Consider the following 57,671-nt stretch of genomic DNA (forward strand, 5'->3'; position numbering starts at 1 on the left):
TAATCGAGTTGTTATATTTTAAAGTGGCAGATCGCTTTAATATTATTGATAAACCAAACTTAAGAAGTTCTCATACCGAAATTACATTAAGAGGCGGCGGTATCATTTTTTGGTTTGCGGCTTTGCTTTACTTTGCTCAAAATATACCCTACAATTATTTTTTCTTTACTGGAATTACCCTGGTCACTTTGGTAAGCTTTTGGGATGATATTCAGAGTTTGTCCAATAAAATTAGAATATCGGTTCAATTTCTGGCTATTAGCCTGATTTTTTATGATTTAGGGGTTTTTATCAATGTGCCTTTAATCGGAATCGTTTTTGCCTATATTTTTGCTATCGGTATTATCAATGCTTACAATTTCATGGATGGTATCAATGGTATAACAGGATTGTATACCTTAGTTGTCATGGGATCTTTATGGTATGTGAACAAAAATCTGCAGCTTTTTACAGATGCAAGTTTTATAATCTATGCCATGTTGGCTAGTCTGGTTTTCTTGTTTTTTAATTACAGAAAAAGAGCCAAATGTTTTGCGGGTGATGTAGGTAGTATTGCAATAGCTTTTTGGGTTATTTTTCTAATTTTGAAATTGATTTTAATCACTAATTCAATTATCTGGCTTTTGTTTTTAGCAGTCTATGGAGTTGATGCAATTTGCACAATTTTCCACAGATTATATCTGAAACAAAATATTTTTGAAGCACACAGGTTGCATTTTTACCAGATATTAAGCAATGAATATAAAATTCAGCATCGTATTGTATCTGTAATTTATGCAGTAATACAAAGTGTTATTTCAGCCATCGTTATCTTTTTATATGACAAGCTGCAAGCAATTACACTTTTTGTTGTAATTATTGTACCATTGGTTTTGATTTATTCTTTGAAGTTTTACATGATTAGAAAAGCAAGTTTAAAAATAATTTAATGGAGCCTAAAGTAATTCAGGGAGGAAACTTTTCAGACCATAGAGGAACTATCTCCTATGTAAATGATTTTAGTTTTAAAGACATTGAAAGATTTTATATTATAAGTAATTCTGACGCTAACCCAATCAGGGCATGGCAAGGACATAAACTTGATGCTAAAAATTTCTATTGTCTAAGCGGATCTTTTAAAATTCATTTTGTGAAAATTGATAATTGGGAGAAACCATCAAAGGATTTGGTTATTGAAACTATATTTACAAGTGCTTCAGATAGTAAAATTATTCATATTCCCGCAGGATATGCTAATGCTATAGAGTCTTTGGAAAGGGACTCGAAATTAATTTCATTTTCAACTTTACCTTTATCCAATGTAAGTGAAGATGATGTTAGATATGATTCAAATTATTGGAAAATTAATGACTGATAAAAGGATTTTTTTATCATTGCCGCAATTAAGCGGCGAAGAGCAAAAGTATATTCAAAAAGCTTTAGATGATAATTGGATCACCTCGGGTGGTCCAAATGTGAATGATTTTGAAAATGATTTGCAGGAATTTCTACAGGATGATGTTTCTGTCGCGGCTTTAAATTCAGGGACTTCTGCGATTCATTTAGCATTAATATTACTCGGTATTAAAGCCGAAGATGAAGTCATCTGTCAAAGTATGACATTTTCCGCATCTGCGAATCCTATTTTATATCAGAACGCAACCCCTGTTTTTATAGACAGTGAAGCTGAAACCTGGAACATTTGTCCGGAAACCCTCGAAATTGCAATTAAAGACAGAATAGCTAAGGGCAAAAAACCAAAAGCAATTATAGCAGTTCATTTATACGGAATGCCTTACAAGGTTGATGAGGTTCATGCTATTGCTGATAAATATGGAATTCCTGTTATTGAGGACAGCGCCGAGGCTCTGGGAAGTCATTACAAAGGTAAAAAATGCGGTACTTTTGGCGCCTTTGGAATTTTCTCTTTTAATGGAAATAAAATCATTACAACCTCCAGCGGAGGAGCCCTTATTACGCACTCTAAAGATTTCAAAGAAAAAGCGATCTTTTACGCCACCCAATCGAGAGATGAGGCCATTCATTACCAACACAGCGAAATAGGATATAACTATCGAATGAGTAATGTTTGTGCCGGAATTGGAAGAGGGCAAATGAAAATTTTGAACTCTAATTTAAAAGTTAAAAAACAAATTCACGATTTTTACGTTAGCATTTTTAAAGATATAAAGGAAATCACTGTTTTTGAAAATATAAATCAGGATTATGATTCAAACTATTGGTTGACGACTATTTTAATAGAGCCTGGCTTGAATATAAACAGAGCTGTTTTATTACAGGCTTTTGAAGAAAAGAATATAGAATCCAGACCTTTGTGGAAACCGATGCACTTACAGCCCCTGTTTTCTCAATATCCTTACTACGGCAGTACGGTTTCTGAAGATTTATTTGAAAAAGGTTTGTGCCTGCCATCAGGGACCAGTTTAAATAGTGCGGAAAAAGAAAGAATTAGAGAGGTCGTAAATAAATTATTTCAGGTCCAAGAATAGAATCGATTGGGTTTCTATGAGACGTCAAAATTATTTACTTTTAAATATAAAAATACAGTTTAATTCAAATTTTATAACATATGAGTAGGACTAGACATGTTATTTTTAAATGAAAAGAAATTTTTAATATCTTTAATTTGTATTTTTGTAATAATTACAATTAAGATTATCCAAAGAAAACCAAATTGAATACAGATAAACAAACCAAAGTCACGGATTTCCTGCATACTTTTTTTTCTCCAAGAAATTTAAGAGCCAATATTAATAACCTTAGCTATTTGCCTAGGTGGATTATCGTTGGAATAGATGTGATGGTCCTGATTTTTTCTTTTACGTTTACCTATATGTTGTTTGAAGGAACGGCATTAGGGTATATTATAACTTCACATCATTTTTATTTCGTAGGCAGTCTCATTTTTGTAAATATATTTTTCTTTTGGTTGTTTAGGACCTATTCAGGAATTATAAGGCATTCTTCTTATATTGATGCGATCAAACTGCTGTTTTCCCAGATGTCGGTTTTAGTGTTTTTCTTATTTTTAAATTTAGTATTTGAATTATATTTTGGACACAAAGCTTTTTTAAATACAGCCCTTTTTATTAATTTGGTGCTGTCATTTTGTGGGTTGTTTTTATATCGTGTAATTGTAAAACAAACGTTTGAATTATATTTCTCAGAGAAAACGAATTCTAAGCTAATCAGAACGGTTATTTACGGAACTGATGCTAATGCTATTTCAGTAGCCAATGCTTTAAAATTTGAAACTCCGTCCCGATTTAAAATTGTTGGTTTTGTAGATAAGAATAATCAGAATGCCTCTAAGCGAATGCTTGATCTTCCTATTTTGATTTTAAGAAAAAAATTACCTGCTTTAATGCGATCTGTAGCTGCAGAGGGTGTAATTATAGCCGATAAAAGTTTATCTAAAGAGGAACAATTAATTATTGTAGACCAATGTTTGGAGTTTAACTACAGGGTTTACACCGTGCCACTTATCTCCGATTGGGAAAATCAAAAAGAGATTTCCCAAAAAGTAAAAAACATACAAATTGAAGATTTATTAGAAAGAAAACCAATAGTCCTGGATAGTAAATCGATTTCGAAACAATTAAAAGATAAAACGGTATTAATTACAGGCGCAGCAGGGTCAATAGGAAGTGAAATAGTAAGGCAGGTATTAGGATTTAATCCTAAAAGAATTATTATTTTAGATCATGCCGAAACACCACTCCATAATTTATGCTTAGAGATTTTGAGTGTCGATTCTGAAACTAAAATTGTTGCCGTAATTGCCGATGTGAGAAGTAAAAAAGCATTGGAAAAGGTTTTCAAAAACTATAGTCCTCATGTTGTTTATCATGCAGCTGCCTATAAACATGTTCCTTTAATGGAAGAAAATCCGGCACAAGCCATATTGACAAATATTAAAGGTACAAAGAACTTAGCCGATTTATCCTGTAAATACAATGTTCGTAAATTTGTGATGGTATCTACTGACAAAGCAGTTAATCCCAGCAATGTGATGGGAGCCAGTAAAAGAATTGCTGAAAAATATGTTCAGTCTTTATTTTTAAAAAATCAACAAGAGAATTTTGAGGTAGTAACGAAGTTCATTACCACCCGTTTTGGTAATGTCTTAGGCTCAAACGGATCAGTGGTTCCTTTGTTTACCAAACAGATTGCTGCCGGAGGACCGGTTACCATAACACACCAGGATATTATTCGTTATTTTATGACTATTCCTGAAGCATGCCAGTTGGTATTAGAAGCAGGAGCAATGGGTAACGGGGGAGAAATTTACATTTTCGATATGGGGAAACCGGTAAAGATTATTGACTTAGCAAAAAAGATGATCAAACTAGCAGGTTTTATTCCTGATAAAGAAATAAAAATAAAAATCGTTGGCTTAAGACCGGGAGAGAAGCTATATGAAGAATTATTAAATGATACTTCTAAAACATTGCCAACCTATCATAATAAAATTATGATAGCTCAGGAGATACAAGACGAGTATGAAAACTTGCATATTGAGATTGATGAACTGATCGGAATTGCAGATTTCTATGACAACGACGATATTGTTGCCAAGATGAAAAAAATAGTTCCGGAATTCAAAAGTATGAATTCGACTTTTGAAGTTTTGGATAATTAATTTTGAATATTAATTTTGGATTGAAATAAGATATAAAAAGGTGTTTTTTTTAAACGCCTTTTTGCTTTTTGAATATTTTTTAAAAGACTAAAAATCTTGTTAATTGCTTGTGATAGTAAGGAAGCCCCCTGTCTATTTTAAATAATATTATTGCAATTTAATTGTAATACAACTGAAAATGAACAATACAAATACCACTAATGACTGGCTGTTTGAAATAACGCCAAAGAATAACTTCTTCTCCCTAAATCTTAAAGAAGTCTGGCAATATCGGGATCTACTATTTTTGTTTGTAAAACGAGATGTTATTACAGTTTATAAACAAACGGTATTAGGACCATTATGGTATCTTATTCAGCCTTTGTTTACATCAGTAACCTTTACAATAATATTTAATAATGTTGCCGGAATCAATACCGGTAATGTACCTCCGTTTCTGTTCAATCTGGCAGGCATAACGGTTTGGAATTATTTTACAGCTTGCCTAAACGGTACTTCTGATACGTTTAAAGCGAATGCAGGAATATTTGGAAAAGTCTATTTCCCCAGAATTATAACGCCTATCTCTGTCGTAATTTCTAATTTGATTAAATTCGGGATACAATTTTTTATTTTCATTGCTTTTTATTGTTACTACTACATTCAGGGGAGGGACCTGAGCCTGAACGGTCTCGTGTTGTTTTTCCCTGTACTTATTGTTGTTATGGGTATTTTAGGATTAGGATTAGGAATGTTGATTTCCTCCATGGTAACAAAATACCGTGATTTTAGCTATTTAATTACTTTTGGGATACAGTTACTAATGTATCTGTCAGCAGTAATGTATCCAATGGAGTTAATTAAACAAAAACTGCCTGCTTATGGCTGGATTGTGCAATACAACCCATTAGCTTATATTATTGAGACCTCCCGTTATATGCTTTTAAATGTTGGAGAGATTTCCCTTTCAGGATTACTATATACTTTTGTGGTTACAATTGCAGTATTCGTTATTGGTATTTTAGTTTTTAATAAAACGGAAAAGAGTTTTATAGACACTGTTTAATTCAGTCAGTTTTAGAATAGCGTAACGTTTTTTAGGTAATTCAGGCATCACAATTTACAACTTACAATTGAAAAAAGATATCATATTAAAGGCAGAAAATATTTCTAAACAATATCGTTTAGGAGAGGTCGGGACAGGAACGTTGATTCATGACCTGAATCGATGGTGGCATCAAATTCGGGGTAAAGAAAATCCGTATTTGCGAATAGGGGATACCAACGATCGTTCTAAAAAAGGAACTTCAGATTATGTCTGGGCTTTGCAGGATATTAATTTTGAGGTGGAACGCGGACAGGTATTAGGAATAATTGGTAAAAACGGCGCGGGCAAATCAACACTTTTAAAGATATTATCAAAGGTAACAGCCCCAACTACGGGGAGTATAAAATCGCGCGGTCGTATTGCTTCGCTTCTTGAAGTGGGAACAGGTTTTCATGGAGAAATGACTGGTCGTGAGAATATTTTTCTAAATGGTGCCATTTTAGGGATGACGAAAAAAGAAATTGCTTCAAAACTAGATGAAATTATAGAATTCTCAGGTTGCGAACGGTATATAGACACTCCCGTAAAAAGATATAGTTCCGGAATGACCGTGCGTCTGGCTTTCGCCGTAGCAGCTTTCCTGGAACCTGAAATTTTAGTAATTGATGAGGTTTTAGCCGTAGGAGATGCCGAGTTTCAAAAGAAGGCAATCGGTAAAATGCAGGATATATCAAAAGGAGAAGGGCGCACTGTTTTATTCGTGAGCCATAATATGGCAGCAGTGAAGAGTTTGTGTACCAGAGGAATTATTTTAGAACATGGAAAAGTTGTCTTTGAAGGAGAAATAGAAAATGCTGTAAGTTACTATCTTGGCGGTGATGCCGAAGCAATGAACTTAAAAACATTTGGAAAAGAATATGATCTTCCGATCTTTAAATTAAATGAAATTTCGTTAAATAATTCCGGACGGACTTCAGATGATGTATTGCGGGAAAATGAACTAATTATTCTTCACACCAAAATAGATATAAAAGTTAAGGACGCACAAAGATATCATATCACCTATCACTTATTTAATGAAATGGGAGAGGTGATGTTCTCGTTTTCGAATGCAGGTTCATTTTCTTTAAAAAACGGACTAAATGATATCACATGTGATTTTCCTGAATCCTTCTTTCAATCCGGACAATACTTTTTGTCGCTCTTTATAGTCGAAGATGCAAAGAAGCCCATTTTTATCGAAAGCGATATCATTTCTTTTACGGTTGTAGATTCCGGAAGGGAATTAGGAACCTATATGGGCAGGGAGCCAGGCTACATAAAGCCACAATTTGACTGGAAAATAAAATAAACCAGCATCCAAACGTATAAATAATTTAGACTTATATTTTTATTTTAACAGCTTATAAATCCTTTTGAAGTTAGTTGAATTAATAGATTTACTAATTTTCCCAAATAGCATAACCCATAATTTAAATAGTAACCAATGTCGAAAAATCTAAAAGTAACGGTATGCATGATTACTTATGGGCATGAGAAATTTATTGAAGAAGCAATAAATGGTGTCCTCATGCAGGAAATTGATTTTGATATTGAATTGCTTATTTCTAATGATGCATCACCCGACAAAACAGATGAAATTGTTAAGTCAGTTATTGAAAATCATCCCAGAGGAAGTTGGATCAGATATATAAAACATGACTCAAATATTGGAATGATGCCCAATTCCCTGTTTATTTTGGAAGCCAGTAAAGGGGAATTTATTGCAGTTTGTGAAGGCGATGATTATTGGACGGATCCCTTAAAACTGCAAAAGCAAGTTGCTTTCTTAGAAGCAAATCCGGAGTATGTAATGTGTTTTCATCGCTGCCAATTCCTTACGCTTGAAAACGGTAAAAATAAATTTGTTGATCAGGAGCTTGAAATGATTGATTATGAATATAATTTATACGGTTTGTTGTATCATTGGAATATTCCTACTGCATCGATTGTATTTAAGAATGTTTTTCTGGAAGAAAACAATGTTTTTCCATATGACTTTTTAAAAGTTCAAAGCGGGGATATTGCACTTGCATCATATCTGTTTCAATTTGGAAAATTCTTTCTTTTTAAGGAAATTATGAGTGTTTACAGGGTTTTTGGTTTAGGAGTCTCTGTGACGCACAAAGATTTAAGAATGATTCATTACAGGGCCAATTTATATTTTAGGATAAATGAATATTATAATTTCAAATATGAAGCGGAAATTTATCAGGCATTACATGATGTAATGAACAGATATGCACCGGTTTTATGTATGGAAAAAAATGCAGTAAATAATTACTCTACAAGAAAATTAATATATATTCTTTACCGTAGGCTGAAAAGGAAAATAACAAAAAGATGAATCCTCTTGTTTCTGTAATTGTACCCAATTTTAACCATGCTAATTTTCTTGAAAGAAGGTTAGAGAGTATATTCAATCAGAGTTACTCCAATATTGAGGTTATTTTATTAGACGATTGCAGCGTTGATAACAGCCGGGAAATTCTTTCTGAATATGCTAAAAATCCTAAAGTAAGTCATTGTGTCTTTAATGAGATAAATTCAGGAAATACATTTATGCAATGGCATAAAGGAATACAATTGGCGAAAGGAGATTTTATCTGGATTGCTGAATCAGATGATAGTTGTAAACACAATTTAATAGAGGAATTAATCAAGCCTTTAATTGAAGATGAAAAAATTGTTTTATCGTATGCACAATCAAATAAAATCAATGAAGTAGATGAAATTACAGGAAGCTGGTTGGATTATACTTTAAATTTGGATAACTCAGCATTCGACAGGAAATTTGTAATGGAAGGTACTGTATTTGTCGGGAAATTTTTAATTCATAAAAATGTTATTCCAAATGCAAGTGCCGTTATTTTTAGATATCAAAAAAATATTTCAGAGTATATTACAGTAGACAAGGAGCTGCGATATTGCGGTGACTGGATTTTTTACTTTAAACTACTCCTCAACAATAAAGTAGCATTCACGCCTGAAAAATTAAATAACTTCCGCTATCACAGTCAAAGTGTAATTGCAAAAGCCCTGAAAGCTGACGATAAAATGAGATTGTTGAACTTAGATATTGTCATGCGATCTAATATGAAGGAATTTTTGCAGCTAAATAAGTCTTCCAATTATTGGAATATTATTGCTGTAAATGCCAAAATTGTTAAAGAAATCAAGTACAATAAAGCATTACTATTCTTTGAAAATAAAGAATATGGTAATTGTTTTAAATATCTTATCATGATTCCGGAGACCTTTATTATGAAAAATAAATATGTAAGAAGATTGAAGAAAAGATTGTTTTTGCATTTAAATCTGAAAAATAAAGAATGATTTCTATTATTGTATGTTCCCGAAAAAATCAAATCGATCCGAAATTTGAAGATAACATCCGCAATACCATCGGGAGTGATTTCGAGCTTGTGATAATTGATAATTCGAATAACAGATATTCAATTTTCGAGGCGTATAATGCAGGCATTCAGAAAAGCAAAGGAGATATATTATGCTTTATTCACGATGATATTTTATTTCACACTGAAAACTGGGGACTGATTTTAGAATCAGAATTTAATAAAAATACTGATTATGCCCTTATTGGAATTGCAGGTTCAAGAGTTAAAACCCAATTTCCAACCGGCTGGTGGGATTGTGAAGACCAATACAAAGCAATTAACATAATTCAGCACGAAAAGGGAAATGTAAGAAGGGAATGTTTTGGATTTGAAAATGAAAATATCACTGAGGCAGTTGTTATTGATGGCGTATTTATGGCTTTAAAAAAGGATTTAAATATTGTATTCGATACCAGATTAGAAGGGTTTCATTGCTACGATTTAAATTTATGCTGCGAGGTAATTGAAAAAAACAAAAAAGTTGGAGTAACCAAAAAGATTCTGATAGAACATTTCTCTATTGGTCAGTTAAATAAAAATTGGTTGCTGTCAGCAATAGTGTTTCATAAAAAACACCGTCAGCAATTAAAACGTAATAATTCGAATAGTGAACAGGAGATCTTTGCCGGCAAAAAATACATAGAGTATTGTCTGCAATTTTTAGGCAAAAAGAAGAGTTTGATCTATTTGTTTACCATTTTGCAATTCAGCTCCTCCATAAAAACGATCTTTACTTTAGAAAAATACTTCTTTAATAAGTTTTTTAACAAATGAAAACAAGTGTAGTAATAGTCACTTTCAACGGTATGAAGTGGATAGAGAATTGTCTCGAATCTATCCTGGGTAATACGGAATTGCCGGAAATTATAATTGTTGATAATTGTAGTTCCGACAATACGGTTGAATTTTTAAAGAGTACATATTTTCAAAAAATTAAACTCCTCGAGTCCAAAGAGAATTTAGGATTTGGGCGGGCAAATAATCTCGGGATAGCAAAAGCGTTTGAATTAAACAGTGATTTTATTTTTTTATTAAATCAGGATACGGTTATCGAAAAAGATACAATCGAAAAGCTTCTGGTGATTTCATTAAAAAATCCTGACTATGGAATAATAAGCCCCATTCATTCCAACGGAGACAATTCTTCATTAGACTTAAGTTTTCTGTATTACATTAACCAGCAATGTTCAGCTCTGATTTCTGATTTTGTTTTGGATAAAAAAAGGAAGGAGCTTTATCCGTTAGAAATGATAAATGCAGCAGCTTGGTTCTTACCAGTAAAAACTTTCGAAATTGTGGGTGGATTTGATCCTTTGTTTTTCCTGTACGGGGAAGATGATAATTTTTGCCAGAGAGTATTGTATCATAATTTAAAAATTGGAATCACACCTGCAACGATTATAAAACACGACAGCGGTAATAATTTTAAAGTTGATTTTCCAAAAGGCTCCAAAAATTATTACAATAAATTTTTAAACAGAATTAAAGTTAAATTTGCGAATGTAAATTCGGAAGACTTTAGAAAAATTAATACCCTGAAAAGACATTTTCTGAAAGAAGCATTCATAAGTTTGTTAAAGCTTAAATTTTATGAATTTACAATCCATAAAACCAAGTATAAACTGATAGATAAAAAAAGTTTAGAGGCGAGTGTTTTAAAGAACAGGCAAACAGGAAAGAAATATTTAGTATAGCGATATGGAATCAAATATAAATAGTTTAGTATCTGTAATTATTCCATGTTACAATGATCATGTATACATTCAGGAAGCAATTGATTCTGTTAATAATCAGACGTATCAAAATATTGAGATTGTTATTATTGACGATGGATCACGCAGAGAAACAAAAGAATTTCTTAAAAAGATACAACAGGAAAATTTAACTATTTTATATCAGGAAAATGCCGGCCCGAGTTCTGCAAGAAACAACGGAATAAGGCATGCTAAAGGAGATTTCATTCTCACACTGGATGCCGATGATTACTTTGATGCTACTTTTGTAGAAAAAGCGATGTTCGTTTTTAATCAGGAATCGAATGTGGGATTAGTTACTTGTAATGGCTATATATTTAATGAAAATGGAGTTGTAGATGAGATTATTTCAGAAGAAGGAGACGCAGGCCACTTTCTTTTTAATAATAGCGCCATTGGAAATTCTTTATTCAGAAAAAAATGCTGGGCTGCTATTGGAGGATTTGATGAAAATATGAAGAAAGGCTATGAAGATTGGGACTTTCATATTAGTCTGATCAAAGCGAACTGGAAAATAAAAGTGATAAAAGAATACCTTTTTCATTACAGAGACAAACCCAATTCGAGAAATTCCCAGGCCGATAAATTTCATAAATATGATTTGTGGAAATATATTTATATCAAACATAAAGACGTACTGGTTGACAATCAGGAGTTAATGATAAATACTGTTTTTTCGCAAATGGAAATTTTAGAAATGAATTGTCATAATCTTCGTGGATCAATGGACTACAAAATAGGAAATAAGATATTAAAGCCTTTTCGTTTTATAAAAGGTCTTGGATTTAAAAGAAAATAGAAAAAATGGAAAATTATAAACTGGTTTCGATTGTTATTCCTTGTTATAATGACAAAGCCTATATTGAAGAAAGCGTCAATTCGGCTTTAAACCAATCTTATGAGAATACTGAAGTCATAATTGTTGATGACGGATCCGATGAAGCAACCAAAAAGATTCTTTCCGGATTTAATCATGCCAAAATAAAACTGATCACCCAGGAAAATAAAGGTTTAAGCGCTGCAAGAAATGCAGGCATTGCAAATGCTCAGGGGGATTATATTTTAACCTTAGACGCAGATGATTTTTTTGAAGATTCTTTTTTAGAAAAAGCCGTTCCAGTTTTAGAATCAGATCGTTCTGTTGGTGTTGTGAGTTGTTTTACGCAATGTTTTGTCGATAAAAACAGGATCATATTTAAATACCGTCCAAAAGGCGGATCTATCGGTGATTTTTTGTACGGTAACAGTGCCATTGGAAATTCGCTTTTTAGAAAACAATGCTGGCTTGATGCAGGCGGATATGACGAAAAAATGAGAAAGGGATATGAAGATTGGGAATTTTGGATTTCGGTAACCAAACGAAACTGGAGAATATACATCATAGAGGAATTCCTTTTTAATTACAGAAAGAAAGAAAATTCAATGCTGCAAATTACAAATCTCCTGCATGAAGAGGAGAACTACCAATACGTACTCAATAAACACAAAGAACTGTATATAGAGGATTTTGATCAGACGATAGCGTTTTTGCAGAAAAGGACTTTGAAGTATAAAACAAACGAAATTAAAAGACTGAATTCTATTGATTACAAATTAGGAAACAGCATTCTGAAACCTTTTCGATTCCTAAAAAAAATCTTCAAAAGTAACAGATGAGTAAGCCTTCACTGTCTTTAATAATTCCGGTATTTAACAGATCTCATCTGATTGAAGAAACACTGAATAGTATTTTGTCCCAAAGTTTTACCGATTGGGAATGCATTATAGTTGATGATCATAGTACAGATGCTACCTGGGAAACCATTTCAGCATTTATAAAGAAGGATGACCGTTTTAAACTTTATCGGCGTCCGGAAAATTTAGTAAAAGGAGCAAACTCCTGCAGAAACTTTGGATTTCTGAAAAGTAAAGGCGATTTTGTAAATTGGTTTGATAGTGATGATATTTATTTACCAAATGCTTTTGAAGAATTTAGCAGGCATTTTAATCCTGATCTGGATGCTGTAATCTATAAATTGAATTTTGTAGCATTAGAAACAGGCAATTTTCTAAAACAAAATAAAATCCAGTCCGACACTACTATTGAAGATTATTTAGTAGGTAACATAGCATTTTATGTTTCAGGGCCCGTTTGGAACAGAAATTTTTTGTTGAATCAGGAAATGCTTTTTGATCCGGAAATCAAAAACCTCGATGACTGGGATTTTAATTTGAGAATGCTTTATGCGGATCCCAAGTTGACCTATATGGATTCCTCTTATGTTTTATACAGAATCCATGCGGAGTCATTATCTCACGAATTAGCAAAATTAAACTATGAAGAAATACTTTCAGAGTTTAATGCAAGAGAGAAGCATTTGAAATTAATAAAGAATAGGAAACAATATAACAGATTAAAACTCTTTATAAAAGAAAGGCATCACTATTTTTACAAGATTGCAATGATTGATAATAATAAAAAAAAATACTATTTTTTTAAGGAACTGCAACTAAAACAAATTGAGCTTTTGGATCTTAAGGCGGTCATCAGCACCACTTTTGGATTCATTCTATATATTGTGTTTAAAAAAGGCTATAAATTTTTATGAGAATTCTTTTTATCTCCATGCCGTCCATCCATGTCATTCGCTGGATTGAAAATCTAAAAGATACTTCTTTTGAGTTGTATTGGTATGATATATTGGGAAGAGGGAAATTGGAAACTTTAGAAACGGTGCGGCAATTGTTGGAAACCTCAAAAAGAAAAATTCCCCATATCAAAGGAGAATATTTTCTTTCTAAACACTCACCAGGATTTTATTCGCTCATCCATCCTTTTCTTGAGGTTACTGAAAATGAGGTTCTTGAAAGAATTATTAAAGAAATTAACCCTGACATAATTCATAGTTTTGAGATGCAGTCCTGTTCTTATCCAATAGTAAAAACGATGAATAAGTTTCCCGAAATCAAATGGATCTATTCCTGCTGGGGAAATGACTTATTTTACTTTAAAAATAATAAGGACCACCTTATAAAAATCAGGAATGCACTTGCAAGAATAAACTTCATACACACAGATTGTCTGAGAGATTATCAGATCGCAAAAGAATTAGGGTTTAAGGGCCAGCATCTCGGCGTAATTCCGGGAGGAACCGGCTACAAATTAGAAGAATTGGATTTTCTTAAATTGCCTTTTTCAGAAAGAAAAATAATCCTTGTAAAAGGGTACCAGCATAAATTCGGCAGAGCGCTTAATGTTGTAAAAGCACTACAGAAAAATCTCTCCCTGCTGCAAGATCATGAGATCGTTATTTTTGGAGCACATGCACAAATCAAAGCGTATGTCGAGCAAAATAAACTTCCCTTTCGAATATTTGACAGGGATGAATTATCGCAAAATCAGGTAATGAAATTAATGGGAGAATCTCTCTTATACATTGGAAACAATATCTCAGACGGTATGGCAAACACCATGCTTGAAGCAATTGTTATGGGAGCCTTTCCAATTCAGTCTAACCCGGGTAATGTTTCGGCAGAAATTATTACACATGGAAGTAATGGTTTATTAATACAGGATCCCGAAAACATTGATGCAATTGCGGAGCTGATTATTCAGGCAATTGAAAATAAAGCAATGCTGGAAAATGCGAATAAACTAAATGACAAGATTGCCATTGAAAAATTAGACTATCACGTTAATCAGCGAAAAGTAATAGCTTTATACCAAAATCTTGAAATAAAATCCTAAATGCGAATAGGCTTTAACCCCAATAAAGACAAACCTCAGGAGCCGAATGATTTTTTTCATCAGGTTGTAATTCCTGTGTATATACCTGATTACGAAGGTTATTTTAAAGATAGTTTTAAGATTTTGCAGTATTGCCTGGAATCTTTACAGAAGACAGTTCATCAAAAAACATATCTTACAGTTGTAAATAACGGCAGTAATAAGGATGTTACTGAATATTTAAATGGTCTTCAAAAAACAGGAAAAATACAGGAAGTCATAAATGCTACCAATATCGGAAAACTAAATGCCGTGCTGAAAGGTATTTCGGGGCATGATTTTACATTTGTAACGGTTGCAGATTGTGATGTACTCTTTTTAAAAGACTGGCAAAAAGAAACGTACACTGTTTTTGAGAATTTTCCAAAAACAGGCGCAGTTTGCCCGACACCCTCTTCAAGATCCCTCAAAAGTTATACATTTAATATCTGGTTTGAACTTCTCTTTTCAAAATCACTTCGTTTTACAAAAGTTAAAAACCCTGAGGCGTTAAGAAATTTCGCAGCCAGTGTTGGAAAACCGAATATGTACAGTAGTGTGCATCTCGAAAAATATCTTACCGTTATTAATGGTAATTTTAAAGCTGTTCCGGGAGCAGGCCATTTTTTGACAACCTACAGAAAAGAAGTTTTCGAAAATATTGATACCAAATACTCTCCTTTTATGCTTGGTGGTGACAGCGAAGCAAAATTACTCGATTTTCCGGTGGTTCAAAAAGGAATGTGGAGACTTTCAACCGCGGATAATTTTGCGTACCATTTAGGAAATGTAGAGGAGAAATGGATGCAGAAAGCCTTAGAGGAAATACAGCCCAATGATTTCTATCCAAATGAACCTATTGTTTTGCGAAAAGTCAAATCATCAAAAATGGCATTTTTATTACAATATAAAGTGTTCTCAAGAATCATTACACAAAAAAAAATATGGTATTATTGCCTTAAACTAAAAGGCCTTTCCAAAGAAGAAGTGCTGCAATATACTCAGAAATATGAATAATGCTATAAAAGTAATCCTGATTTCCCAATCACCTCTTCCTTTTGCAAAAATTGGAAGCTGGACGACCCTTTATAAAAATTATTTAGAGCACAATCACAAAATCGATTGTATTGTCTGTCCTGAACCGGAGCATTTATTTGAAGGAATACAGTACAGTTTTACACAACTTACGTTTTGGCACAAATTGCAGCGTAAGTTTCTGAAGCGTAAAAATCCGGAATATTTTCAGGCTCTTGATAAAATAATTGTTCCCGGTCAAAAATACATTATCCAGATTGTTGACAATTATGGAATGGTTAAAGCCTTAAATAAATATCTTATTGCGAAAGGAATCGATAAACAATGTTACATTCAGTTCTTTTACCATGGTTTTGCACCATTTGTAAAATCAGGATCAGGCCATGATTTTTATGAAATCATTGACGAAATCATTGTACTTACAAAAGCGAGTTATGAAGCGCATAAAAAAAGCATTAATATACTGCCGGGCCATTTTTCGGTTTTAAATAACGGCATTGACACAAAGAGATTTAAGAAAGTTTCCGAAACCGAAAAAACCAAACTAAAAGAACAATTAGGTTTTGGAGATAAGAAAGTCTTTATCTGGTGTTCACAAGATCGTCCGAAAAAAGGGCTGCATTTAATTTTAGAACTTTGGCAAAAAAAATATTCGCTCGAAAATAATATCCAATTAGTAGTCATTGGTTGTGATCCAAGGCCCAAAATGGAGGGAGTGGTTTTTTTGGGTAAAATTCCAAATGATGAACTCCCAAAATATTATCAGGCCTCAGATTGCTATCTTTTCCCCACTTTATGCCAGGAAGGCTTCGGGCTTAGTCTCATAGAAGCTTTACATTGCGGAAATTATTGTATTGCATCTGCCATGGGCGGTGTTCCCGAAGTTTTACAGCATGGAAAACTCGGGAAATTAATCGAAAATCCGCATTTTATTGCTGAATGGGAAACAGCAATAGATGAGTTTTTAGGGGGGAGTACCAAACTTCCTGAAGTTCCGGATGAATTGTACGCTATGGAGGACTGGAACATAAAAATGAATCAGATTATTAATCAGGCAAAATCCAGATTTTAGCAGACAATCCAATTGAATTTATGAGAATAGAGCAGTTAACCTTTACCAGATTTCTTGCAGCAGTTTCGGTTGTTGTTTTTCATTATGGTGGAAAAAGTCTTCCTTTCAAAAATGACAGTATTGCTTTTATATTTCGTAACTCCGACGTCTGTGTCAGTTACTTTTTTATTTTATCCGGTTTTGTAATGATCATAGCCTACGGAAATAAAACCATTATTTCAGCCGGAGATTATTTGCGAAACAGAATGGCCAGAATCTATCCGGTCTATTTTTTGGCAATACTGATGATGCTTTTACTGCAATTCAGAGAAAAAAACATCGATTATTCGGGTTTATTTTTGAATATTTTCATGATTCAGGCCTGGGTTCCGGGTAAAGTGCTTTCCCTTAATCCGCCGGGATGGTCTTTGTCTGTTGAATTATTGTTTTACGCCATCTTTCCTTTTGCATTCAATACAATCTTTAAAAAAGTAACCTTAAGGCAAATTGCTGTATATATCATTTTGTTTTGGGTTTTGACTCAGGTCATTTTTCAGCTGTTCTTTTTTCTTTACGATGAAAATCAGTTTCCTACGATTAAGGATATTTTGAAATACAATCCGTTAATGCATCTCAATGAGTTTCTTGTCGGAAACCTTGCCGGACTTTTTTTTATAAAGAGTCTGAAAGAGAAAAAAGGGAATTATGATTTTATCATTCTGATCCTGGCAGCTTTGTTGATTTTGGCATTAAAATTTCCGTTCGGTTTAAATTTTCATGACGGATTGCTAAGTGTACTCTTTATTCCCCTGATCTTTTTTATCTCCTTAAATGATGGCATGATAACGCAATTATTCAGGAACAGAATATTTGTATTTTTAGGTGAAATAAGCTTTGGAATTTACATTTTGCAGCATCCTGTTTATTCCTTAATAAGTGCCTACAGTGTTAATAAATACCTGCATTTAAATGATCCTACAATTGTCTTTTTTATCAGACTTTTGATCCTGATTGTCTTTTCGGCAGTAGTTTATATTTGTATGGAAAAACCAATTTTGGAGAAAGTGAAGGGAAAGAAAAAACCGCTGACACTTTCTGAAAATCCAGTTGGATAAAAATAGATAAATAATGAAAACGATAGCTATCATACCGGCTCGCGGAGGTTCCAAAAGAATTCCGGATAAAAATATTCAGCTTTTTGGAACACTGCCTTTATTGGCACATTCTATTTTATATGCGAAGCAGAATAGCACTGTAATTGATGAGGTGTATGTGTCAACAGATAGTGAAGAAATAAAAAAAACAGCACTGCAGTTTGGAGCGAAAGTCATTGACAGGCCAGCTGCTATTTCGGGTGATTTAGAGCCTACTGTTTCGGCATTACGACATGCCTTAGAATCTCTTGAAGGTAATAATGTGGAAAACATAATTTTACTTCAGGCTACAAATCCGTTACGGCCACAGAATTTGTTAGTCGAAGCTTTTGAAGTATATCAGCAGGAAAACCTGGACAGTTTATTTACAGTGACCCGAAATCATCAGAAATTCGGAAAAATAGCAGTCAATAAATTTATTCCGTTTAATTATGCCATTGGCCAGCGAAGCCAGGATTTAGAGCCTCTTTTCTTTGAAAACGGATTAATATACATCACAAAAGCATCATTGATTCGGAATGATATTATTATTTCAGAAAATGCATTTCCGTTCGAAGTAAATCATATTTTTGCAAAAGTTGATATTGATACCCCGGAAGATCTGGAGTATGCGGAGTATCTGTTTCAAAAACAATTACAATAAAAAAATACCATTCTTTTATGAACCCATTTATAGAAATTGCCGGTAGAAAAATCGGACTCGATTTTCCACCCTTAGTTATTGCCGAAATAGGAATTAATCACGAAGGTTCTCTTGTAGTGGCCAAAGAAATGGTTGATGCAGCACACAGAGCAGGCGTTGAAGTTGTAAAACATCAGACGCACATTGTGGAAGACGAAATGAGCGGTGCCGCAAAAAAAGTAATTCCCGGTAATGCAGATGTTTCTATTTATGAAATCATGGAGCGTTGTTCTCTTAATGAAGCTGAAGAATTAGAACTTAAAGAGTATGTTGAAAGTAAAGGAATGATCTTTATTTCGACCCCATTTTCACGCGCAGCAGCAGAAAGATTAAAGAAATTTGACATACCCGCTTATAAAATTGGTTCCGGAGAATGTAACAATTACCCTTTATTAGAACATATTGCTTCTTTTGGCAAACCTGTAATTTTAAGTACCGGTATGAATACCATAGAAAGTATTCAGAAAGCAGTAGCGATTTTCGATAAGCATCATATTCCTGTCGCTTTACTGCACACGACCAACCTATATCCAACGCCAATACATTTGGTTCGTTTTGGTGCCATGACAGAATTACACGAGGCTTTTCCCGATAAAGTATTCGGATTGAGTGATCATACCTTAAATAATAATGCCTGTTTGGGAGCTGTTGCCCTTGGTGCCAGTGTTTTAGAACGACATTTTACAGATCATATGCAGCGAACCGGTCCGGATATTATTTGCAGTATGGATGAAAAAGCTTGTGACGAATTAATTATCTCCAGTGCAGAAATGGCCTTAATGCGTGGCGGAACAAAAAAACCGGCATTAGAAGAACAAGTTACAATTGATTTTGCTTTTGCAACCGTTTGTGCCATATCATCCATTAAAAAAGGAGAAAAATTGTCTAAAGAAAATATTTGGGTAAAACGTCCGGGAACCGGCAAAATCCTGGCAGAACATTTCAATGATCTAATTGGAAAAGTGGCGACAAGAGCTATAGAAAATGATGAGCAATTGGATTTTAGTGATTTTCAATAATATAATTGTATTATGATATCTATCGTTATTAGAAATAAAAATGAAGCCAGAGCTTTAGAAAATATTTTATCAATAATCACAAATGTTTATGCAGGAGATTATGATGAAATTATTATAGTTGATAATAACTCGACTGATGATAGCGTGCAGATTGCCTCAAGATATAAATGCAGAGTAGTGACCATACAGGATTTTAGCTATGGACGGGCGACAAATGTTGGTATTGAAGCTGCGGTGTCAAAATATGTTTTACTTCTCAGTTCTCATGCGATTCCAATAGGCAAGAGTTTTTTTAAAAATACATTTAATGCCCTAGAGAGTAACGAAAATGTTGCCGGAATCAGATATATAAATAGTATTGAAAATTACAAAAGAGCTGTTGAAAATAATTTTAAGATAGTTGAACCTTTAAAATATGGTTTAATGACCGGTTGTGCTTTAGTGAGCAGAGAGGCATGGATGCAGTTCAAATTTGATGAAGAACTGCTATTTAGCGAGGATAAAGAATGGTCAGAAAGAGTGGTCAACAATGGATTTCAACTTTTAGATTTGAATGAGACTTTTTTTTATTTTATAAAAAGAACTGAAAAATCAAATGTTTTAAGATATAAAAATGAAACAATTTCAGAATACCTTTTGCATAAAAAAAAGTTTCCCGGCGTCATTACAATTATACTTTCATTTATAAAAAAAGTAATCATTACAAACACCAAAAGATATTGGAGGTTGGTAATCTATGATTTTCTAATTTTGAAAGCCAAATTTGAAATCCGAAAAAAGTTAAAAAAGAAAGCCTCCAATTAATGAAAAAAATTCTTTTCCTAACCGGAACACGTGCTGATTTTGGTAAAATAAAATCATTGATTTCAATTCTGGAAAAACAACCGGATTTTGAAGTCTTTGTATTTGTAACCGGAATGCATCTGCAGGAAATTTATGGGTATACGTTGATAGAAATTGAGCGATGTAATTTTAAAAACGTCTTTACTTTCGAAAATCACACGCACGAAACAACAATGGATTTAACTCTGGCGAAAACCATCGAAGGTTTATCAGGTTATTGTAAAACCATCGATCCGGATATGATTGTGGTACATGGTGATCGGGTTGAAACACTCGCAGGCGCTATTGTTGGCTCTCTGAATAATATCCTGGTGGCTCATATTGAAGGGGGAGAAGTTTCAGGTACCGTTGATGAATTAATCCGTCACAGCGTTAGCAAATTAAGCCACATTCATTTTGTGTCGAATAAGGAAGCTAAGAAAAGGCTCGTTCAGATGGGAGAAATAAAAGAATCTGTTTTTACAATTGGTTCACCTGATATAGATATTATGTTTTCGGATAAACTTCCTGATTTGGAAACGGCAAAAAAATATTATCAGGTTCCCTTTGAAGAATTTGCTATCGTAATGTTTCATCCCGTGACGACAGAATTTCAAAGCATGGAGAAATACACGGCAGATTTTGTCGATTGTTTGCTGCAGGACCATCATAATTATCTGGTTATTTTTCCAAACAATGATTTAGGAAGCCAGTTCATTCTGGACTCTTACAACAGATTAAAACAAAATACCAGATTCAGGATTTTTCCATCACTTCGTTTTGAATATTTTCTGACCTTACTAAAAAATAGTCAGTTTATTATCGGTAACAGCAGCGCCGGAATTCGCGAAGCTCCGTATTATGGCATTCCGATCATTAATATCGGAACCCGTCAGCAAAACAGAGCCGTTCATGCCGATATTATCAATACCCATTATTCTCAGGAAAGTATAAAAGAAGCCCTTTCTGTTATAGACGCACACAAAGTTCAGGTGGCAACCAATGATTTTGGACAGGGAAATAGCAGTGAATTATTTTTGGATTCCCTAAAGAAAAGCGATATTTGGCAGCTGAATCACCAAAAGCAGTTTAAGGATTTTTAATGAAAAACAACAACACTTTTATGGTATCAGTTACTGTTATTGTCTTTCATTTAAATGAATAAGTAAACGAAAAGTAAAATGAAACAGTTTTTGCGAAAAATAGCGTGGGTATTTCTGGGAAAAGGATATCTGGACTTTTTAAGAGGTCAAAACAAAACCTATTTGCATCAGGCCAAAAATGTAAAGATTGGCTATAAAACCTATCATAACGGTGCATTTGTCTGGCAGTGGCATCAAAACTCACAATTAGAAATCGGGAAATACTGTTCTATAGCAAACGATGTTCATTTTATATTAGATTCAGGGCATCATATGCTAAGTGAGGTCACAAGCTATCCTCATTTTAATCATCTTGTTAACAAAGATTTGCCTATTGGTAACCAAACTCAGTCTGATTTTAATAGAAATATACAAACAGAGGAAAGTAAAACCATAATTGGCAGTGACGTTTGGATTGGAATGAATGCCATAATTTTGCCCAATGTAAAAATTGGTGACGGCGCTACCATTTTAGCAGGTACAGTGGTAACAAAAGATGTTCCGGATTATGCAGTTCTCGGAGGCATTCCGGGAGCAATTGTAAAAATGAAATATGATCTGGATACCATCGACAAAATGAAAAAAATAGAATGGTGGAACTGGAGCCCGCAAAAAGTCGAAGAAAATGTGGGAGATTTTTATATCCCAATTCATGATTTCATTATCAAATGGCAGAAATAATCCAATTGTAGCAATAAATAAATTGCAGTTGTACTATAATAATTAATTTAATTTATGTTTTTTAACTCCTTAGCGTTTGCTGTTTTTTTACCAATTGTTTTTTTTCTGTATTGGTTTGTCTTCAATAAAACCAAAAGCACACAAAATGCCTTACTGATTGTTGCGAGTTATTATTTCTATTCCTGCTGGGACTGGAGATTTTTATTTCTATTGGTTTTTTCTACTTTTCTGGATTATTACACCGGTATTCAAATCGAAAAAGGGAAGTCCGAAAAAAGCCGGAAATTTTGGTTTTGGCTCAGTATTATAATCAATTTAGGGTTTCTGGGAATATTTAAATATTATAATTTTTTTGCCGCATCTTTTTCAGAATTATTGGGCTCTGCGGGAATTAAGGCAAGTCCGATTTTATTGAACGTGATTCTTCCGGTTGGAATTTCATTTTATACTTTCCACGGATTATCCTATGTTATTGACATCTATTACAAGCGAATAAAAGCCGAATATAACTTTGTAGATTATTCGCTCTTTGTCAGCTATTTTCCGCTTTTAGTGGCAGGTCCGATAGAAAGAGCAACGCACTTATTGCCACAGGTAAAAGTAAAGCGAGAGTTTAGTTTTCAACTGGCAAAAGAAGGAATTTATCAAATCATTTGGGGATTGGTTAAGAAAGTAGTTATTGCAGATACTTGTGCCACCTACGCAAATGCTATTTTTGATCATTATACTTCCATGAATAGTTTCTCCCTTATTTTGGGAGCCATATATTTTGCATTTCAAATTTACGGAGACTTTTCAGGGTATTCAGATATTGCATTAGGGGTTTCAAAATTGTTTGGTTTAGACCTGTTGCGAAATTTCAATTACCCGTATTTTTCGAGGGATATCGCCGAGTTCTGGCGTCGTTGGCATATTTCGTTATCGTCGTGGTTTCGGGATTATTTATATATTCCGCTGGGGGGCAGTAAAGGCGGTCTCTGGATGAAAATCAGAAATACGTTTATCATTTTTGTGGTCAGCGGATTCTGGCACGGAGCCAACTGGACCTATGTGGTCTGGGGATTTATAAATGCAGTTTATTTCCTGCCTTTACTTTTATCCAACAGCAACAGAAATAATATGGATGCCATCCAGCTGAGATTTAATTTCGATTCGGTAAAAGTAGTACTGAGTATTCTCTATACTTTTTTCCTGACCTGTATCGCCTGGGTATTTTTCAGGGCCAAATCGATAACAGATGCAGTTTTGTATTTAAAACGTATTATTACCAACAGGGATTTTGGTTTTCAATATTTAGACAATGAACGCTACAGTTATGAATTGCTGCTAATAATTGGTTTATTTGTTTTGGTTGAATGGAATAACAGAAATAAAATCGAACCGCTTTCAGGAAAAAGAAGCATGCTCAGAATGGCCCTGGCTATAGCAGCAATATTGGCTTTCGGAACTTATTCAGATTATAAAGAATTTATATATTTTCAGTTTTAATGAAGAAATTTTTAATTTATACGGTCATAATTTTAGTCATAACAGTTTTTGTAGCCGTTATACTGGACGGATTGTATACAGTCGTTTTTATGCAATCTAAAAACCGCGGAAAGGTCGAGACAGTTGTCAATTCAAAAGCTAAAAAATATGACGTGGTAATTCTGGGCTCGTCCCGTGCCAACAACCATTTTGTAGCACAAATGTTCGAGGATAAAGGATTAAAAGCTTTTAATTACGGAATGAGCGGCGGCCATTTATTTGAAGCCTCACTGATGCTTAAATTAATGCTTGAAAGGAAATATGAGATTAAAAATGTAATTTTAGAAGCCGACTTAAACCTTTCTGGTGAAAAGCAGGCAGAAGGAATCTCAGCCCTGTTTTTGCCTTATATCCATAATTCTGAAACGATCAGAAAACACTTTGAAAACGAAGAGGATTTCAACGAGTTGTATTATATTCCGTTTTACAGATATATTAAGTATGATGGGAAAATTGGATTTAGGGAAGTTTTTTTTACAACAATTCATAAAAAGACCTCAATGCTAGATAATTTAGGATATTACCCGCTTTTAAAAACGAAAGGGGCAAATATGAAAAATAATATTGTAAACCTGAATCCGCTTCCGCACAATAAATACTATGAAGAAATTAAAAATATCTGCAAAGCCAATAATATTAATTTTATAGCCGTAATGACACCAATGTGTGAGAATGTGAAAGGAATGAATTACTTTGACAAAGTAAAAAAGGCATATCCTGAAATTCTTAATTATGAAAATGTGGTGGTCGAAGATAAATATTTTTCATCCTGCGGGCATATGAACGATACCGGAGCGAAACTTTTTACAGCGAGAATTATAAATGACTTTTTTGTCAAAAAATAACCAAATCCGGTTATTAGGAATTATAAGTCAATGATGGAATTTGTATTATTTTTTTATTAAATTTTTGAATGGAGAAAGATAAAATTTTATTGCTCTTTCCAGATGGAGTCGGAATTAGAAACTATCTGTATTCTACTGTTTTTAAAGACATGGAGGAGGATTTGGTGCTGTTTCATAATTTTGATCCGGAGACTGTAAATGCGATCAAAACTAATGTGGCCATTGATGATGAAATTACGATTCCTGCTTACAAAGAATCAGTAAAGGAGAAATTTTTAAGAGAATTGATTTGTCTTTCGAGGCTGTATTACAATACTCAAAAAGTAAAAAACCCCTCGTTGCTGACCAATTGGAACTGGAGCCAAAAGACATTTTCAAAAAAGTTTTTTTATAAATTAATGGAGACAACAGCTCCGTTTTTCAGGAAATATTCGACTATTTTAAAATTAGAAGAAAAATACCAGAAAGCAATTCGTCAGAATCCTTTTTATGATGAGGTAAAAGAAATTTTAGAAAAAGTAAAACCCAAGGTTGTTTTCTGCTCCCATCAGCGGGCCTTAAAAGTAGCAGGCATATTTGCAGTTGCGGCTGATTTGGGAATAAAAACGGCAACAGTGATTTATTCCTGGGATAATTTACCCAAAGCCCGAATGGCTTTACGGGCAGATCATTATTTGGTCTGGTCGGATTATATGAAAAAGGAACTGGAACTGTATTATCCCGAAATCCCATCGGAAAACATTCATATTACAGGAACTTCCCAGTTCGAGTTTTATGAAGATGAAAAAAACATCATCAACAAAGAAACGTTTTTTAAGACATACAACTTAGACCTGAATAAAAAGATAATTTGTTTCTCCGGTGACGATACTAAAACCTCTCCCGATGATCCCGCTTATCTGAATGATATGGCTGAAGAACTGACAAAAGCCAATCTGCAGGACGAGTATCAAATTTTGTTTAGAAGATGTCCGGTAGATTTTTCGGGCAGATACGAATCGGTTATCAATAAGTATTCAGATCTTATAAAAGAAGCCGCCCCTTTGTGGTATTTTAATACGGCAAACGAATGGAACACGGTTTATCCGTCAATTGAAGATGTGAAATTGCTGATCAGCACCGCTTTTTATTCGGACATCGTTGTAAATGTTGGTTCTACCATGGCCTTTGACTTTGCCATGTTTAATAAACCTTGCGTTTTTATCAATTACGATCAGCCAGTCAAAAATATAAAAGAATGGTCCGTGAAAACCATTTATCAATTTCAGCATTTTAAAAGCATGCCTGATAAAGAGGTAGTTATCTGGCTGAACCACAAACATGAAATTGTCGAAAAGCTAACGCTTCAAAAGAATTGCAGCACAGCGATGATGGAATGGAAGAAGATTGTACTGGAAGATTATAAAAATGCCTCGATGAAAATAAGGGAAACTATTAAAGCCAATTAAAATGCATATTTGCTTCTTAACAAATGAATATCCGAAAGAAGGGTTTCCTCATGGCGGAATAGGAAGTTTTGTGAAGACTTTAGCTGTGGCACTGGTTAAAAAAGGCATTCAGGTTTCTGTAATTGGTATCAATTATACTTTAAATGATGAGACAGAAACGGTAGATGGCGTTCGTATTTATCGTTTGAAACGAAGCAATGTAAAAATGATTTCCTGGTATTTTAATTTTAAGGCTATTAATAAAAAGATAAAGGAAATTCATAAAGACTATCCTATCACTATTGTTGAAGCTTCTGAGCTGGGTCTTGCATTTATTAAAAAAATAAAAAATATTAAATACATCATCAGACTTCATGGAGGCCATCATTTTTTTGCTGAAAGCGAAAACAGGAAAGTCAATAAATGGAAAGGATTTCAGGAAAAACGATCTTTTAAAAACAGCGATGCTTTTATTGCCATCTCCCAATATGTAAAAAGCCACACTGAAAAGTATTTAAGTTATAATGACAAACCGGTGAGTTACATTTATAATCCAATAAATACAGCATTATTTCAGCCAATTATAAAAGAGATTCCTGCCTCTAAAATTGTTTTTGTAGGCACTGTGTGCGAAAAGAAAGGAATTCGACAGTTAATACAGGCCTTTCCATTAGTTAAAAAAGAATATCCGGACGCAACTTTAGAAATATACGGAAGAGACTGGTTTTTTCCCGACGGCACTTCTTACACACAGTTGCTTAAGGAAAAAGAGTTACCCCGGTTAGCAGAAATCGCAAGTCATATTCATTTTCACGGATCTGTTCCGTATACTGAAATTCCGAACGTATATGCAGGTGCTTCTGTATGTGTGTTTCCCTCTCATATGGAAACCCAGGGTTTGGTCGCCCCGGAAGCAATGGCGATGGAAAAAGCGGTTGTTTTTACCCAATTAGGCCCGGGACCTGAAACAATAGAGAATTATAAAACAGGATTGTTATGTGATCCGCATAGCCCTGCAGATATAGCCGAAAAGATTATCTGGATTTTTGCAAACAGGGAAAAAGTAATAGAAATGGGGAAAACGGCGAGGCAGGTCGTACTTGAAAAATACGGTTTAGAGAATATTGTTTTTCAAAATATTGATTTTTATAACATGTAAATCCTTTTGAATTCATAGATTTAAAAAAGTCCTCATTCCAAAAGGTTCGTACCAAATTAAAAATAATTTTAAAATGGAAAATTTAGTTAAGAAATAAAATGAAAACAATTTTAATAGCACATAATTATACCGAAAGTTCATTCGCTTTTATGAGTTATTCCTTAGCTCGCCATCTGGCAGGTCAGGGCAATAAAGTTGTATTTATTTCGCACAAGCCATTTTTCAGTGAACCGTTTAAAGAAACTATAGAAAAAGGAGAATTGTCTGTTTATTCGTGGCCAACAGAAAACAGGCCGGTGAAATTTAAGGATGCACTTTGGTTTGCCGGACTCTATCTCAGATACAAACCAACTGTCGTGATCAGTCATTTTGTAAATGTGAATATAACCACAATAGTATCAAAAGTACTTTCGTTTGGGAAGGTCAAAACATTCCCGTACTATCACACCTTGTCAAATCAGATTCAGCAGGATGTTTCGAGTTCAGCCTTAAAAAGAAATTTTAAAAAATACAGAAAGAAACTCCTTTATAAATGGTTTGCAGATCACGTAATCTGTCCTTCAGATTTAGCTAAAGAAGATCTGGAACGCTATTTTGATTGTTCTAAAGGGATAAAGGTAGTAAATCCGATGAAAGACAGGTTTGAGATAAAAAGTGCTCTAAATTCAGCTGCTATTGTAGTCTCTTATTTAGGACGACTGGAACCTTCAAAAGGGGTTATTGATTTGATTAATGCTTTTTTACAATATAAAAATAAGTTTCAGGCGTCAAAAATTATTTTGAATATTGCCGGTAGTGGCAGTCAAAACGATCAAATTGAGGAATTAATTGGTACTAATCCCAATATCAATTTTGTAGGGGCGTTGTCATACGATAAAATTGATGCCTATTTAAATCAGAGTCATTACACGGTTATACCATCTAAATTTGATAATTTACCCACAGTTGGTTTAGAATCAATGATGAATCAGACCCCTTTATTGATTTCAAATGCTACAGGACTTTCTACGGAATTACAAGACGGGTTGGATTGTTTTCAGTTTACGCCGACTATAGCCGAAATGGTGCTGCTTTTTGAAAGGGTAGAAAATAGTTTTGAGAATCAATATGAGATGGGAATTAACGCAAGAAAGACCTTTACAGAAAAATTCGGAATCGATAGCTATAGGGCAAAAATGAAAAAAATAATCGGAAGTAATTAAGAAAACCAGACGCATTCAGAATAGTATTTAAAAAATCGTTTCGATCCACCGAAAAAAAGCATTAAACCTATGAACTTTACGATCATCACTCATGTTCTGCATAAAAAAGAGCATTCTCATTTAATGGGTTACGGCCCTTATGTATGGGAGATGAATATCTGGTTTAAATATGTAGATACCGTTACCATTGTTGCTCCTTTGCTTAAAAATAAAGTCGATAAAATTGACTTGCCTTACCAACATTCAAAGATTGATTTTCAGGAAGTTCCTGCTTTGGCATTAACTACACCTCTTGGTGTTTTAAAAAGCCTTCTTTATTTACCTTTGGTATCGTGGAGAATTTTTAAGGCAATGCAGGCTGCTGACCACATTCATCTGCGCTGCCCGGGGAATATCGGTTTGTTAGGCTGCCTGGTGCAGATTTTATTTCCAAATAAAATAAAAACAGCCAAATATGCAGGCAATTGGGATTCAAAAAGCCAACAGCCGTGGGCCTATCGTTTGCAGAAATATATTTTAAACAATACTTTTTTAACCAAAAATATGCAGGTTTTGGTATATGGTGACTGGGAAAACCAATCTAAAAATATAAAACCATTTTTTACAGCAACCTATTCAGAATCTGAGAAAGAAAACATTGAAAAACCGGGATTCGATCCCGTTATAGAATTGATTTTCGTCGGAAGTTTAGTTAAAGGTAAAAATCCATTATATGCCATTCAGTTAGCCGAACACTTAACTAAAAAAGGGAAAAAAGCCGTTTTAAATTTATATGGAGAAGGAGCTGAAAGAGAAGTTTTACTTCAATACATTAAAGAAAACCAATTAGAACAGTCTGTTTTATTGCATGGAAATCAAAACCAGGAAGTTGTAAAAAAAGCATATAAAAAAAGCCATTTTGTAGTCCTGCCATCCAAAAGTGAAGGCTGGCCGAAAGCAATAGCCGAAGGAATGTTCTGGGGATGTGTTCCTCTGGCTACCAAAGTTTCCTGTGTGCCTTTTATGCTGGATTACGGAAACAGAGGTGTCCTGCTGGATATGAATTTAGAAAAAGATATAGTTCAACTGGACAAAATACTCCAAAATGAAAATGATTTCTTTTCCAAAAGCAGGCAGTCAATAGAATGGTCGCAGAATTACACGACAGATGTTTTTGAAACGGAAATTAAAAAGTTATTAGCAAAATGAGAATTGTACAGCTTATTGATTCCTTAGAAACAGGCGGAGCAGAGAGAATGGCGGTGAATTATGCGAATGCTTTAGCTAAAAAATATACTTTTTCGGGATTAATTGCAACCCGAAAAGAAGGGTTGCTTTTAGGCCAGATTGATGAACAAGTGTCTTATCTTTTTCTAAAGAAAAAAAAGAGCATTGATCTAAATGCTATTTTTAAATTGAGAAAGTACCTGAAGAAAAACAAAATTGACATTATCCACGCGCATAGTTCTTCTTTTTTTAGTGCCGTTTTAGTAAAATTAACCCTTCCCGGAGTAAAAATCATCTGGCACGATCATTATGGAATTTCTCAGGACTTAACGTTAAGAAAGAACATAAGCCTGAAATTGGGGTCACTTTTTTTTAAAGGCATTATTTCAGTAAATACAGCATTACAAAATTGGGCAGCTTCTTATTTGTTCTGTTCCAATATAATCTACCTCCCGAATTTTATAGAGCAATCAGTACATTTAAATGAAAAATTAGCTTTATTTGGATCGGAAGGAAAGAGAATAATTTGTGTAGCGAACTTACGTCCCCAGAAAAATCATGTATTACTGCTAAAGACAGCCAGCTTAATCAGAGATAAATTTCAGGATTGGAGTTTTCATTTGTTTGGCAAAGATTTTAAGGACTCTTATGCTGAGCAATTAAATGAGATGGTCGTGGAATTGAAACTTCAGGATACCGTTTTTTTTTATGGCGCGGTAAAAAATGTGGGCAGTGCTCTGGAACAATGTGATATTGCGGTTCTGCCGTCTTTTTCAGAAGGTCTTCCTTTGGCAGTTTTGGAATATGGTTTGTACAAACTGCATGTTGTGGCAACAAATGTGGGAGAAATTTCAAAAGTAATTACTTCCGAAAAAGAAGGAAAAATTATTGAATCAAATAATAGCAGTCAATTTATCGAAGCGATTCAAATCCTGATAGAACAAGAGGAATTAAGAAAGGAAATGGGATTGAATCTGAATAAAAAAATCCTGTTGGATTATAGTGAAGAAACTATATTGAAAAAATATGTGTTTTGGTTGCAATCTTCACCTAATTTTGTTCTCCGGAAACCAATTAAGAAATAATGAAAAATCTAAAACAGCCCTATATATATCTTCTCATCATACATGTTGTAATTGGCTTGTTGGTTTTTGTGGTGCCTTTTATTTCAAAAATATATACGTTATCGATTTTTGTTTTTGGACTTCTGTACGTAATAAAAAATAAAAATAGAAATAATGAAGTGCTGATAATGTCGGCCTATGTTATTACTGCAGAGGTACTTTTGAGGATGACCAATGGCGCAATTCTAAATGAATTTGGTAAGTATGCTGTTATGATTTTTATGTTTACAGGTATTGTTTATTCCGGGTTTTCGAACAGGGCCTTTATCTATTGGATATTTTTTATATTACTTATTCCAAGCGTAATTTTATCTGTTTTTTCTCTAAACATTGATACTGATATCAGAAAAGCGATTGTCTTTAATATTTCAGGTCCGGTTTGTCTGGGGATTTCTGCTATTTATTGTTATGAAAGAAAAATAACTTTCGAGAGACTAAAATCGGTTGTAACGGCCTTAGCGCTGCCCTTAGTTTCTATTGTGGTTTATCTCTTTTTGTATTCACCAAGTGTAAAGGATGTTGTTAGGGGAACGGATTCTAATTTTGCCACTTCAGGAGGATTCGGACCCAATCAGGTCTCGACTATTCTGGGATTGGGAATTTTTATCTTTTTTGCACAAATGTTATTAAACTCCAAAAATAAATTCCTCCTCATGGTTAATGGTTTCCTTGTTCTCGTATTTGCTTTTCGGGGAATTGTTACATTTTCAAGAGGTGGTGTGATGACAGGTGTGTTAATGATCATTTTGCTTTTAATCGTATTGTATAATCAGGGAAATTCTAAGGCCAGATCTAAAGTTGGATTTATAATTATTCTCACCTTCGTGGCAGGAATAGGGGTTTGGGGATATTCTTCGATACAAACCAGCGGACTGATCAATAAAAGATACGCCAATCAGGATGCCTTGGGACGAGACAAAAAAAGTAAATTATCCGGTAGGGAAGTACTTATTGCTTCTGAATTTCAAATGTTTTTAGACAATCCAATCTTAGGAGTGGGCGTTGGGAGAAATAAAGAAATCAGAGAAGAAGAAACAGGAATCGAAGCTGCGTCTCATAACGAGATCACAAGAATGATGGCTGAACACGGAACTTTGGGTATAATCGATCTGATGATTCTGTTATTTACTCCTTTATTGTTATTTGTGAATAACCGCCAAAATATATTTGCCCTCTCTTTTTTGGCTTTTTGGCTGTTGACGATTAATCATGCAGCGATGAGACTGGCTGCTCCTGCATTTATTTATGCTTTGGCACTTCTTTCAGTCCAAATTAATATTCCCGAAAAACCTGAAAATTCACTTGATTAAATCCTTTTTTTTATAATACATTTGCTTCGAGTTAATTACCCCAAATTAAACCGTAGAACTAATGTTTTTAAATAAAAAAATTCATTTCGAGATATCGGAACGGAAAGTACTGCTTCATATATTAGATGCAGTATTTGTCTTAGGAACACTCTTTTTACTGAGTGTAACTACTGATTTTAAATACTTTATATTTTCAAGTGCCAATTATTATTGGGAGATTGTATTGATTTTCTACCTATACATGTTCGGATCCATTTTCGAAATGTATAATTTACAGGTGGCCAGCAATCAGTTTCAAATTCTTAAAAGCACCATCTTTACCGTAAGCACAACCGTAATTTTTTATCTGCTGACGCCGGTTTTATCACCCGAATTGCCCAAACACAGAATCGCAATTGTTATATTTTATTTTGCTGTTCTTTTTTCACTATTACTCTGGCGATATCTGTATGTCTATTTCTTAGCTTCTCACCGATTTATCCAGAACGTGGTTTTAATATGCGATCAGGACCAGGTTGAAGAATTGGTTTTAGGACTTGAAAATGTAGATCCGCATTATAAAATAGCGGGCTTTGTAAACTCTGACTCCATTTCTAATGAAAATCTTGATTTTCATTATGTAAAAGAAATCAAAAAGGAAGATCTGGAAGTTTTCGTTTCAAAAAATAACATTTCGGAAATTGTAATTGCTTCTCAGAATACTGATGGAATTACAACAGATTTGTATCAGAAACTATTACATTTATTAGAATCCGGAAACGTAATCAGGGAATATACACAAGTTTACGAAAGTAAAACACAACGCATTCCGGTACACTATATTTCAAGGGATTTTTATCGGTTTTTCCCTTTTAGCCGAAGCAATAATAATAAATTATACCTGTTTTTAGTTCGTTTTATTGAATTCTTGTTTTCATTCATTGGCTTAATAATCTGCTTTGCCCTTATTTCTTTTATTTTTATTGGAAATGCTATCGGGAATAAAGGAAGCCTGTTTTACACCCAGGATAGAGTCGGCAAAAACGGAGTTGTTTTTAAAATCTATAAGTTTAGAACAATGGTTGAAAATTCGGAAGCTGACGGAGTTGTTTTTGCAACTTCAAATGATAAACGAATTACTCCGTTTGGAAAATTTATGCGTAAATCCAGAATAGATGAATTACCTCAATTCTTTAATGTTATTATTGGAGATATGGCTGTAATTGGCCCAAGGCCGGAGCGTCCTTTCTTTGTTGAGGAAATTGCGCAAAGAATGCCTTTTTATGAAACAAGACACGTGATAAAGCCAGGTCTAACAGGCTGGGCGCAAGTCAATTATTCTTATGGTGAATCTATAGAAGAAAGCCTGATAAAACTGCAGTATGATTTGTATTACATCAAGCACAGAAGTATTTTTCTGGACGTGAGTATTACTTTTAAAACGATCACAACAATTGTATTCTATCGCGGACAATAATTTAAATAATAATCGGAATACGTTTTTTGTTTCGAATCGCTACTCGTACGAGAACAAAACCACTCGTGATTATCATTGGCAGGACAATTAAAAAGTGTGCCTTATTAATCATGAAAACGGCATAAACGACCAGGAAAATTAAATGTAAAACAGCAAATCGATACGTCCATCTTTTGTTTTTGGCGATGGAAAGAAAAATCAGGATCAGTAAAAAAGGACTGAATAAAAGCGTGTTGTAATTCATCGACAGTTCCAGGTGAAGAGAATAAAATCCGACAATAATAAAAAATATTCCTATTAGGGACAGAATCAAAAGATAGATTTTATCTACTATTTTATTATGTGCTAAAACAACAAAGCCCAGGATAAAAAGATACGTGTACACATTATTCCACCAGGAGGAGGGCATTTCTTTTTCGAAACTTAAAAGAGTTTTACTGGTGCTTACAAATGGCTGATTTTGGAAAGTAGTTTTTTCCAAACTGTTCTTTAACTCAAAAGGTAAGAATATTTTTGTTCCTAATTGATCCACTTTTGTTCCGAAAATAATACTCGTCCCTAATTTTTCATAAAAATGCCCGTCAAAGTAAGGATATAAAATCGATCTGTAAGTGATGTCCGTGTTTCCTTTCTTTACCAGTATATTCTGGCCTAAAGAGGCATTGATGATATCTACTACCATCGAGGTACAGTTCTTGTCAATAAATTTATAAGTGTAATAACGATCTTCAGAAAACAGGGTGGAGTTTAATTTATCAAAAAGAATTTGTTTTAAATCAGGAGAAATAAGCAATTCCTGCTCATAAACACTTCTTCTTTCGGAAGTATAATCACTTAGAAATTCAGTAAACGGGCGCGCACTTACAAAATATTGTAAGTCCCCTTTTGCAAACTTTGCAACGAAATTAGGCGTCCTGAAATCAAAATTCCCATAATTATAAACAACATCAATGTTATTTACCGGATCTGCTACGCGAATAGCAGTATGTCCAAAATACGAATAGCTTTCGTTGCCCAGACCACACGTAATAACGCTTATTTTTGCTTCTTTGGATAAGGGTAAGTTTTGGCTGAAACCACTATTAAAACTTAATAACAATAAAGTAAAAAATATTATTCTGAAAATTACTTTTTTCATGATTTAAAATTTTAAGAAGTCCAATGGTCTATAATTATTATCTAAAGATACCTAAATCTACTTTTAATGAAAAAATATTGGAGTACAAAGCAGTACTTTGATTGCCCAAATCGGTTAAGGCATAATCTACCTGAATGCCTTTGTATTTGAAACCCAAACCAATATTGGGTTGAAAATTTATTTTTTCAGTGTTGTCTAATTGAGTCACATTCTGAAAATTCCCTGCTCCCGCTCTTAAAAATACCAAGTCAGTATAGCCAAATTCAAAACCCACTGCAGGATCTATACTCACCACTTTAGATGAAATAATATCGTTCGCCTGTTCAAAACGCATGTTTAGGTTTGTGGCCACCAAAAGGCTGTAATCATTATGGAATTCAATTTTTCTCGATACGCCTAACTGTGCTTTTGGTAAAGTGATCTCGGTACTTTCCGGTAATTCATTATTTTCTCCCGGAATAGCATTGGATATTTTTTTATATTCCTCCTCATCAATATTCCAGACATTATAAGTGGTTGTAATATCGCGGAGCATCAAACCAAATTTCCAGTCGTTTTTTTCGAATTGAAGTCCAAAATCAAAACCAAATCCCCAGGAATTGGCAAACTTTCCAATGATACGACGAATCACTTTTGCATTTACACCATATTGAAACCCTTCTACTGGTAATTTTCTGGCGTATGAAAAGGTAAAGCCATAATCAGCAGTTGAAAAAAGACTAATTCGGTTGTAATCAATATTTCCCTGATTGTCGATTAGTTCGGTGGTATCTAAAATATCATCCACGCCAAAACGAATCATCGAAATTCCCCAGGCACTTCTGTCATCAATCGGACTTGCATATCCTATGTAATCATACTGCGCGATGTTGGCAAAATAATTAGCGTGCATCAGCGAAATCTGATGATCTTCAAGATGCGTCAGGCCGGCAGGATTCCAATAAACGGAATTTACATCATTTGTCGAGGCAACAACGGCGCTGGACATTCCGAGGGCAGCAGCATCAACACCAATATTCATAAACTCATTCGAATATTTTCGAACAGTCTGCGCATATTGTGCGGTACAACTCCATAATAATAAAAGCGCGAAAAGTTTCTTCAACGGATATTTTTTTGTAAACCGGAGTCTGTTTTAATTTTTACCAAAAATATAATATTTTACGCATCTAAATTTATTGATTTTGATAAATATTGCGAAAGTCAGAATTTTGGATAAAAAACTCCTTAAAAAAGATATTTTAGATTCACTTATTGTGCTAAATTTGTTGCTCACGATTATCAAAATTTATAAAAATGAATATTAAAAAACACATTCCTAATTTAATTACATTAATCAATCTTTTTTGTGGTTGCATAGCAGTTGTTTATGTTTCTGAAGCCAATTATTTAATGGCTTTTTACATGGTTTGTCTGGGTATATTTTTTGATTTTTTTGATGGATTTTTTGCCAGATTGTTTAAAGTTTCCAGTCCCCTTGGGCTGCAATTAGACTCTTTGGCTGATATGGTGACCAGTGGGGTAGTACCGGGTTATGTTATGTTCAGTTTATTTTCTAACAGCGGACACGAATTGGGTACAAATGCCTTCATTCCGTTTTTAGGATTCATTGTTACCCTGGGTTCCTGCTACAGACTGGCTAATTTTAATATCGATACACGTCAGACAGATTCTTTTATTGGTTTGCCAACACCGGCAAATGCTTTGTTTATTTTAAGCCTGCCTTTGGTTATAGAATTTTCTGATTCACTAATGGTACTTGAAATTTTAACAAACCAGTGGGTTCTGCTTCTTATTACATTGGTTAGTGCTTATATCCTAAATGCTGAAATTCCTTTATTTTCGTTAAAAATTAAGAAGTTTAATTTTAAGGATAATGCATTACAAATGTCATTTTTACTGATTTCTTTGATTTTGTTAGTATGGCTTCATTACATCGCAGTTCCTGTTATCATTGCTTTTTATGTGTTATTGTCGGTAGTAAATAATAAGTTCTTGAAAAAATAGTTTTTTGTTGAATGAAAAGAAAACCTGTTACAAGAAAACAAAATTATAATCGAAAAACGAGCTCTGGCTTCTCGATTGGTAAATTTTTTCGATACCTTACTCTGATTGTTTTTATTGGCCTTTTCCTCGGAGGTGTTTATCATTATCGCAGAGGATTAGCCTATTACTTAGGTTTTAAAACCGAAAAACTTTCCGAAAAAGAAATAGAAGACAAGCGACTTTCCGATGTGCGAAATTTTCAGGTTCTCGCGAAACATGAGGGAAAATCTATCGGTTTGGATGTATCCGAATATCAGGGAAAAATCAGCTGGTCGTATGTAGATACTTTAGAGCAGAAATATCCAATAGATTTTGTGTTTATCAGAGCAACCGTGGGCAGGGACAGAAAAGATTTTCAGTTTAAGCGAAACTGGATGGGTGCCAAAGAAAATAAAATGATTCGTGGCGCTTATCATTATTACCGTCCAAATGAAAATTCTATCGAACAGGCCGATCTTTTTATTAAAACAGTAAAATTGGAAAAAGGCGATTTGCCGCCAGTTCTGGATATCGAAAGATTACCAAAAAATCAATCGCTGGACAGTCTTAAGAAAGGATTGAAACGCTGGTTGCTGAAAGTAGAAAATCATTATAAAGTACGTCCGATAATCTATACAGGAGAAAGATATTATGCTGATTTCCTGAAAGATGAATTTGGAGAATATTTGTTTTGGATTGCCAACTATAATTTCTACAGAGAAAAAATCGAAGACGACTGGCTATTCTGGCAGTTTACAGAAAAAGCAACAGTACCCGGAATTGAGCATACAGTCGATGTAAATATTTACAACGGAGATTTACAGCAATTGCAGTTTATAACCGTTGATTGAGTTTTCAGTATTCAGTCTGTTAACGGAGACTGAATACTGAGACTGAAACCTGTGACTTATTTTAGAACTCCAGTTTCTTCTTACGCAATTCGAAGTTTTGTCCAAGATAAACACGGCGAACCATTTCATCTTCAACCAGTTCTTCGGGAATTCCGGCTTTCAGGATTCCCCCTTCAAACATTAAGTAGGTTTTGTCCGTAATCGCTAAAGTTTCCTGTACGTTGTGATCGGTAATAAGAATTCCGATGTTTTTGTTTTTCAATTGTGCTACAATTCGCTGGATATCCTCGACAGCAACCGGGTCAACTCCTGCAAAAGGCTCGTCCAGTAAAATAAACTTTGGATCAGTAGCCAGTGCACGTGCAATTTCGGTACGACGGCGTTCTCCTCCCGAAAGTAAATCACCGCGGTTGGTGCGAATGTGTTCTAAGCTGAATTCTTCAATTAAACTTTCCATTTTTGCAATTTGCTCTTCTTTAGAAAGTTTGGTCAGTTGCAAAACGCTTAGAATATTATCTTCGATACTTAATTTTCTAAAAACAGAAGCTTCCTGTGCCAGATAACCAATTCCCTGTTGCGCACGTTTGTACATAGGATAATCGGTAATATTTAAATCATCGAGAAAAATATTCCCCTGATTTGGTTTTACCAATCCTACAATCATGTAAAATGAAGTCGTTTTTCCGGCACCGTTCGGGCCTAGTAGACCAACGATTTCTCCCTGGTTTACTTCAACGGAAATTCCTTTTACAACACTTCGGCCTTTGTAGGTTTTGATTAAATTATCGGCTCTTAATTTCATTTGTTCAATTAGATAATTAGGTAATTTGATAATGAGATAATTGAAAAATTAGCTCAATTTAATTTATAAGTAAATTAGGAGAGACAAATTAAAAGTAAAATAATGAATCAATTAAGTAAATTAACATTTTGAGTTGAAATTATCTAATTGACTAATTATCTAATTTTCTAATTAGCAGCAGCTTCTTCTAAAGCTTCCCAGAATTCATACGCTCTGCGTAAATGCGGAATTACAATTGTTCCTCCAACCAAAGTTGCGATTCCCATTGCTTCCATCATTTCTTCTTTTGTAACGCCTTCTTTATGGCTGGTCTCTAAATGGTATTTTACGCAGTCGTCACAACGCAAAACAGCCGATGCCACTAATCCTAAAAGCTCCTTTGTTTTTACATCAAGAGCTCCCGGTGCATAAGCGTTAGTGTCAAGATTGAAGATTCTCTTTACAATTTTATTATTGTCAGCTAGTAATTTTTCGTTCATTTTAGAACGATAGTCGTTAAATTCTTGAATGATATCAGACATTTTCTTTCATTTTATTTTTATAAACAATCCTTGAAATCAGGATACTCACCTCATAAATAATCAGCATAGGTATTGCTACAATCGTTTGGCTCACAACGTCCGGAGGGGTGACAATGGCGGCGATAATCAAAATGATGATTACAGCATATTTCCAATATTTCCTTAAGAAAACAGGTGTTACTAAACCTAGTTTCGTTAAGAAATAAATAATAATAGGCAATTCGAAAAACAATCCGCTGGCCAGAACACTGGTCTTCACCATTCCCATATAAGATTCCAGTGTAAATTGATTCTTTACTACATCACTCACGGAAAAAGTAGCAACGAAATTCACAGACATTGGTATTACGATATAATAACCGAATAAGACGCCTAAAAAGAAAAGTAGTGAAGAAGTGAAAATAAACACTTTGGCATTTTTTCTTTCTTTCTCATACAAAGCCGGGCTTATAAATTTCCAAAGTTCCCATAAGATATAAGGGAAACTCAAAATGAATCCGGCGAGAATACACATCCAGACAAAAATATTAACCTGTCCTTCCATTTCAGTATTCTGAATGATAAAATTCAATTCGGTAATACAAATGCTGTCGGCAAACCCCAGTTGATGTGATAAATCACAAAACCATACGTAGGTAAAAAAAGTAGGTCTTATAGGTCCTAAAATAATTTGATCAAATAAATAATCACTTATAAAATAAGTGACAAATGCCATGATGCAAATTGCAATTGTGCTTCTAACCAATAACCATCTTAATTCTTCAAGATGATCTAAAAACGACATTTCGTTTAGATTTTTCTTTGCCATTATACGATTCCCTCTTTTAATATGTCATGTAAATGTAAAACGCCTCTGTAGGTTCCGTTATCGGAAACAATCAATTGGGTTATCGAAAAATCTTCCAGAATGTTTAAGGCCTCTACTGCCATAGTATCAGAGGATACTAGTTTTGGGTTTTTAGTCATAATATCTCTAGCGGTTAAATCAGCAATTGTATCTCTGTCGTTCAACATTCTTCGGATATCCCCATCGGTAATAATGCCGATTATTTTATCGTTTTCTATTACGGCGGTTACACCTAATCTCTTTTCGGATATCTCAAATATAACTTTTTTAACTGATGTTTCAGGAGCAACCATCGGTTTTAACGAATGTTCAATCATATCTTTTACACGAAGCAATAGTTTTTTTCCCAAAGCCCCGCCAGGGTGATATACCGCAAAATCTTCCGGTTTGAAATCGCGCATTTCCATTAAGCAAACGGCAAGAGCATCTCCCATTACAAGCTGTGCCGTAGTACTGTTTGTTGGTGCTAAATTGATTGGGCACGCTTCCATGTCAACAGTAGTGTTTAAAACATAGTCAGAACCTTTTGCCAGAAATGAAGTTATGTTGCCGGTGATTGCAATTAAAGTATTTCCAAAACGTTTTAATAGCGGAACTAATACCTTTATTTCAGGGCTGTTTCCACTTTTGGAAATGCAGATTATAATATCTTCGCTTTGTATCATTCCCAAATCACCATGAATCGCTTCTGAGGCGTGTAAAAACATAGAAGGTGTCCCGGTTGAATTAAAAGTAGCGACCATTTTTTGCGCAATAATGGCGCTTTTTCCTATGCCGGTAACGATCAGTCGGCCTTTAGTTTCGTATATGCGTTGGGTTGCTTCGTAAAAATTTTCGTCCAAAAAATCAATTAGCTTTGTAATTGCTTCACTTTCAGAGAGTATTGTTTTTTTTGCTATGGCTAATATATTTTCTTTTGTGATCAAAACAGAATATTTAAAATTTGTATGTATAAAAGAAAGTTGTATCTTTATGTGTTGCAAATTTATACAAATTACCATTAACATAAAGAATGAATTCAAACGAAATTGAAATACACAAGGAATTAAAGAAGTATTTCGGCTTTAGCCAATTTAAGGGCTTGCAGGAGCAAGTCATTACAAGTATCTTAGGTAAGACGAACACTTTCGTTATTATGCCTACAGGCGGTGGAAAGTCTCTTTGTTATCAATTACCCGCTTTAATTCAGGATGGAACGGCTATTGTTGTTTCCCCTTTGATTGCTTTGATGAAAAATCAGGTCGATGCAATTCGAAGCCTTTCTTCAGAAAACGGAATTGCACACGTGCTGAATTCCTCCCTCACCAAAACGGAAATTGCACAGGTAAAAAAAGATATAACTTCCGGTCTGACCAAACTTTTATATGTAGCACCGGAATCTTTAACAAAAGAAGAGTATGTTACTTTTTTGCAAAGCGTGCCCATTTCATTTGTTGCGATTGATGAAGCACATTGTATCTCGGAATGGGGGCATGATTTCAGGCCGGAATACAGGAATCTGAAAAACATAATCAAACAATTAGGTCAGGTACCTATTATAGGTCTTACGGCCACTGCAACACCAAAAGTTCAGGAAGATATTCTTAAAAATCTTGACATGTCTGATGCGAATACCTTCAAAGCATCCTTTAACAGACCCAATTTATACTACGAAGTTCGTACAAAAACTAAAAATATAGAATCGGATATTATTCGGTTCATCAAACAACAGAAAGGCAAATCAGGAATTATTTACTGCTTAAGCCGCAAAAAAGTAGAATCCATAGCCGAAGTTTTACAGGTAAACGGAATTAGTGCCGTTCCGTATCACGCAGGTTTAGATGCTAAAACACGTGCGAAACATCAGGATATGTTTCTGATGGAAGATGTAGATGTAGTTGTGGCAACCATCGCTTTCGGAATGGGAATTGATAAACCGGACGTTCGTTTCGTCATTCATCATGATATTCCAAAATCACTGGAAAGTTATTATCAGGAAACAGGTCGTGCAGGCCGTGATGGAGGAGAAGGACATTGTCTGGCGTATTACTCTTATAAAGATGTAGAAAAGCTGGAAAAATTCATGTCAGGAAAACCGGTTGCAGAACAGGAAATTGGCTTTGCCTTATTGCAGGAAGTAGTGGCTTACGCCGAAACTTCCATGTCAAGAAGAAAGTTCCTGTTGCATTATTTCGGTGAAGAATTTGACGGCGAAGCTGGGGAAGGTGCCGATATGGACGACAACGTTCGAAATCCTAAAACCCGTATTGAAGCCAAAGATCAGGTGGTTAAACTGCTGGAGATTGTTCGCGATACCAAGCATATTTATAAATCAAAAGAAATCGTATTCACTTTAATCGGCCGTATCAACGCCGTAATTAAAGCGCATAAAACAGATACACAATCTTTCTTCGGTAAAGGTTCTGATCATGATGAGAAATATTGGATGGCCTTATTAAGGCAGGTTCTCGTAACCGGTTATTTATCTAAAGATATCGAAACGTACGGAATCATAAAAATCACTGAAGCAGGACTGGATTTTATTAAAAGCCCGGTTTCCTTTATGATGTCGGAAGACCACGAGTACAATGAGTCTGAAGATGAAGCAATCGTAACGGCATCTAAATCATCCGGTACTGCCGATGAAGTTTTGATGGGAATGTTACGCGAGCTGCGAAAAAAAGTAGCCAAAAAACTCGGAGTTCCTCCATTTGTTGTCTTTCAGGATCCTTCTCTTGAAGATATGGCACTGAAATATCCGATTAGCTTAACCGAATTATACAACATCCACGGAGTTGGTGAAGGAAAAGCGAAAAAATACGGAGGTGATTTTATTACCCTGATTAATCGTTATGTAGAAGATAATGATATCATTCGTCCCGATGACTTAGTAGTAAAATCTACCGGAGTAAATTCAGCCAATAAATTATATATCATTCAGAATATAGATCGAAAACTATCACTGAAAGATATTGCTTCTGCCAAAGGACTTACAATGGATACTCTGATTAAAGAAATGGAGCAAATTGTATACGCCGGAACCAAACTAAATATCAAATATTGGGTGGATGATATGCTTGATGATGATCAGCAGGAAGAAATTCACGATTATTTCATGGAATCAGAATCCGATAAAATCGAAGACGCCCTGAAAGAATTCGATGGTGATTATGATATTGATGAATTGCGCTTGATGCGTATTAAGTTTATTAGCGAGGTTGCCAATTAAAAAAGTTAACAGTCTCAGTTTATAGTTTACAGTTTTTTACTGAGACTGAAAACTGAGACTGCGACCTAAATTACTCTTCAAATACTTCGCCCCGATGCGGTTTCAAAGCATCTCTTACCGGAATCATATTTTCATCGGTGACAACCATAAAAGCAATGGCCTGCATTTCATTTATTACTTTAAAACCCGTAATATTCAACGGAAGTTTTTCGATAACAATATATTCTTTCAAGTGAATTTCATGATGTTCCGCTGTTTTTGCCGAGGCCGGACCACGAAAATCCCAAATTAATTTTATTTTTCTGGACATTATTTTTAAGGTACAAAGGTTGTGAGGTGCAAAGGTACAAAGTCTATTTTGAAAATGGATTTTATATTAAAAACTAATGTTGTTTCCTCTCAGTTCGAGCGAAGTCGGAAACTTTTTACGCAGCGTTTTTTAAAATCTTTTTAATGATAATAATCTGTGTCCAAAATTAATTAGTGGGGCAACAAAGTTCTGTACAAAGATAAGTTAGGTATAAAATCTGTTTAGATCTGTGCCAATCTGCGTGCAAATTTCACACGAAAGACATAGTTTCAGTTCAAAATAGTATTTTTGCATGTTCTTTTCATAGAAAGAAAAGCTAATAGCATAAATAAGATACAATGCCAAGAGAACTTTTACTTCAGGTAACACCCGAAATCGCTGCAAACCAATTACTGCTTCACGACCATTTGTCTAAACAGTTAAAAGTTTCCCCTCAGGAGATTCAACATGTTTCTATTCTGAAACGATCGATTGATGCGCGTCAAAAAGCGATAAAAATCAATTTGAAAGTAATCATATATTTAAAAGGAGAAGCTTTTCAGGAAACCAAAATAGAATTGCCTGAATATAAAGACGTTTCTAAAGCTCAGGAAGTAATTGTTGTTGGAGCTGGCCCGGCCGGACTTTTTGCTGCATTGCAATTGATAGAATTAGGATTGAAACCAATTGTATTGGAACGCGGAAAAGAGGTACGCGGACGCCGTCGTGACCTGAAAGCTATAAATGTAGATCATTTGGTTAACGAAGATTCCAATTATTGTTTTGGCGAAGGCGGAGCAGGAACCTATTCTGACGGAAAATTATATACACGTTCTAAAAAACGCGGCGATGTAACCCGAATTTTAGAACTTCTGGTCGCTTTTGGCGCTTCGGAAGATATTTTAGTAGAAGCACATCCGCATATCGGAACCAATAAATTGCCTAAAATCATCGAAGACATTCGAAACAAAATTATCGAATTTGGAGGTCAGGTTTTGTTTGATACCAGGGTTGCCGATATTTTGGTTAAAAATAATGAAGTAGAAGGAGTTGTAACCCAAAACGGAGATACGATTCAGGCGAATAAATTAATCCTGGCAACGGGACATTCTGCTCGTGATATTTTTGAATTATTAGACAGAAAGAAAATTTTTATCGAAGCAAAACCTTTCGCGTTGGGTGTTCGCGCAGAACATTCACAGGAATTAATAGACAGTATTCAATATAGCTGTGATTACCGCGGCGAACATTTGCCTCCCGCACCTTATTCTATTGTAAAACAAGTGAACGGACGCGGCATGTATTCGTTTTGTATGTGCCCGGGGGGTGTAATTGCGCCCTGCGCAACAAGTCCGGGAGAAGTGGTTACAAACGGCTGGTCACCATCAAAAAGAGATCAGGCAACGGCAAATTCCGGAATCGTGATCGAACTAAAACTGGAAGATTTTAAACCTTTCGAGAAATTTGGAGCTTTGGCCGGAATGGAATTTCAAAAAAGTATCGAGCAAAAAGCATGGCATCTGGCCGGGGAAAGCCAAAAAGTGCCGGCGCAAAGAATGATCGATTTTACGCAGAATAAAGTTTCAGCTGATATTCCTAAGACTTCTTATGTTCCCGGAACCACTTCGGTAGAAATGGGACAGGTTTTCCCCGGATTCTTATCGCAGATTTTACGCGAAGGTTTTAAGGAATTCGGAAAGTCAATGCGTGGTTATTTAACCAATGAAGCGATTTTGCATGCACCGGAAAGCAGGACGTCATCTCCGGTTAGAATTCCGAGAGATCCTATTACGTATGAGCATTTGCAAATAAAAGGCTTGTATCCGTGCGGAGAAGGAGCAGGTTACGCAGGCGGAATTATCTCAGCAGCCATTGATGGTGAAAAATGTGCCCTGATGATTGCGGAAACTTTAAAATAAGATAATTTTATGAAAAACTTCTTTTCTAATTTGTTTGGCAGAAATAACGACCCGAAATCAATCGTTTCTTTTGATGTTATGGATGCGGTTTATGCATATTTGTATAATAACGAAAATAAATTTGAATTTAAAATGAAAGGAATTCACGAAACTGTTTCAGTGAATTTATATTCATTTCCGGGTTCGTTTGATTATGAAGAAGCGCAAAATGAAATCAAGAAAGCGGGTTTTAAAAATGCCTACGAAGTCTTAAATGAATTATATGCAAAACTTAATATTGGTCCCGTTTCTGAGGCACAAATAGAGGAGGGATTAGAATTTGATTATATTCATATTCAGTTTTACACGCAGCCAACTCCGGAAATGAAAAAATACCTGAAACATGTTTTGCATAATTTTATCGTTTTCTTTTGCTGCACCAATAGCCTGGAAACAAACGATATCAGGATTTTATACAACCATAATTTTTTTCTGGATTATACAAAAGCAATTTTAGATACGGAATATATTGATATCAATGCTCCTAAAAATGAAATTCAAACCATTGGATTTAAGGAGTTTGAAAGGGTTTTGCAGGGAATTTGCCAGTATTTGAAAATTGAAATACCGGAAGCCATTCTTCTGCCTTCTGAGGATAATTTATTACAAGAAGAAATTGAACTTACAGTTAAAACTTTTGAAGAATTTATTAAGCTGGTTTCAAGAGGAAATGTAGAAGAAAAGTTGCTTCAGAAACAAGCGAAAAAGCTTTTAAAAAATTACAAAAAGGGTACAAACGAATATCGTGATGTTGAAGGTCATTTTGATTTTTTTGAAAGTATCGATTGCTGGAACAGTGACTGGAAATTCGACCCCGAAGACGCAGAGTATTTTATTTCAGAAATGATAGGAGAAGATTTAAATTTCGAATATCCGGAGGAAACCTACAGTCATGATTTGTTTCCCTATATTCAGTCTGCTTTAGAAAAACATAATCTGGAATTAATGACGTACGATACGCATGGAGACAACTATCTGTTTTTTGTTGCCAATAAGAGTGATGTATACAGAATTCTGGAATTATCTGAATTGACAAAGATTGAGGTGAATCGGTTATAAAATGTGAATTGAATTTTTACCTTTTACCTAGAATAACAAAATTGCATTGTAAAAAATGAGACTGAAAACTGAGACTGAAAATTTTTTCCGCGTGAGGGATAGGAGCAGGCTACCGAAGTAGCGCGGATAGCCCGACAGCAATATAAAAAAGGGCGATTAAGCGATGCTAAACTGAGCCCTTTTTTATATTGGTGGCACGCCCGGATTATTATTTACGGAATCAAAATTATTTTCCCTGTACTTTTTCGGCTTTCCAGATAATCGTGCGCCAGTTTTCCTTCTGATAATTTAAAGGAAGTTGGAGTAGAAAGCGTAATTTTTCCTTCTATAATCCAATTAAATAACTGGTTGGCTCTTTTGATTCTTTCTTCTTTAGAATTTAAATAACTCCATAAATCACCTCCGGTTAAAGTCTTGGAAGTATCCATCAGCATTCTCGGATCTACAGGAGCAGGATCGCCTCCGGCCATTCCGAAGAAAACGACCTGTCCGCATTCTTTGGTGACTTCAAAACTTTCTGTTAAAGTGCTTCCAATACTGTCATACACCACATCAACACCTTTTGGGATTGTTTTAAAAAGAGCTGATTTCCAGTCTTCCTGATATAAAAAAACATGATCGGCACCTTGCTCAAGAGCGACTTTTGCTTTTTCTGATGATGAGGTCAAACCAATAACATTTGCACCCAAAAGTTTGCTGATCTGCGTTAAAAACTGACCCACTCCGCCAGCAACAGCGTGAATTAATACCGTTTCACCTTTTGCGGTTTTATGACTGTCTGTAGCCAGATAATGCGCTGTTAAGCCTTGTAGTAATATCGAAGCTGCAGTTTCGAAAGAAATGGCTTCCGGTAAAGGAAGTACATGATTGATATTAACGGCGACCAATTCTGCATTGGCAAAAGGAACATCTGCGAAAGCGATACGGTCTCCGATTTTGTATTCAGAATTATTATTCGCGTCAACTACGATTCCGGCACCTTCATAACCTGCAATAAAAGGCGGGTTACCTTTTAAGTGATAATTTCCCTTTCGTCTGTAAACATCGGCGAAGTTCAGTCCGATGGCTTTCATTTCGACTAAAATTTCATCGTTTTTTAGTTGTGGATTTGGAATGTCTCTATATTCTAAAACATCAGAATCCCCAAAAGAAGAGAAGGTAAGTGCTTTCATTTTTAAGTATTTTAAGAAAGCAAAGTTCGTGAAAATTAGTTTTCAGTTTGTGATTTTTTAGCCACAGATTAAAAGATTAAAAAGATTTTTTTAGAAATTATTGAATCAGGATCTCTGAAAATTCTTTAATCTGTGGCAAAAAACAAACTATATTTTAGGAAATTTCATTTCATTAAAAGTGCTTTTTTGCTTGGCTAAAGCTTCGATTTCGTCCCACTTTCTTGGGGAATCAATGGATAGATTTTCGTACGAATCTTTTTTGATTAAGATATCATCTTCGATACGTACACCAATGTTCCACCATTTTTTGTCACATTTACTGTTTGGTGAAATATAAATTCCCGGCTCGACAGTGATGATCATGTTTTCTTTTAAAAGACTTTCCGGACCTTTAAAATTTCCTTTGTCATGAACATCCAGGCCAAGAAAATGGGAGCATCCGTGGGGATAGTAAAGACTTACTTCTTTTAGGTCTTTGATGATTCCCAGTTTTAATAATCCGTTTGCAAGAACTTCTTTGGCTTTATTATTCAATTCCAAAAGAGGAGTACCTTCTTTACAAATGGCAAAAACGGCTTCCTGAGCATCGTAAACCAATTGATAAATGGCTTTTTGTTCCGCTGTAAATTTTCCATTTGCCGGAATGGTTCTGGTGACATCGGCAGAATACCCATGATATTCAGACCCGACATCCATTAGCAGCAATTGATTGTCGATTTTAGTACTGTTGTTTTCTCCGTAATGTAAGATGCAACCATTCGCACCGGCACCCACTATTGGCGAATAACCTTCCGCTTCGGCACCATATCTTCTATGGATATACGCATGAATTCCATCGGCTTCATTTTCGCTCATGTCAGGTCCGACAGCTTTCATTACCTCATTGTGGGCAATACACGAAAGTTTAACGGTCTTGCGCATTAAAACCAATTCCTCTGGAGTTTTTATTTCTCGAAGTGTACTTGTAATAGATCTGAATAACTCTAATGAACTCTCGTCTTCTTTCGTGATTCCGGCTTTGGTTTTAAAAGTCTGAAGTAAACCGGACAAGTCAGCTCCGCTTTTATCATTGCCAATATCAGTTGGAATTTTATCGTAAATTATTTTATCGAATTTTTTAAAATCAATAGCGAAATCTTTAAAAGTGCTTCCGTTGTAGGCTGTTGCGATTCCCAATTGAGATTTTGCACCATCAACGCCCAGGCGCCTTCCGGTCCACATTTCGCGGGCAGCATTTTTTTCACGGACAAAAAGCACTTCATTGTACGTTTCACCGGTTCCCTGCGTTTCCTTGAAAATCAATAAAACAGCATCGGGTTCTTTATAGCCCGTTAGATAATACAAATCAGGATTCTGATGGAAATTGTAATTGATATCTCTGGAAAAAACTCTTTCCGGATACGAAAAGACAAGCGCTACGGAATTGGCCGGCATTAGCGCTCTGAAAGCTTCACGACGTCCTTTGTGAAATTCTTTTGAAAGATAATCAGTTGGCAGATTTTCCTGGGAATGAATCTGGGAAGTTGTAATTGAGAATAAAAAAAGCAGAAGGAAACGCTTCATTTTTTTGATGATTTTGGTTGATGATTTGATTTTTTAGCGAATGCAAATTACAAAAAAAATGAATTAAAAAAGGGTTGTCCCGAATTACACGAATTCACACTAATTTTTATTTCAAAATATTGTAATTCGTACGAATTCGTGTAATTCGTGGCAAAAAAAAAAGCCGCTCATTTTCATAAGCGGCTTTCTGCTGGAATTAATAACTATTTCTTTTTCAACTTATTTTTAAAGACTTTTTCAAACTTTTCTATTTTGGGCTGAATCACCATTTTACAATATGGCTGGTTTTTGTTGTTGGCATAATAATTCTGATGGTAATCCTCGGCCTTATAGAACTTACTGAAAGGTTCTACTTTTGTCACAATCGGACTGTCATACACTTTTGCTTTGTTTAGTTCGGCAATAATACTTTCCGCCGCTTTTTTCTGTTGTGCATTCTGGTAGAAAATTACAGAGCGATATTGAGTGCCTACGTCGGCTCCCTGTCTGTTCAATGTTGTTGGATCATGAACGGTAAAGAATACTTTAAAAATTTCATTAATATCGGTTACCGTTTTATCGTAAGTAATCTGAACCACTTCGGCATGGCCCGTAGTTCCGGTGCATACCTCCTCATAAGTTGGGTTGGCCACTTTTCCTCCGGAGAAACCCGAAACAACGGATTTTACTCCGTTTAAATTTTCATAAACTGCTTCAACACACCAGTAACAGCCTCCGCCAAGCGTGATGGTTTCCAGGTTTGAAGTTTTCTTTGCTGTTTTATCTTGTGCAAAACCGCTTAGTGATAAGGCAAAAATGCATATTAAAAATATATTTTTCATTGTTTATTATTTAGAGTCGGGGATAAAATCAAGAGCAATCGAGTTCATGCAATACCGTTTTCCGGTTGGTTCCGGACCATCATCGAACAAATGTCCTAAATGCCCTTCGCATCTGCCGCATAAGGCTTCGATTCTTTCCATTCCCAGAGAGTTGTCTTTTTTGTAGATCACGCTGTTTTTATTGTCCTGTTCAAAAAAACTAGGCCATCCGCAGCTGCTTGAAAACTTGGCTCCGGATCTGAAAAGTTTGTTGCCGCAGGAAGCACAGTAATAAGTTCCTTTTTCATCCGTATTCCAATACTTTCCGGTAAAAGGTCTTTCGGTGTCGGCCTCGCGCATTACCGCATAAACATCTTCAGGCAGTACTTTTTTCCATTCAGCATCACTTACGTTTAGTTTTGTAGTATCTGTATTAGAGTAATATGGGTTTCCGGGTTTGCTGATTTTGTTTTCCATCATAAGAGTTTTTGTGTTTTCTTTTTTCTTGTTTTGTCCGCAGGCTTGCAGGATAAAAAGCGGAAGTAAAAAGCAAAGGCTGAAAAATTGTGTTTTTGTTTTTGAGATTTTCATGAGGCTTTATTTTTTAGTATTTCAAAGGTACGACGAGAGTTTGTTTAGAAATGTCGTGCACTTTACAATTGAGATTTTTTTAAGTATGATTTAACGTTTTCTTATTTACGTAAAGGACCTGTATTTAGTTTTAAGGCTTGTTTTTAAAGGTTTTTATTTGAAATAATCAATTGCAACGTTTTGGAAATTAATAACTTGTAAAAATAGCGGCTCGTTAAACTTTTCACAATCTCTTCTGAAATTTTCAAGCCATTTCTTTTTTCGTATTTTTGTTTGTACAAAACGCCCTGATGATAGAAGAAAACGTAATATTAGTCAATCAAAATGATGAGCAAATTGGCTTGATGCCAAAATTAGAAGCACATGAAAAAGCGCTGCTACATCGTGCTTTTTCTGTTTTTATCTTAAATGGTAAAAATGAAATAATGTTACAGCAACGTGCGCGTCAAAAATATCACTCACCTTTGCTTTGGACGAATACCTGCTGTAGTCATCAACGGGAAGGAGAATCGAATATTGAAGCAGGAAGCCGGAGATTATTTGAAGAAATGGGTTTTAAGGCTGATTTGAAAGAGCTGTTTCATTTTATATACAAAGCACCTTTTGATAACGGCTTAACTGAACACGAACTCGATCATGTTATGATCGGTTATTATAATGACAATCCGGCGATCAATCGGGATGAAGTGGAGGATTGGAAATGGATGAAAATAGAAGATGTAAAAGACGATATTGAAAAACAGCCCGAAATTTATACCGTTTGGTTCAAAATAATATTTGATGAATTTTATCATTATTTAGAAGACCATAAAATTTAAACCATACTAACCAGAAACCTAAATGAAAGTAACCATATCAAGAAAAGCACATTTTAATGCTGCACATCGATTGCATAGGAAAGATTGGACATTCGAAAAGAACAATGCTGTTTTTGGAAAATGTAATAATCCTAATTTTCATGGTCACAATTATGGTTTAACAGTAAGTGTTACAGGAAAAATTGACCCCGAAACCGGTTTTGTTTTAGATGTGAAAGTATTAGCGGACATTATAATCGAAGAGGTAGAAATTCCGTTTGATCACAAAAACCTGAATCTGGACGTTCCCGAATTTCAGGATTTGAATCCAACAGCAGAAAATATTGCCGTTGTGATATGGAATAAAATCAGAAAAAGAATTCAGCCTGATTTCGACTTGGAAATCATTCTGAATGAAACGGACCGCAATTTTGTAACCTATAAAGGAGAATAAAAAAATGTCAATAAAAACAGGAGATATAGTTCCGAATTTTACTGCAAAGGATAGTCACGGAGAAGTTTTTGAAAGCCAAAGTGTTTTGGGACGAAAACCGCTCGTGATTTATTTTTATCCAAAAGACAATACACCGGGCTGTACCACCGAAGCCTGCAGCTTTAGAGATCAATACGAAGATTTTAAAGATCTCGGGGCAGAAGTTATCGGGATAAGCAGCGATAGTGTAAAATCACATCATAAATTTGCCAATAAGCACCAATTACCTTTTATATTGTTATCGGATCAGAATAAAAAATTAAGACACCTTTTTGGTGTTCGGGATAATTTATTCGGTCTTTTGCCGGGAAGAGTAACCTATATTATAGACAAGAATGGAGTTGTTATCCTGATTTTTGATAGTATGAATGCCTCAAAGCATATTCCTAAGGCATTAAAAACAATTAAAGAATTAGTATTATAGATTGAAAAAATAGCAGTACATCAACATTAAATTAATTAAAGATATTAGCCCTCAAAAACTATGAAGCCAAAAACATACCCTTTGCAATTTGACCCTATTTTAAAAGAAAGAATCTGGGGAGGAGAAAAACTAAAAACAATTCTTAACAAACCAATTGTTTCTAAAATCACGGGTGAAAGCTGGGAATTGTCTACTGTAGAAGGTGATGTAAGTGTAGTTGCTGACGGATCTTTGAAAGGTAAATCATTAATGGATCTTATCGATGAAATGCCGGAAGAAATCCTGGGAACGAAAGTTTATCAGCGTTTCGGAAAACAATTTCCTTTACTTTTTAAATATTTGGATGCCCGTGAAGACCTTTCCATACAAGTGCATCCAAATGATAAACTGGCAAAAGAGCGTCACAACTCTTTTGGTAAAACCGAGATGTGGTATGTAACGCAGGCTGATGCTGATGCCAGAATAATTGTGGGATTTAAAGAAGATTCCAGTAAAGAAGAATATCTAAAACATTTAAATGATAAAACGTTAGTTTCGATTTTAGATGATGTGAAAGCAAAACCGGGCGATGTTTTCTTTTTGGAGACCGGAACAGTTCATGCAATCGGTGCCGGTTTGGTGGTGGCCGAAATTCAGCAGACTTCTGATATTACGTATCGTTTGTATGATTTCGATCGTAAAGATGCACAAGGAAACACAAGAGAGCTTCATGTAGACTTAGCGCTTGATGCTATCAATTACAATAAAGTCGAGACACAGAAAAAATATGAGACCAGAACAAATGTATCCAATACAGTAGTTGATTGTCCGTATTTTATAACCAATTTTATTCCGTTAGAAGATAAAGTTACGGTTTCTAAAACGGGAGAAACTTTTACAGTTTATATGTGTATTGAGGGAAGTTTCGAAATTGAATATGACGGTTTTAAACAATCTTATAAAAAAGGAGATACGGTTTTAGTTCCTGCTGAGATAAATACATTTTTTGTGAGCGGAAAAGCTTCAATTTTAGAAATTTACATTTCATAGCACGTAATAAAAAGATTATGTGTACTTTTGCAGTCGCAAATTAAAATAAAAATAAAAATGGCAAACGTTAAAAATTTAAAGAAAGACATCAACTTCGTATTGGGAGATATTATTGAGGCAATTTACTTATTCGAAATGTCTACAACTGGAAATCCTACTCCGGAAACGAATGCTTTGATTGATCAGGCTATAGCTGCTTTTGATACTTTGATCACGAAAGTGAATGCTAAGAACGTTGAAAACAAAAAAGCGCACTTCAAACAAATCAATGTTGAATTGGAAGAAACTGCTAATCAATTGATTGCTAAAATCAACGAATTGTAAGCAAAAAAAAGTATAAAAAAGTGCAAATTTATTTTGGTAAAACGAAAAACCGCTTTATATTTGCACCCGTAATGAGTCGCCAGCGTAGCTCAGTTGGCTAGAGCAGCTGATTTGTAATCAGCAGGTCGTGGGTTCGAGTCCCTCCGCCGGCTCAGCGTAAAACCATCACTTTTTAGTGGTGGTTTTTTTATTTAAAGTAAAGCGTGAATTTATTTTGGAAAATACAAAAAACCACTTTATATTTGCACCCGTAATGAGTCGCCAGCGTAGCTCAGTTGGCTAGAGCAGCTGATTTGTAATCAGCAGGTCGTGGGTTCGAGTCCCTCCGCCGGCTCAACATAAATTAACCATCACTTTTGTGATGGTTTTTTTTTTGGTCCAAACTTAAATTAAATTTCAAATTCCAATTGAAGTTGCGGTTGGAATTTGGAATTTGAAAATTGAAATTTTACATTGAAATTTCGGATTGGATCAAAAAAAACGCCCTGAATTTTCAGGACGTCTTTATAATTTTATAATGTTCAGAAAGTTATTTCTGTTCTTCTTTTTTAATATCACTAACATACTTTGTTAGTTTTTTACCGTAAAGGGATTGTGCTACTTTTGGTGTCATTGATTTTTGAATGGTATCCAGAAATTTAATATTGATGTCATAAATCTCGGCCAAAGCGATATAAGGCGCTATTTCGTGATCTTTATGGTTGATAGCAAAGTTGGTAGCGAATAAGTACTTTCTTTTGATATTAGACTGTTGTTTGGCATCAATACTGTCAACCGCTTTTTGATCCTGTCTTTTGATCGCATTAAATTTGGATTCAACCATATTAAGGTTTTCATCATTAAAACGGGAATTTATTTTTTTATATTCTTCGAATAATTCCTGATTCTTAGATCCGGTAATTTTAGCACCATATATAAAATTGTCCAGGTTTGTTTCGATGTTAACATTTCCCGGCTCAGCAAAGAATAGAATATTATTGTCCAGTGAATTTGTTACGCCACGATCCAGGAATAAATAAAGCATTTCCGGTGAGTCTAATTTTATATCTCTTTCAAAACTTGAATTTCCGTCGATTTTAACCGAGTCAATAGCAACAAGAGAAGTATCAACCACTCTTTGAATGTATAAAGTTCCTTTTTTTAATCCTTTTATGTTTCCAGTAAGATGTAAACCGTCAGTAGTTTCTTTTTTGCTGCAGGATGCCAGTAGAGCAATTGCAGCAAAGGCAATAATTGATTTTTTCATTGGTTTTTTAGATTTTGCTGCAAAATAAAGAAAATAGTTTGAATGTAAGGAAGTAGCGTTTAAATTTTACTTAAAATAAATCCCAATCTATTTCTAAATTGGGATTTTTCATTTTTAGCAAACTTGTTTAGTTACATAAGTAAGTTAAATACAGCGCCGTTTTCATTTGTATAAGTATATTTGCTATCGCAATCATTGTTTCCGTAATCAACAATTCCATTAAGTAAACCGCCCTGAATTTTTAGTTTACCTTTAGAAATAAACTCACAAGAATATTTTTTTATTAAGGCTTCCTGAACAGTTAGTGTTAAGGTTGCTCCGTTTGATGAAGTTACAGTATGTGTTCCTTCAGTCATTTCGTAGACATTATCCTCTAAGACAAAAGGAGTGTCAACACCAGCGGTTTGTTTTAGTGTAAAGATTCCTGTATTAAGGAAAACTTTACCGGCTAAATCTGTAAATTTTCCATTGGTTACTTTTCTGCTAAATTGTGGTACAGTTGCAATAGTTGTAGTATTCGTATATTCAATTGTTCCTTCTAATTTTATTCCGTTAATAGAATAATCAATTCTTTCAATGGTCATTTTGCTTCCCGTTGTAGTTATCGGACCGGAAAGAGTGACTTTTAGTTTTCCTTTTCTCATCAATTGATTGTCTGAACAGCCAGCTGTTCCGTAATCTACTGTAAATATTTTTGGATAAGATTCGGCACTTTGCTGCGTAATTGTAACTGTTCCGCAAATTCCGGGAGAAGTTTCTGCCGTTTTTCCTGTTGCAGCTGTTTTTGACGAAATAAATAATCCGGTTTTTAGGTCCATTTCGTTTGTGGCATCAATTGCAATTGATGCTCCAACCGAAGATACATCTGTCTTATTAGTGGTGTCTTTATCGCTGGAACAAGAAATATTGATTAGCCCTGTGGCACAAAAGGTTAGTAGTAAAATAAGGTTTTTTTTCATAGTAGTTTTGTTTTTTAATTAGGTTAAAAAGGCACTCAAATGTAATAAAAAAAAGGATCGGCAATAAAAAAATCCTGTAAGCTGAGCCTACAGGATTTAATAACGCAATTATGATTCAAAAAATTATTTGATCATTTCAAAACTTCTTTTCACAAAAGCGGTTAGAGCTTCTCCTTTTAAAAGGTTTTGAGATAGTTTAGCCAGGTCTAAAGCTTGTTTTACCAAATGCTCCTGATGTGTTTTGTCTTCTGTATTTAAAATACTGGCAGCCAAATCAGAATTAGTATTGACAACCAGATTGTACATTTCCGGCATATTTCCCATTCCGAACATTCCACCGCCACCAGACTGGCTCATTTCTTTCATTCTGCGCATAAATTCCGGTTGCGTGATAATAAACGGAGCTGCCTGACTGTCCATAGCTTCCAATTGTACAGAATACGCTTTTGGAATGTAAGACTCCAATGAAGTTTTTAAAGTTTCCTTTTCTTCATCAGATAATTTAGAAATCGTGTTTTCGTCTTTTTTGATCAGATTATCAATATGATCAGAATCGACACGAACGAAAGTTAAACCGCTGTTATCACCTTCAATTTTCTGAATTAAATGCGAAATAATAGGAGAGTCTAAAAGTAATACTTCATATCCTTTTTCTTTCGCAGTTTCAATATAAGAGTGCTGAGCATCTTTATTTCCGGCATATAAAACAATCAGTTTTCCGTCTTTATCGGTTTGGTTGTCTTTCAGTTTTTCTTTTAATTCTTCAAGAGTAAAGTACGTATCGTCAACCGTAGGGTATAAGACGAAGGCACCTGCTTTTTCGTAGAATTTGTCTTCAGAAAGCATTCCGTATTCCAAAACGATTTTAATATCGTTCCATTTTTGTTCAAAATCAGCACGGTTTTCAGTAAATAATGCTTTCAGTTTATCTGCTACTTTACGAGTGATATAGTTGGAGATTTTCTTCACTGCACCATCAGCCTGTAATCCTGAACGGGAAACGTTCAAAGGAATATCCGGAGAATCGATAACCCCTTTTAACATCGTTAAAAATTCAGGTACAATCCCTTCTACGTTATCGGTAACGTAAACCTGGTTTTGGTACAATTGAATTTTATCTTTTTGAATCTGCATGTCCGAACCTAATTTCGGGAAATACAAAATTCCGGTTAAGTTAAACGGATAATCAACATTTAAATGAATATTGAATAAAGGCTCTTCGAATTGCATTGGATACAACTCTCTGTAGAAATTTTTATAATCTTCATCCGATAATTCAGTTGGCTGTTTGGTCCACGCCGGGTTTGGGTTATTAATGATATTGTCTGTTTCGACAGTTTCATTTACGTAATCTTCAGGAGCATCTTCCGGTTTAGGAAGTGTTTCTGTTCTTGTTCCGAATTTAATCGGAATAGGCATAAACTTATTGTATTTATTCAATAAACCGCTGATTTTTGAATCTTCTAAAAATTCAAGGGAATCTTCTGCAACATGAAGGATGATTTCCGTTCCGCGTGAAGTTTTGTCAGCAGGCTCTAAAGTAAATTCAGGGCTTCCGTCACAGGTCCAGTGCGCTGCAGGTTCGTCTTTGTAAGATTTAGTAATAATTTCTACTTTCTCTGCAACCATAAAGGCAGAATAGAAACCAAGACCGAAATGACCAATAATTCCGGAATCTTTAGCAGAATCTTTGTATTTGTCCAGGAATTCTTCAGCTCCTGAAAAAGCAACCTGATTGATGTATTTTTCTACTTCATCGGCTGTCATTCCTAAGCCCTGATCGATAATGTGGATTTTTTTACCTTCTTTATCAATCTTAATTTCAATCACCGGATTCCCGTATTCTACTTTTGCCTCACCAATACTTATTAGGTGTTTTAATTTTAAAGTAGCATCGGTTCCGTTTGAAACCAGCTCACGTAAAAAGATTTCGTGGTCGCTGTACAAGAATTTTTTGATTAAGGGAAAGATGTTTTCTACTGAAACATTAATTTTACCTGTTGTCATATTTTTTAATTTTTAGTTTAATGTGATGACTTTCATTTAGTCAAATAGAATACCAATTGTTTTTTAAATGACAAAATGTCGTAAGTGTTAATTTTGAAAGAAAATAATCAGATTCTAAAAC

55 protein-coding genes and 2 tRNA genes (1 of these 57 cut by a window edge) are annotated in these 57,671 nt (G+C 34.7%); 43 read left to right on the plus strand and 14 right to left on the minus strand.

Annotated elements, in window-relative coordinates; genetic code table 11:
* The 31 genes from HAV12_RS04270 to HAV12_RS04420 form a co-directional block, all read left to right on the plus strand.
* A protein-coding gene (locus HAV12_RS04270; protein ID WP_171568623.1) for a glycosyltransferase family 4 protein crosses the window boundary here: on the plus strand, nucleotides 1-929 show its 3' portion. It extends 34 nt beyond the left edge of the window; only the last 929 of its 963 coding nucleotides appear in the window; the start codon falls outside the window, past its left edge; it ends in the stop codon at nucleotides 927-929.
* Nucleotides 929-1,354, plus strand: a complete 426-nt coding sequence (locus tag HAV12_RS04275) for a WxcM-like domain-containing protein (protein WP_171568624.1) — start codon at nucleotides 929-931, stop codon at nucleotides 1,352-1,354. The genes HAV12_RS04270 and HAV12_RS04275 overlap by 1 nt, the downstream gene beginning before the upstream one ends.
* Nucleotides 1,347-2,489, plus strand: coding sequence for a DegT/DnrJ/EryC1/StrS aminotransferase family protein (locus HAV12_RS04280; RefSeq protein WP_171571625.1), 1,143 nt, complete (start codon nucleotides 1,347-1,349; stop codon nucleotides 2,487-2,489). Before HAV12_RS04275 ends, HAV12_RS04280 begins: the two co-directional genes overlap by 8 nt.
* 185 nt (nucleotides 2,490-2,674) lie before the next feature.
* Nucleotides 2,675-4,642 (plus strand): nucleoside-diphosphate sugar epimerase/dehydratase, encoded by a 1,968-nt coding sequence (locus tag HAV12_RS04285; protein ID WP_171568625.1) that lies wholly within the window; start codon nucleotides 2,675-2,677, stop codon nucleotides 4,640-4,642.
* Between the two features lie 178 nt (nucleotides 4,643-4,820).
* Nucleotides 4,821-5,687, plus strand: coding sequence for an ABC transporter permease (locus HAV12_RS04290; RefSeq protein WP_171568626.1), 867 nt, complete (start codon nucleotides 4,821-4,823; stop codon nucleotides 5,685-5,687).
* A gap of 67 nt (nucleotides 5,688-5,754) precedes the next feature.
* A complete protein-coding gene (locus HAV12_RS04295; RefSeq protein ID WP_171568627.1) occupies nucleotides 5,755-7,020 on the plus strand; it encodes an ABC transporter ATP-binding protein in 1,266 nt (421 codons plus the stop codon).
* A gap of 135 nt (nucleotides 7,021-7,155) precedes the next feature.
* Nucleotides 7,156-8,055, plus strand: coding sequence for a glycosyltransferase (locus HAV12_RS04300; RefSeq protein WP_171568628.1), 900 nt, complete (start codon nucleotides 7,156-7,158; stop codon nucleotides 8,053-8,055).
* Complete coding sequence (locus HAV12_RS04305) at nucleotides 8,052-9,044, plus strand: glycosyltransferase family 2 protein (protein ID WP_171568629.1); 993 nt, start codon at nucleotides 8,052-8,054, stop codon at nucleotides 9,042-9,044. The genes HAV12_RS04300 and HAV12_RS04305 overlap by 4 nt, the downstream gene beginning before the upstream one ends.
* On the plus strand, nucleotides 9,041-9,880 hold the full coding sequence (locus HAV12_RS04310) for a glycosyltransferase (RefSeq protein ID WP_171568630.1): 840 nt from the start codon (nucleotides 9,041-9,043) through the stop codon (nucleotides 9,878-9,880). Before HAV12_RS04305 ends, HAV12_RS04310 begins: the two co-directional genes overlap by 4 nt.
* Entirely contained in the window at nucleotides 9,877-10,800 is a 924-nt protein-coding gene (locus HAV12_RS04315) for a glycosyltransferase family 2 protein (protein ID WP_171568631.1), read from the plus strand. Before HAV12_RS04310 ends, HAV12_RS04315 begins: the two co-directional genes overlap by 4 nt.
* Before the next feature lie 4 nt (nucleotides 10,801-10,804).
* Nucleotides 10,805-11,659 (plus strand): glycosyltransferase family A protein, encoded by an 855-nt coding sequence (locus HAV12_RS04320; protein ID WP_171568632.1) that lies wholly within the window; start codon nucleotides 10,805-10,807, stop codon nucleotides 11,657-11,659.
* A 5-nt stretch (nucleotides 11,660-11,664) separates the two neighbouring features.
* Nucleotides 11,665-12,516 carry a glycosyltransferase family A protein gene (locus tag HAV12_RS04325; RefSeq protein WP_171568633.1) on the plus strand — a complete coding sequence of 284 codons (852 nt, stop codon included), beginning with the start codon at nucleotides 11,665-11,667 and terminating at the stop codon, nucleotides 12,514-12,516.
* Nucleotides 12,513-13,448: a glycosyltransferase family 2 protein gene (locus HAV12_RS04330; protein ID WP_171568634.1), complete on the plus strand. Its 936-nt coding sequence runs from the start codon at nucleotides 12,513-12,515 to the stop codon at nucleotides 13,446-13,448. The genes HAV12_RS04325 and HAV12_RS04330 overlap by 4 nt, the downstream gene beginning before the upstream one ends.
* Entirely contained in the window at nucleotides 13,445-14,587 is a 1,143-nt protein-coding gene (locus HAV12_RS04335; RefSeq protein ID WP_171568635.1) for a glycosyltransferase, read from the plus strand. Before HAV12_RS04330 ends, HAV12_RS04335 begins: the two co-directional genes overlap by 4 nt.
* A complete protein-coding gene (locus HAV12_RS04340) occupies nucleotides 14,588-15,622 on the plus strand; it encodes a glycosyltransferase family A protein (protein ID WP_171568636.1) in 1,035 nt (344 codons plus the stop codon).
* Nucleotides 15,615-16,712, plus strand: coding sequence for a glycosyltransferase family 4 protein (locus HAV12_RS04345; protein WP_171568637.1), 1,098 nt, complete (start codon nucleotides 15,615-15,617; stop codon nucleotides 16,710-16,712). The genes HAV12_RS04340 and HAV12_RS04345 overlap by 8 nt, the downstream gene beginning before the upstream one ends.
* Before the next feature lie 20 nt (nucleotides 16,713-16,732).
* Nucleotides 16,733-17,806, plus strand: a complete 1,074-nt coding sequence (locus tag HAV12_RS04350) for an acyltransferase (RefSeq protein WP_171568638.1) — start codon at nucleotides 16,733-16,735, stop codon at nucleotides 17,804-17,806.
* Nucleotides 17,807-17,819: 13 nt separating this feature from the next.
* Nucleotides 17,820-18,488 carry a cytidylyltransferase domain-containing protein gene (locus tag HAV12_RS04355; RefSeq protein WP_171568639.1) on the plus strand — a complete coding sequence of 223 codons (669 nt, stop codon included), beginning with the start codon at nucleotides 17,820-17,822 and terminating at the stop codon, nucleotides 18,486-18,488.
* A gap of 17 nt (nucleotides 18,489-18,505) precedes the next feature.
* Nucleotides 18,506-19,546 (plus strand): N-acetylneuraminate synthase family protein, encoded by a 1,041-nt coding sequence (locus tag HAV12_RS04360; RefSeq protein WP_171568640.1) that lies wholly within the window; start codon nucleotides 18,506-18,508, stop codon nucleotides 19,544-19,546.
* Between the two features lie 12 nt (nucleotides 19,547-19,558).
* Nucleotides 19,559-20,350 carry a glycosyltransferase family 2 protein gene (locus tag HAV12_RS04365; protein ID WP_171568641.1) on the plus strand — a complete coding sequence of 264 codons (792 nt, stop codon included), beginning with the start codon at nucleotides 19,559-19,561 and terminating at the stop codon, nucleotides 20,348-20,350.
* Complete coding sequence (gene neuC / locus HAV12_RS04370) at nucleotides 20,350-21,471, plus strand: UDP-N-acetylglucosamine 2-epimerase (RefSeq protein WP_171568642.1); 1,122 nt, start codon at nucleotides 20,350-20,352, stop codon at nucleotides 21,469-21,471. The genes HAV12_RS04365 and neuC overlap by 1 nt, the downstream gene beginning before the upstream one ends.
* 78 nt (nucleotides 21,472-21,549) lie before the next feature.
* Entirely contained in the window at nucleotides 21,550-22,191 is a 642-nt protein-coding gene (locus tag HAV12_RS23020) for a CatB-related O-acetyltransferase (RefSeq protein WP_171568643.1), read from the plus strand.
* A gap of 54 nt (nucleotides 22,192-22,245) precedes the next feature.
* Nucleotides 22,246-23,679, plus strand: a complete 1,434-nt coding sequence (locus HAV12_RS04380; RefSeq protein ID WP_171568644.1) for an MBOAT family protein — start codon at nucleotides 22,246-22,248, stop codon at nucleotides 23,677-23,679.
* Nucleotides 23,679-24,563 carry a hypothetical protein gene (locus tag HAV12_RS04385; protein WP_171568645.1) on the plus strand — a complete coding sequence of 295 codons (885 nt, stop codon included), beginning with the start codon at nucleotides 23,679-23,681 and terminating at the stop codon, nucleotides 24,561-24,563. Before HAV12_RS04380 ends, HAV12_RS04385 begins: the two co-directional genes overlap by 1 nt.
* 68 nt (nucleotides 24,564-24,631) lie before the next feature.
* Complete coding sequence (locus tag HAV12_RS04390; RefSeq protein WP_171568646.1) at nucleotides 24,632-26,011, plus strand: UDP-glycosyltransferase; 1,380 nt, start codon at nucleotides 24,632-24,634, stop codon at nucleotides 26,009-26,011.
* Nucleotide 26,012: 1 nt separating this feature from the next.
* Nucleotides 26,013-27,149, plus strand: a complete 1,137-nt coding sequence (locus HAV12_RS04395) for a glycosyltransferase family 4 protein (RefSeq protein WP_171568647.1) — start codon at nucleotides 26,013-26,015, stop codon at nucleotides 27,147-27,149.
* Between the two features lie 98 nt (nucleotides 27,150-27,247).
* Entirely contained in the window at nucleotides 27,248-28,351 is a 1,104-nt protein-coding gene (locus HAV12_RS04400; protein ID WP_171568648.1) for a glycosyltransferase family 4 protein, read from the plus strand.
* A gap of 69 nt (nucleotides 28,352-28,420) precedes the next feature.
* A complete protein-coding gene (locus tag HAV12_RS04405) occupies nucleotides 28,421-29,539 on the plus strand; it encodes a glycosyltransferase (protein ID WP_171568649.1) in 1,119 nt (372 codons plus the stop codon).
* Entirely contained in the window at nucleotides 29,536-30,642 is a 1,107-nt protein-coding gene (locus HAV12_RS04410) for a glycosyltransferase (protein ID WP_171568650.1), read from the plus strand. Before HAV12_RS04405 ends, HAV12_RS04410 begins: the two co-directional genes overlap by 4 nt.
* Complete coding sequence (locus HAV12_RS04415) at nucleotides 30,642-31,991, plus strand: O-antigen ligase (protein ID WP_171568651.1); 1,350 nt, start codon at nucleotides 30,642-30,644, stop codon at nucleotides 31,989-31,991. The genes HAV12_RS04410 and HAV12_RS04415 overlap by 1 nt, the downstream gene beginning before the upstream one ends.
* Before the next feature lie 61 nt (nucleotides 31,992-32,052).
* On the plus strand, nucleotides 32,053-33,447 hold the full coding sequence (locus HAV12_RS04420) for a sugar transferase (protein ID WP_171568652.1): 1,395 nt from the start codon (nucleotides 32,053-32,055) through the stop codon (nucleotides 33,445-33,447).
* Between the two features lies 1 nt (nucleotide 33,448).
* Here the strand turns inward: HAV12_RS04420 and HAV12_RS04425 are convergent, their stop codons facing one another.
* A complete protein-coding gene (locus HAV12_RS04425) occupies nucleotides 33,449-34,585 on the minus strand; it encodes a DUF4105 domain-containing protein (protein ID WP_171568653.1) in 1,137 nt (378 codons plus the stop codon).
* A gap of 37 nt (nucleotides 34,586-34,622) precedes the next feature.
* Nucleotides 34,623-35,606, minus strand: a complete 984-nt coding sequence (locus HAV12_RS04430; protein ID WP_171571626.1) for a PorV/PorQ family protein — start codon at nucleotides 35,604-35,606, stop codon at nucleotides 34,623-34,625.
* A 275-nt stretch (nucleotides 35,607-35,881) separates the two neighbouring features.
* On the opposite strand from HAV12_RS04430, the gene HAV12_RS04435 reads away from it, so the two are divergent.
* Both HAV12_RS04435 and HAV12_RS04440 read left to right on the plus strand, forming a co-directional pair.
* Nucleotides 35,882-36,592 (plus strand): phosphatidylcholine/phosphatidylserine synthase, encoded by a 711-nt coding sequence (locus HAV12_RS04435; RefSeq protein ID WP_171568654.1) that lies wholly within the window; start codon nucleotides 35,882-35,884, stop codon nucleotides 36,590-36,592.
* Nucleotides 36,593-36,603: 11 nt separating this feature from the next.
* Nucleotides 36,604-37,461: a glycoside hydrolase family 25 protein gene (locus tag HAV12_RS04440; RefSeq protein ID WP_171568655.1), complete on the plus strand. Its 858-nt coding sequence runs from the start codon at nucleotides 36,604-36,606 to the stop codon at nucleotides 37,459-37,461.
* Nucleotides 37,462-37,522: 61 nt separating this feature from the next.
* Here the strand turns inward: HAV12_RS04440 and lptB are convergent, their stop codons facing one another.
* From lptB to HAV12_RS04460, 4 genes are all read right to left on the minus strand, one after another.
* On the minus strand, nucleotides 37,523-38,263 hold the full coding sequence (gene lptB, locus HAV12_RS04445) for an LPS export ABC transporter ATP-binding protein (protein ID WP_132036427.1): 741 nt from the start codon (nucleotides 38,261-38,263) through the stop codon (nucleotides 37,523-37,525).
* 167 nt (nucleotides 38,264-38,430) lie between these two features.
* A complete protein-coding gene (locus tag HAV12_RS04450; RefSeq protein ID WP_132036428.1) occupies nucleotides 38,431-38,784 on the minus strand; it encodes a carboxymuconolactone decarboxylase family protein in 354 nt (117 codons plus the stop codon).
* A complete protein-coding gene (gene tatC / locus HAV12_RS04455) occupies nucleotides 38,777-39,592 on the minus strand; it encodes a twin-arginine translocase subunit TatC (protein WP_171568656.1) in 816 nt (271 codons plus the stop codon). The genes HAV12_RS04450 and tatC overlap by 8 nt, the downstream gene beginning before the upstream one ends.
* A complete protein-coding gene (locus tag HAV12_RS04460) occupies nucleotides 39,592-40,557 on the minus strand; it encodes an SIS domain-containing protein (protein ID WP_162304649.1) in 966 nt (321 codons plus the stop codon). Before HAV12_RS04460 ends, tatC begins: the two co-directional genes overlap by 1 nt.
* A gap of 86 nt (nucleotides 40,558-40,643) precedes the next feature.
* Here HAV12_RS04460 and recQ point away from each other — a divergent pair, with 86 nt between their 5' ends.
* Nucleotides 40,644-42,839, plus strand: a complete 2,196-nt coding sequence (recQ, locus tag HAV12_RS04465) for a DNA helicase RecQ (protein WP_171568657.1) — start codon at nucleotides 40,644-40,646, stop codon at nucleotides 42,837-42,839.
* 70 nt (nucleotides 42,840-42,909) lie between these two features.
* On the opposite strand, the gene HAV12_RS04470 is transcribed toward recQ, so the two are convergent.
* Nucleotides 42,910-43,149, minus strand: coding sequence for a hypothetical protein (locus HAV12_RS04470; RefSeq protein ID WP_171568658.1), 240 nt, complete (start codon nucleotides 43,147-43,149; stop codon nucleotides 42,910-42,912).
* A 338-nt stretch (nucleotides 43,150-43,487) separates the two neighbouring features.
* Between HAV12_RS04470 and HAV12_RS04475 the strand changes: the two genes are divergently transcribed.
* On the plus strand, nucleotides 43,488-45,047 hold the full coding sequence (locus tag HAV12_RS04475) for an NAD(P)/FAD-dependent oxidoreductase (protein WP_171568659.1): 1,560 nt from the start codon (nucleotides 43,488-43,490) through the stop codon (nucleotides 45,045-45,047).
* Nucleotides 45,048-45,056: 9 nt separating this feature from the next.
* Entirely contained in the window at nucleotides 45,057-46,145 is a 1,089-nt protein-coding gene (locus HAV12_RS04480; protein ID WP_171568660.1) for a hypothetical protein, read from the plus strand.
* A 212-nt stretch (nucleotides 46,146-46,357) separates the two neighbouring features.
* Here the strand turns inward: HAV12_RS04480 and HAV12_RS04485 are convergent, their stop codons facing one another.
* From HAV12_RS04485 to msrB, 4 genes are all read right to left on the minus strand, one after another.
* Entirely contained in the window at nucleotides 46,358-47,317 is a 960-nt protein-coding gene (locus HAV12_RS04485) for a quinone oxidoreductase (protein WP_171568661.1), read from the minus strand.
* 147 nt (nucleotides 47,318-47,464) lie between these two features.
* Entirely contained in the window at nucleotides 47,465-48,880 is a 1,416-nt protein-coding gene (locus tag HAV12_RS04490; RefSeq protein WP_171568662.1) for an aminopeptidase P N-terminal domain-containing protein, read from the minus strand.
* A 203-nt stretch (nucleotides 48,881-49,083) separates the two neighbouring features.
* Nucleotides 49,084-49,701 carry a peptide-methionine (S)-S-oxide reductase MsrA gene (gene msrA, locus HAV12_RS04495; RefSeq protein ID WP_132036435.1) on the minus strand — a complete coding sequence of 206 codons (618 nt, stop codon included), beginning with the start codon at nucleotides 49,699-49,701 and terminating at the stop codon, nucleotides 49,084-49,086.
* Nucleotides 49,702-49,707: 6 nt separating this feature from the next.
* A complete protein-coding gene (msrB, locus tag HAV12_RS04500; protein WP_171568663.1) occupies nucleotides 49,708-50,271 on the minus strand; it encodes a peptide-methionine (R)-S-oxide reductase MsrB in 564 nt (187 codons plus the stop codon).
* Between the two features lie 290 nt (nucleotides 50,272-50,561).
* Here msrB and idi point away from each other — a divergent pair, with 290 nt between their 5' ends.
* The 7 genes from idi (at nucleotide 50,562) to HAV12_RS04535 (ending at nucleotide 53,672) form a co-directional block, all read left to right on the plus strand.
* Nucleotides 50,562-51,089 carry an isopentenyl-diphosphate Delta-isomerase gene (idi, locus tag HAV12_RS04505; RefSeq protein WP_132036437.1) on the plus strand — a complete coding sequence of 176 codons (528 nt, stop codon included), beginning with the start codon at nucleotides 50,562-50,564 and terminating at the stop codon, nucleotides 51,087-51,089.
* A 22-nt stretch (nucleotides 51,090-51,111) separates the two neighbouring features.
* Nucleotides 51,112-51,522, plus strand: coding sequence for a 6-carboxytetrahydropterin synthase (locus HAV12_RS04510; RefSeq protein ID WP_171568664.1), 411 nt, complete (start codon nucleotides 51,112-51,114; stop codon nucleotides 51,520-51,522).
* A 4-nt stretch (nucleotides 51,523-51,526) separates the two neighbouring features.
* Nucleotides 51,527-51,985: a peroxiredoxin gene (locus tag HAV12_RS04515; RefSeq protein ID WP_171568665.1), complete on the plus strand. Its 459-nt coding sequence runs from the start codon at nucleotides 51,527-51,529 to the stop codon at nucleotides 51,983-51,985.
* Between the two features lie 60 nt (nucleotides 51,986-52,045).
* Nucleotides 52,046-53,014 carry a type I phosphomannose isomerase catalytic subunit gene (locus HAV12_RS04520; protein WP_171568666.1) on the plus strand — a complete coding sequence of 323 codons (969 nt, stop codon included), beginning with the start codon at nucleotides 52,046-52,048 and terminating at the stop codon, nucleotides 53,012-53,014.
* 57 nt (nucleotides 53,015-53,071) lie between these two features.
* Complete coding sequence (locus HAV12_RS04525) at nucleotides 53,072-53,338, plus strand: hypothetical protein (RefSeq protein WP_026982865.1); 267 nt, start codon at nucleotides 53,072-53,074, stop codon at nucleotides 53,336-53,338.
* Between the two features lie 78 nt (nucleotides 53,339-53,416).
* Nucleotides 53,417-53,490, plus strand: a tRNA-Thr gene (locus tag HAV12_RS04530).
* Nucleotides 53,491-53,598: 108 nt separating this feature from the next.
* Nucleotides 53,599-53,672, plus strand: a tRNA-Thr gene (locus HAV12_RS04535).
* Between the two features lie 195 nt (nucleotides 53,673-53,867).
* On the opposite strand, the gene HAV12_RS04540 is transcribed toward HAV12_RS04535, so the two are convergent.
* The 3 genes from HAV12_RS04540 to htpG form a co-directional block, all read right to left on the minus strand.
* Nucleotides 53,868-54,584: a DUF4369 domain-containing protein gene (locus HAV12_RS04540; protein WP_132036442.1), complete on the minus strand. Its 717-nt coding sequence runs from the start codon at nucleotides 54,582-54,584 to the stop codon at nucleotides 53,868-53,870.
* Nucleotides 54,585-54,715: 131 nt separating this feature from the next.
* Nucleotides 54,716-55,543, minus strand: a complete 828-nt coding sequence (locus HAV12_RS04545) for a hypothetical protein (RefSeq protein WP_171568667.1) — start codon at nucleotides 55,541-55,543, stop codon at nucleotides 54,716-54,718.
* Between the two features lie 123 nt (nucleotides 55,544-55,666).
* Entirely contained in the window at nucleotides 55,667-57,550 is a 1,884-nt protein-coding gene (gene htpG / locus HAV12_RS04550; RefSeq protein ID WP_132036444.1) for a molecular chaperone HtpG, read from the minus strand.
* Between the last annotated feature and the right edge of the window lie 121 nt (nucleotides 57,551-57,671).

The sequence above is a fragment of the Flavobacterium sp. CLA17 genome, from assembly GCF_013112255.2.
Classification (GTDB): Bacteria; Bacteroidota; Bacteroidia; order Flavobacteriales; family Flavobacteriaceae; genus Flavobacterium; species Flavobacterium circumlabens.

Excerpts from the sequence above, each read along its gene's own strand:
- HAV12_RS04275 (WP_171568624.1), top strand. The coding sequence starts at position 929 with ATGGAGCCTAAAGTAATTCAGGGAGGAAACTTTTCAGACCATAGAGGA.
- HAV12_RS04280 (WP_171571625.1), top strand. The coding sequence starts at position 1,347 with ATGACTGATAAAAGGATTTTTTTATCATTGCCGCAATTAAGCGGCGAA.
- HAV12_RS04290 (WP_171568626.1), top strand. The coding sequence starts at position 4,821 with ATGAACAATACAAATACCACTAATGACTGGCTGTTTGAAATAACGCCA.
- HAV12_RS04300 (WP_171568628.1), top strand. The coding sequence starts at position 7,156 with ATGTCGAAAAATCTAAAAGTAACGGTATGCATGATTACTTATGGGCAT.
- HAV12_RS04305 (WP_171568629.1), top strand. The coding sequence starts at position 8,052 with ATGAATCCTCTTGTTTCTGTAATTGTACCCAATTTTAACCATGCTAAT.
- HAV12_RS04310 (WP_171568630.1), top strand. The coding sequence starts at position 9,041 with ATGATTTCTATTATTGTATGTTCCCGAAAAAATCAAATCGATCCGAAA.
- HAV12_RS04315 (WP_171568631.1), top strand. The coding sequence starts at position 9,877 with ATGAAAACAAGTGTAGTAATAGTCACTTTCAACGGTATGAAGTGGATA.
- HAV12_RS04320 (WP_171568632.1), top strand. The coding sequence starts at position 10,805 with ATGGAATCAAATATAAATAGTTTAGTATCTGTAATTATTCCATGTTAC.
- HAV12_RS04325 (WP_171568633.1), top strand. The coding sequence starts at position 11,665 with ATGGAAAATTATAAACTGGTTTCGATTGTTATTCCTTGTTATAATGAC.
- HAV12_RS04330 (WP_171568634.1), top strand. The coding sequence starts at position 12,513 with ATGAGTAAGCCTTCACTGTCTTTAATAATTCCGGTATTTAACAGATCT.
- HAV12_RS04335 (WP_171568635.1), top strand. The coding sequence starts at position 13,445 with ATGAGAATTCTTTTTATCTCCATGCCGTCCATCCATGTCATTCGCTGG.
- HAV12_RS04340 (WP_171568636.1), top strand. The coding sequence starts at position 14,588 with ATGCGAATAGGCTTTAACCCCAATAAAGACAAACCTCAGGAGCCGAAT.
- HAV12_RS04345 (WP_171568637.1), top strand. The coding sequence starts at position 15,615 with ATGAATAATGCTATAAAAGTAATCCTGATTTCCCAATCACCTCTTCCT.
- HAV12_RS04350 (WP_171568638.1), top strand. The coding sequence starts at position 16,733 with ATGAGAATAGAGCAGTTAACCTTTACCAGATTTCTTGCAGCAGTTTCG.
- HAV12_RS04355 (WP_171568639.1), top strand. The coding sequence starts at position 17,820 with ATGAAAACGATAGCTATCATACCGGCTCGCGGAGGTTCCAAAAGAATT.
- HAV12_RS04360 (WP_171568640.1), top strand. The coding sequence starts at position 18,506 with ATGAACCCATTTATAGAAATTGCCGGTAGAAAAATCGGACTCGATTTT.
- HAV12_RS04365 (WP_171568641.1), top strand. The coding sequence starts at position 19,559 with ATGATATCTATCGTTATTAGAAATAAAAATGAAGCCAGAGCTTTAGAA.
- neuC (WP_171568642.1), top strand. The coding sequence starts at position 20,350 with ATGAAAAAAATTCTTTTCCTAACCGGAACACGTGCTGATTTTGGTAAA.
- HAV12_RS23020 (WP_171568643.1), top strand. The coding sequence starts at position 21,550 with ATGAAACAGTTTTTGCGAAAAATAGCGTGGGTATTTCTGGGAAAAGGA.
- HAV12_RS04380 (WP_171568644.1), top strand. The coding sequence starts at position 22,246 with ATGTTTTTTAACTCCTTAGCGTTTGCTGTTTTTTTACCAATTGTTTTT.
- HAV12_RS04385 (WP_171568645.1), top strand. The coding sequence starts at position 23,679 with ATGAAGAAATTTTTAATTTATACGGTCATAATTTTAGTCATAACAGTT.
- HAV12_RS04390 (WP_171568646.1), top strand. The coding sequence starts at position 24,632 with ATGGAGAAAGATAAAATTTTATTGCTCTTTCCAGATGGAGTCGGAATT.
- HAV12_RS04395 (WP_171568647.1), top strand. The coding sequence starts at position 26,013 with ATGCATATTTGCTTCTTAACAAATGAATATCCGAAAGAAGGGTTTCCT.
- HAV12_RS04400 (WP_171568648.1), top strand. The coding sequence starts at position 27,248 with ATGAAAACAATTTTAATAGCACATAATTATACCGAAAGTTCATTCGCT.
- HAV12_RS04405 (WP_171568649.1), top strand. The coding sequence starts at position 28,421 with ATGAACTTTACGATCATCACTCATGTTCTGCATAAAAAAGAGCATTCT.
- HAV12_RS04410 (WP_171568650.1), top strand. The coding sequence starts at position 29,536 with ATGAGAATTGTACAGCTTATTGATTCCTTAGAAACAGGCGGAGCAGAG.
- HAV12_RS04415 (WP_171568651.1), top strand. The coding sequence starts at position 30,642 with ATGAAAAATCTAAAACAGCCCTATATATATCTTCTCATCATACATGTT.
- HAV12_RS04420 (WP_171568652.1), top strand. The coding sequence starts at position 32,053 with ATGTTTTTAAATAAAAAAATTCATTTCGAGATATCGGAACGGAAAGTA.
- HAV12_RS04425 (WP_171568653.1), bottom strand. The coding sequence starts at position 34,585 with ATGAAAAAAGTAATTTTCAGAATAATATTTTTTACTTTATTGTTATTA.
- HAV12_RS04430 (WP_171571626.1), bottom strand. The coding sequence starts at position 35,606 with ATGAATATTGGTGTTGATGCTGCTGCCCTCGGAATGTCCAGCGCCGTT.
- HAV12_RS04435 (WP_171568654.1), top strand. The coding sequence starts at position 35,882 with ATGAATATTAAAAAACACATTCCTAATTTAATTACATTAATCAATCTT.
- HAV12_RS04440 (WP_171568655.1), top strand. The coding sequence starts at position 36,604 with ATGAAAAGAAAACCTGTTACAAGAAAACAAAATTATAATCGAAAAACG.
- lptB (WP_132036427.1), bottom strand. The coding sequence starts at position 38,263 with ATGAAATTAAGAGCCGATAATTTAATCAAAACCTACAAAGGCCGAAGT.
- HAV12_RS04450 (WP_132036428.1), bottom strand. The coding sequence starts at position 38,784 with ATGTCTGATATCATTCAAGAATTTAACGACTATCGTTCTAAAATGAAC.
- tatC (WP_171568656.1), bottom strand. The coding sequence starts at position 39,592 with ATGGCAAAGAAAAATCTAAACGAAATGTCGTTTTTAGATCATCTTGAA.
- recQ (WP_171568657.1), top strand. The coding sequence starts at position 40,644 with ATGAATTCAAACGAAATTGAAATACACAAGGAATTAAAGAAGTATTTC.
- HAV12_RS04470 (WP_171568658.1), bottom strand. The coding sequence starts at position 43,149 with ATGTCCAGAAAAATAAAATTAATTTGGGATTTTCGTGGTCCGGCCTCG.
- HAV12_RS04475 (WP_171568659.1), top strand. The coding sequence starts at position 43,488 with ATGCCAAGAGAACTTTTACTTCAGGTAACACCCGAAATCGCTGCAAAC.
- HAV12_RS04480 (WP_171568660.1), top strand. The coding sequence starts at position 45,057 with ATGAAAAACTTCTTTTCTAATTTGTTTGGCAGAAATAACGACCCGAAA.
- HAV12_RS04485 (WP_171568661.1), bottom strand. The coding sequence starts at position 47,317 with ATGAAAGCACTTACCTTCTCTTCTTTTGGGGATTCTGATGTTTTAGAA.
- HAV12_RS04490 (WP_171568662.1), bottom strand. The coding sequence starts at position 48,880 with ATGAAGCGTTTCCTTCTGCTTTTTTTATTCTCAATTACAACTTCCCAG.
- msrA (WP_132036435.1), bottom strand. The coding sequence starts at position 49,701 with ATGAAAAATATATTTTTAATATGCATTTTTGCCTTATCACTAAGCGGT.
- msrB (WP_171568663.1), bottom strand. The coding sequence starts at position 50,271 with ATGAAAATCTCAAAAACAAAAACACAATTTTTCAGCCTTTGCTTTTTA.
- idi (WP_132036437.1), top strand. The coding sequence starts at position 50,562 with ATGATAGAAGAAAACGTAATATTAGTCAATCAAAATGATGAGCAAATT.
- HAV12_RS04510 (WP_171568664.1), top strand. The coding sequence starts at position 51,112 with ATGAAAGTAACCATATCAAGAAAAGCACATTTTAATGCTGCACATCGA.
- HAV12_RS04515 (WP_171568665.1), top strand. The coding sequence starts at position 51,527 with ATGTCAATAAAAACAGGAGATATAGTTCCGAATTTTACTGCAAAGGAT.
- HAV12_RS04520 (WP_171568666.1), top strand. The coding sequence starts at position 52,046 with ATGAAGCCAAAAACATACCCTTTGCAATTTGACCCTATTTTAAAAGAA.
- HAV12_RS04525 (WP_026982865.1), top strand. The coding sequence starts at position 53,072 with ATGGCAAACGTTAAAAATTTAAAGAAAGACATCAACTTCGTATTGGGA.
- HAV12_RS04540 (WP_132036442.1), bottom strand. The coding sequence starts at position 54,584 with ATGAAAAAATCAATTATTGCCTTTGCTGCAATTGCTCTACTGGCATCC.
- HAV12_RS04545 (WP_171568667.1), bottom strand. The coding sequence starts at position 55,543 with ATGAAAAAAAACCTTATTTTACTACTAACCTTTTGTGCCACAGGGCTA.
- htpG (WP_132036444.1), bottom strand. The coding sequence starts at position 57,550 with ATGACAACAGGTAAAATTAATGTTTCAGTAGAAAACATCTTTCCCTTA.